This is a genomic window from Micromonospora matsumotoense, assembly GCF_900091525.1.
Taxonomy (GTDB): domain Bacteria; phylum Actinomycetota; class Actinomycetes; order Mycobacteriales; family Micromonosporaceae; genus Micromonospora; species Micromonospora matsumotoensis.
Genome location: NZ_FMCU01000001.1, coordinates 115343 through 173013 on the forward strand (window position 1 = coordinate 115343; position 57671 = coordinate 173013).

The following is a 57671-nucleotide window of genomic DNA, read 5'->3' on the forward strand; positions in this document are numbered from 1 at the left end:
CGCCGCCGTCGACGGGGAGCCGGTGGCGGCCGAACTGATCCCCCGCGCCGCCGCGCACCTGGTCACCAGCGTCGGCCGGATCCGCCCGGACGACGCGACGACGCCACTGGTGCTCGGCGGTGGGCTGCTCACCGGGGACACCCCGCTCGGCGCGGCGGTCCAGGTCGAGGTGGGCCGGCGCTGGCCGGACGCCCCGGTCCGCTCGGCCGGGGACGGCGCGGCGGCTGCGGCCTGGCTGGCCGCCCGCACCCTGCCCGACGTCACCGACCCGGCCGCCCGGCACGCGCTGCTGGTCCCGTCGGCCGACTGACCGCCCACCGACGCGTAGCGCGCTGCCCGCCGACGAGGCGCAATCACCAGGCCGGCGTCCCGGAGCACCCGTAGGTGTCCGGAGAGGCCGGGATGAACGCATGTCGGAACGCGCGGCGAGCGCCTGCACCGGCTGCTCGCCGCGCCCGCAAGCGACCGCAGCAAGCCGGCGGGACCGACCTTATGGTCGTTATCGGTCAGGCAGCCACCGTGGTGTGCGTCCCGGCATGCGCCCGCTGGCGAGCCGGGACGGCCGGCATGCCCCCGCTGTCTCAGGTCTGGGTGGGGAAGCCGAGGTTCACCCCGCCGTGGCGCGGGTCCAGCCAGCGGCTGGTGACCACCTTGCCCCGGGTGAAGAACCGCACCCCGTCCTCCCCGTGGGCGTGCAGGTCACCGAAGAGGGACGCCTTCCACCCGCCGAACGAGTAGTAGGCCATCGGCACCGGGATCGGCACGTTGATTCCGACCATGCCGACCTCCACCTCGTGCTGGAAACGCCGGGCCGCCCCACCGTCGTTGGTGAAGATCGCCGCGCCGTTGCCGTACGGGTTGGCGTTGACCAGGGCGACCGCCTCGTCGTACGAGTCGACCCGGACGACGCCGAGCACCGGGCCGAAAATCTCGTCGGTGTAGATCGACATGTCCGGGGTGACGTGGTCGAACAGGGTCGGGCCGAGCCAGAAGCCGCCCGGTTCGCCGTCCGGCACCACGTCCCGGCCGTCCACCACCGGCACCGCGCCCGCCGCCACCCCGGCCGCGACGTAGGACCGGACCCGTTCGGCGTGCGCGGCGGTGACCAGGGGACCCAGGTCGCCGCCGCGTCGGCCGTCGCCGGTGCGCAGCCCCGCCATCCGGTCGACGATCTTCGCCACCAGGGCGTCGGCGATCGGCGCCACCGCGACCAACGCCGAGATCGCCATGCACCGTTCCCCCGCCGAGCCGAACCCGGCGTTGACCGCCGCGTCGGCGGCCAGGTCCAGATCGGCGTCGGGCAGCACCACCAGGTGGTTCTTCGCCCCGCCGAGGGCCTGCACCCGCTTGCCGGCCAACGTGCCACGCCGGTGCACGTGCCGGGCGACCGGGGTGGAGCCGACGAACGACACCGCCCGCACCCCGGGGTGGTCCAGCAGCGCGTCCACCGCCTCGGCGTCGCCGTTGACCACGTTGAGCACCCCGTCGGGCAGGCCCGCCTCGGCGAACCACTCGGCCAGCAGCAGCGCCGCGCTCGGGTCCTTCTCGCTCGGCTTGAGCACCACCGCGTTGCCGCAGGCCACCGCCACCGGCACGAACCACAGCGGCACCATCACCGGGAAGTTGAACGGCGAGATCACCGCCACCACCCCGAGCGGCTGCCGCAGGCTGTACGAGTCGACCTCGGTGGAGACGTTCTCGCTGAAACTCCCGCGCAACGCCGAAGCGACGCCGCAGGCGTACTCGATCACCTCAAGGCCGCGCTGCACCTCGCCGGCGGCGTCGGCGAACACCTTGCCGTGCTCGGCGGTGATCACCTCGGCGAGCCGGTCACGCCGGGCGTGGACCAGCTCCCGGAAGGCGAACAGCACCGCCGTCCGTCGGGCCAGTGAGGCGTCCCGCCAGCTCCGGGCGGCCCGCTCGGCCGCCTCGACCGCGCCCGCGACGTCCGCCGCGTCGGCCAGCGCCACCCGGCCGGTACGCCGCCCGGTGGCCGGGTCGAAGACGTCCCCGTGCCGTCCGGACGTCCCGTCGATCCGCTTCCCGTCGACGAAGTGCCCGATCCGGGTCGCGTCGCCCGCCGCCACCGGCCCCGCCGCGGCCACCGCCGATGCCTCGGCCACCGCCGGCGCGGCGGCCTGCGGGCCGGGTGGTGGCGTCTGCCGGGCCGGACCGCCCGTCGCGCTCATCGCGCCGCCTCCGCCGCCACGGCGGAACGGATCGCCTCGACCAGGATGGCCAGCCCCTCGCGGGCCTCGTCCTCGGTGAGGGTCAGCGGCGGGCCCATCCGCAGCACGTTGCCGTGCAGGCCGCCCTTGCCGACCAGCAGGCCGCCGGCCCGGCACGCCTCGAGGACCCCGGCGGCCAACGCCGGATCGGGCTCCAGCCCACCGGGCCGGACGAACTCCACGGCGAGCATCAGTCCCTTCCCCCGCACCTCGGCGACGCCGTCGAGGTCGGCGACCGTGGCCCGCAGGCCGTCGAGGAGGATCGCGCCGACCCGGGCCGCGTTGGCCTGGAGGTCGTGGTCGCGCAGGTAGTCCAGGACCGCGTTGCCGGCGGCGGTGCAGAGCGGGTTGCCACCGAAGGTGGAGAAGCTGATCGCCGGCACCGACTCCATGATGTCCGCCCGGCCGACCACCCCGGCCAGGGCGAACCCGTTGCCGATGCCCTTGGCGAAGGTGAGCAGGTCCGGGGTGACCCCGTGCGCCTGGTAGCCCCAGAAGTGCTCGCCGGTACGCCCCCAGCCGGTCTGCACCTCGTCGGAGATGAGCAGGATGCCGTGCTCGTCGAGCACCTTGCGCCAGCCGGCGAACAACCCGTCGGGCGGGGCGACGAAACCACCGACGCCCTGGATCGGCTCGGCGATCAGGCAGGCCACGTCGCCGCTGGTCTGGGTGGCGAGCACCTCGCGCAGGTCCTCCACGGCGGCGTCCATCCGGTCGGCCTCGGGCAGCCGGGCGAGCAGCCCGCGCAGCCGCTCACCGGAGTGCAGCCAGGCCACCTGGAGCGGGTTGTGCGCGCTGGCCGTCCAGCTCCGGTGGCCGGTGATCCCCATCGTCGCGTACGACCGACCGTGGTAGCTGTTGCGGACGGCGAGGATCTGGTGCGACCGACGGTGGTTGGTGGCGACCAGCAGCGCCGCCTCGTTCGCCTCGGTGCCCGAGTTGGTGAAGAAGACCCGGGCGTCCGGGATGCCGGCGAGCGAGGTCACCTTCTCGGCCAGCTCCACCTGTTGCCGGATCAGATAGAGGGTGGAGGTGTGCACCAGGCCGGTCCGCAGTTGACGCTCCACCGCCTCGCGGATCTCCGGGATGTCGTAGCCGATCATGTTGGTCAGCACACCACCGAAGAAGTCCAGGTAGCTGCGCCCCTGGGCGTCGGTGACCCGGCGGCCGGACCCGGCGACCAGCTCGATCGGCTCGGCGTAGTAGAGCGGCATCCAGGACGGGAGCACGGCCCGGTGTCGGGCCAGCAGGTCGTCGGCGGTCATCGGCACACCCTTCAGCGGCGGCGGCTTGCGCGTCCCTCGCACGCTGCCACCCCGACCGGCCGACGACAACTGGCACTGTGTAGCCCCGCAGCCGTCCACACCTGACACCGCGTCACCCGGCCCGGCACCATGGGGGGCGCGTGGTCGGGTTCGCGGCCCGCGCCGTACGTCGGGATCGCGGCCGCGCCGGGATCGAGGTCGCGGGCCGACGGATCAGCCGGCGGCGGTGTCCCGGATCGCCTCGGCGAAGACCTCGGAGCGGTGCTCGAAGTTGCGGAACCGGCCATAGCTGGGCGCCGCCGGCGAAAGCAGCACCACCCCGTCGGCCGGGGTCACCGACCGGGCCAGCCGGACGGCGTCCACCAGGTCGTCCACCACCTCGGTACGCACCTTCGGCAACCCGGCCAGCGCCGCCACGATGCGGGAACCGCTGTCCGGAATCCCGATCACGGTCAGCTCCCGCTCGGCCAGGTGCGTGGCCAGCGGCGCGTAGTCCAGCCCCCGGTCGGTGCCACCGACGATCACCGTCAACGGCCGCCCGTCGTACGCGTCGATCGCGTGCATCGCCGCGTACGGGCTGGTGGCGAGGGTGTCGTCGACGAAGGTGAGGCCGGACGGGTCGGCGATCTCGGTGAGCCGGTGGGCCAGCCCGTGGAACCCGGCGACCGCCACCGCCAGGGTGTCCTTGTGGGCGACGACGTCGACCCCGAGCGCGTCGAGCACCGCGAGCGCCACGCAGAGGTTGCCCGCGTTGTGCCGGCCGACCAGCGGCAGCACCCCCCGGGCGAACAGCGGCCGGTCGCCGAGGTGGAACCAGTCCGTGCCGTCCGGGCCGGTGGCCACGTGCACGCTGTCCGGCAGGCCGGCGCGGATCACCGCCCGGTCGCCCAGCTCCAGCGCGAGGCGGGGGTCGTGGCCGTTGACCACCACCGTCCGGGGGCCGTACGCGATCAGGTTGAGCTTGTCCCGGTAGTACTCGGCCTCACCGCCGTGCGCGTCCAGGTGTTCCGGGAACAGGGCGGTGACCACCGCGACCCGGGGTGACTCGGTCAGGTCGCTGCACTGGTAGCTGGACAGCTCCAGCACGTACCGCTCGGCGTCGGGCAGGTCGAGGGTGGGCACGCCGATGTTGCCGCCCAGCACGTTGGGCCGGTCCACCGCCGCGAGCAGGTGGCTGATCAGGCTGGACGTGGTCGACTTGCCCTTGCTGCCGGTGACCCCGATCGTCCGGTCGGCGTGGTCGGCCATCCACAGCGCGGTGCCCTGGGTGACGGTGACCCCCCGCGCGCGCAGCTCGACCAGCCACGGGTGGGTGTTGGGCACCCCCGGGGAGCGCACCACGATCTCGGCGGCGGCCAGCCGGGCGTACCCCTGCTCGCCGGTGACCAGCGGCGCGGCCTCGGCGAGCGGGCCCTCCCAGGGCAGACTGAGGAAGTTGGCGCTGTCGTCGACGGCGACCAGGTCCGCCGGGCCGTGCGCGGCGATGGCGGTCACGGCGGCGCGGCCCTCCCGGCCGGCCCCCCAGACGGCGACGGTACGGCCGCGCAGATCGGACAGGCGCACGAACTCTCCCTGAGGTGTCGACGGCGGGGCGGCGGCCCGGTCCGGCGCAGCGGACCCGACCGGACGAACCAGGGCCTAGTATGGCGTGTGCCCAACGAGCAGCTCCGGCGGATGGACGCCTTCACCTTCCCGTCGTACGCGATCGACCTCGCCACCGGCGAGGCGTTGTTCGACTACGCCCTGACCGGCCCCGACGGTGAGCAGCGGTTCACCGAGGCGATCACGCTGCCGCTGCCGGCCGAGCCGCCGTCGGACGAGACGGTGGCCACCCTGGGCCGAGTCCTGGAGCTGCTGCACGTGGTCGCCGGGGTCAGCTACTACAAGGCCGCCGCGCCGCCGAGGCTGGTGCTGCCCGCGCCGCTGGGAGCCGCCGCCACCGCGCTGGTCACCGCCGTCTACACCAAGGGCCTCGCGGAGTACGCCTACCGCAACCAGCTCCCGCACGTGCTGGAGCTGCGCCCCGAGGTGCCGGCCGGCGAGGTACCGCCGCCCCGGGTGTACGACGACTCCGACCGTCGTCCGCTGTCGGCCGTCGGCGGGGGCAAGGACTCCATCGTCAGCCTGGAGGCGCTGCGCCGGGCCGGCTTCGACCCGGTGCCCTTCTCGGTCAACCCCAACCACGTGATCGTCTCGGTCAACGAGGCGTCCGGGTTGCCCGCGCTGGCTGCCCGGCGACGGCTCGACCCGGTGCTGTTCGACCTGAACGCGGCCGGCGCGCGCAACGGGCACATCCCGGTCACCGCGATCAACTCGCTGATCGCGGTCGCCACCGCCGTGCTGCACGGGCTCGGGCCGGTGGTGATGTCCAACGAGCGGTCCGCGTCCGACCCGAACCTGATCTGGAACGGTCACGAGATCAACCACCAGTGGTCCAAGGGGGTCGAGGCCGAGGGGCTGCTGCGGGCGGCGCTGGCCGAGCACGCCGGGCTCACCGAGCCGTACTTCTCGCTGCTGCGTTCGCTGTCGGAGCTGCACATCGCCCGGCTGTTCGCCACCATCGACCGCTACGACGCGGTGGTGACCAGCTGCAACGCCGCGTTCAAGCTGCGCGACGCCAGCGCCCGCTGGTGCCGCAACTGCCCGAAGTGCCGGTTCGTCTTCCTGGCCATGGCCCCGTTCATGCCCCGGGAGCGGGTGGTCGGCATCTTCGGCGGCGACCTGCTGGCCGACGAGGCGCAGATCCCCGGCTACCGGGAACTGCTCGGCGTGGACGGGCACAAGCCGTTCGAGTGCGTCGGCGAGGTCGAGGAGTCGGTGGTGGCGTTGAGCCTGCTCGCCGCGCAGGACCAGTGGCGCGACGCCCCGGTGGTCCGCACCCTGGTCGAGGCGGTCCCCCCGACCGCCTGGTCCACCGCCGCCACCTCCGACGTCTTCACCCCCACCGGCCCCCACCACATCCCCACCCCGTACACCAAAACCCTGGACTCCCTCACCTGACCCACCCTGCCCCACCCTGCCCCACTCCCGCCCCGCCCCGCGCTCGCCCGGCCCCGCCTCGTCCCGTCCCGTCCCGTCCCGTCTCGTCTCGTCCCGTCTCGTCTCGTCCCGTCTCGGTGATCAAGAGGTTTACGTCAAGATTTAGCGTTCTGCTGACGTAGACCTCTTGATCACCGGGGCGAGCGCCGGGCGGGGGCGGGGCGGCAGGCTCGGGGGCGGGGCGGGGCGGGGCGGGGTGGGGTGGGTTAGGGGGTGCGGATGGCGTCCAGGGCCAGCAGGGCTACGTGCAGGGAGAGGCAGGCTTCTACCGAGTCGAGGTCGACGCCGAGGATGCGGCCGATCCGGGCCAGTCGCTCGTAGAAGGCCGGTCGGGACAGGTGCGCGGCGGCCGCGCCGGCCGACTTGTTGCGGCCCTGCTCCAGGTAGGCCCGCAGGGTGCCGAGCAGTTGCTCCCGGGGGTGCTGGGCGTCGTGGGCCAGCAGCGCGCCGAGTTCCCGCTCGACGAAGGTCTGCAACCGGGGCTCGTCGCGCAGCAGGTGCAGCACACCGGCCAGCCCGACGTGCGGCAGCCGGAAGATCGGCAGGTCCCGGCGGTCCCGGCGGGCCGCCTCGGCGAGCTGTCGGGCCTCGACCAGCGACCGGCGTACCTCCCGCAGGCTCCCCACCCCGGAGCCGGCGGCGACGATCACCGTCAGCCGGTGGCCGCTCCCGCCGGGCGACGGCTGGTCGGGGTGGCGGCGGCGCAGCGCGGCGGCGAAGGCGGCGAGGGCGCGCTCCTCGGCGGCGGCGTCCGGCAGGGCGAGCAGGACGCCCACCGCCTGGTCGTCGACCGGGCTGGTCAGGCCGGACAGCTTCGTCTCCCGGAGGGCCTGGCCGACCGCCTCGGCGAGATCACGCAGCCGGGCCGGGCCGGCCTCCGGGTCCGGCGAGGTCGTCGGTGCCGGCCGGGCGGTCGGAGGCGGGGGCGGGCCGGGTCCGTCGACCGGCGGTCCGCCCTCGCCCGGCGAGGGGTGGCCCGCCGTGGTGTCGCGGCGGTGCCGGACCATGATGCCGACCAGGTGCCGGCGGTCCAGGGTCACCCCGAGCGCCCTGGCCCGCAGGGCGATCTCGTCCACCGGGCGGGAATGGTCGAGCAGGGCGGTGAGCAGCGTGCGGTGCAGTTGCCGCTCCAGCCCCTCGGCGTCCCGTCGGATCAGCCGACCCAGCGCCAGCGTCGAGGCCGCCCGCTCCACCAGGATGGTCAGTCGGGTGGGCGGGGCGCCGACGGGCCGACCGTCACCAAGGTCCGCGCCGGCCGGCCAGCGCAGCAGCAGCCGACCCCAGTCCTGTCCGCGCGCGCCGACGGTGGTCACCAACCAACCGCTGGCCACGTCGTACGCCGTCCGGCCGGTGGGACGGATCCGTCGGGAGTGCTGCTCCCAGCCGTCGAGCAGCAGGTCGGCGCTCTCCCCCGCCGGGTCGTAGGCGAGGACCTGCCGGGACAGGTTCTCCAGCACCACCGGGCAGCCGGCCAGCTCGGCGGCCTGCCGGACCACCTCGGCCGCCCCGGCGCCCTCGACGGACAGGTCGGTGAACCGCTGGTGGATCTCCTCGGTGGCCCGCAGCTCGTGTAGTTGGGCGTCGACGATCAGGGCGTGCACCGCCTCGGTGATCCGGACGAACGGGGTGGCCCGCCGCAGCTCGACCAGGGGCAGCCCGCGCCGCTCGGCGGCCACGACCATCACCCGGGGCACCTCGGCCGGATAGCGGCGGCCCAGCTCGACCACCAGACCGGAGACGCCCACCTCGGCGAGGTCGCCGATGAAGGCGCGGAGCCCGGCGTCGTCGGCCGGTAGCCCGATGCCGGTGGTGAGCACCAGTTCCCCGCCGCCGAGCAGGGTGGCGATGTCGGGCACCTCCGCGACGTGCACCCAGCGCACCGGCCGGTCCAGGCCGGCCTCCCCGGCCACCAGTCGTGGGGCACCGCGACGGACCGGGTCCAGCGCGAGCACCTCACGGACGGTAGGGAACACGGGCGACACGCTACCCTCCGTGATCCCTACCGCCGGCAGGCACCGTTGCCGCATTCGCCGGCCGACGCCGCGCCGCGGTGCCCGTCGTACCGACAGGCACCGTGACGGTCCAGATCGGTCGGCGGACGGCGCGGCACAGGTCGGTGGCGTTCGCTCCGGGGCGCAGCGCCGGCTGTCAGTCGACGCCGAACTCCATCGCGGCGCGGTCGAGCGCCTCGTCGTCGGCCGAGGCGACGCCCCGGGAGGCGATGGCCTCCGCGCCGCCCTGCGGCATCGCCCCGATCAGCCCGGTCGAGGCGGCCTGCGCCGCGCCGATCGCCCGCGGGGGGGTCGCCCCGCCGACCAGGCCCAGGGTGGCGTACTGCTCCAGCTTGGCCCGCGAGTCGGCGATGTCCAGGTTGCGCATGGTGAGCTGGCCGATCCGGTCGGACGGGCCGAAGGCCGAGTCCTCGGTACGCTCCATCGACAGCTTGTCCGGGTGGTAGCTGAACGCCGGCCCGGTGGTGTCCAGGATCGAGTAGTCCTCGCCCCGGCGCAGCCGCAGGGTCACCTCGCCGCTGACCGCGGTGCCGACCCAGCGCTGCAACGACTCGCGCAGCATCAACGCCTGCGGGTCCAGCCAGCGGCCCTCGTACATCAGCCGGCCGAGGCGGCGGCCCTCGGTGTGGTAGTTCGCCAGGGTGTCCTCGTTGTGGATGGCGTTGACCAGCCGCTCGTACGCGGCGTGCAGCAGCGCCATGCCGGGGGCCTCGTAGATGCCCCGGCTCTTGGCCTCGATGATCCGGTTCTCGATCTGGTCGGACATGCCCAGGCCGTGCCGGCCGCCGATGGCGTTGGCCTCCAGCACCAGGTCGACCGGGCTGCCGAACTCCTTGCCGTTGATCGTCACCGGGCGGCCCTGGTCGAAGCCGATCGTGACGTCCTCGGTGGGGATCTCCACGGACGGGTCCCAGAACCGGACCCCCATGATCGGGCTGACCGTCTCGATGCCGGTGTCGAGGTGTTCCAGGGTCTTCGCCTCGTGGGTGGCGCCCCAGATGTTGGCGTCGGTGGAGTACGCCTTCTCGGTGCTGTCCCGGTAGGGCAGGTCACGCTCCAGCAGCCACTCCGACATCTCCTTGCGCCCACCCAGCTCGGTGACGAAGTCGGTGTCGAGCCACGGCTTGTAGATCCGCAGCTGCGGGTTGGCCAGCAGGCCGTACCGGTAGAACCGCTCGATGTCGTTGCCCTTGAAGGTCGAGCCGTCGCCCCAGATCTGCACGTCGTCGGAGATCATCGCCCGGACCAGCAGGGTCCCGGTCACGGCCCGGCCCAGCGGCGTGGTGTTGAAGTACGCCCGGCCGCCGGAGCGGATGTGGAAGGCGCCGCAGGTCAACGCGGCGAGGCCCTCCTCGACCAGGGCGGCGCGGCAGTCGACCAGGCGGGCGACCTCGGCGCCGTAGCTGAGCGCACGTCCGGGCACCGAGTCGATGTCGGGCTCGTCGTACTGGCCGATGTCGGCGGTGTAGGCGCACGGGACGGCACCCTTGTCGCGCATCCACGCGACCGCGACCGAGGTGTCGAGGCCGCCGGAGAAGGCGATGCCGACACGTTCGCCGATGGGCAGGGAGGTGAGAACCTTGGACACAGGGAAGATTATGCACCTGCCCGCATTCTCATGCAAATAGGCGGGTGTCGCGGTGACTATCCGGCGTCACCCGGCGGGTCGTCGCGCCCCAGCTCCCAGAACGCCACCGCCGCCGCGGCGGCCACGTTCAACGAGTCCACCCCGCGTCGCATCGGGATGACCACCCGCACGTCGCTGGCCGTCTGGGCCGCCGCGGTGAGACCGGGACCCTCCGCCCCCAGCAGCAACGCCGCGCGCGCACGCTGCGCCGACGTCAACCGCTGCATCGGTACGGCGTCCGCCGCCGGCGTCATGGCGAGCACGGTGAACCCCGCCGCCCGCACCTGGTCCAACCCCACCGGCCAACACTCCAGCTTCGCGTACGGCACCGCGAACACCTCCCCCATGCTGACCCGCACGCTGCGCCGGTAGAGCGGATCGGCGCAGGACGGCGAGAGCAGCACCGCGTCGATGCCCAGCGCCGCGGCCCCCCGGAAAACGGCGCCGAGGTTGGTGTGGTTGTTGATGTCCTCCAGGATCACCACCCGGCGGGCGGCGGCCAGCACCTCGGCGGCGGTGGGCAGGGGCTTGCGGTGGAACGACGCGAGCACACCCCGGTGGACGTGGAAGCCGGTCGCCTGCGCCAACACGTCGGGGGTGGCCGCGTAGACCGGCGCGTCCCCGGTGTCCAGGTCGGCGAGCTGATCGACCCGCTTGGCGTCGACCAGGTACGACCGGGCCGGATAGCCGGCCCGCAACGCCCGGCGCAGCACCAGCTCCCCCTCGGCGATGAACAGCCCGTGCGGGGGCTCCCAACGGGTGCGCAGCGCGACGTCGGTCAGCGCGCGGTAGTCGGCGATCCGCGCGTCGTCGGGGTCGGTGATCTGGTGAACGGGCACCGCCCGATTCTGCCGGGTGCCCCGGCGCGCACCTGCGGGGCGGTACGGCGCACCCCGCCGGGGCAGAGCCGGGCGGTGTCGGCCCAGCCGGGAGGACGGACCCGGCCGGGTTTCCCGGGCCGGCCGGGTTTCCCCGGGCGTGGCGCGGGAAGGGGGCGGGAAACGGACGTGACCGGAGGGACTACCACGATGAGCGCAGCAGGCACCGCCGACGGCCGGTTGCCGAAGAACGCCACGGTCGCCGACCACATCGTGGCCCGCCTCGCCGAATGGGGCGTGCACCGCTACTTCGGCTACCCGGGCGACGGCATCAACGGCATGACCTCCGCCCTGCAACGGGCCGGCGACCGGGTGGAGTTCGTCCAGGTGCGCCACGAGGAGACCGCCGGTTTCGCCGCCTGCGCCCACGTCAAGTACGGCGGCGGCCCGCTCGGCTGCGCGTTGGCGACCAGTGGCCCCGGCGCGATCCACCTGCTCAACGGCCTCTACGACGCCAAGCTCGACCACCAGCCGGTGGTCGCCCTGGTCGGCAACACCGCGCTGACCGCCGAGGGTGGCGGCTACTACCAGGAGGTCGACCTGCTCGCCCTCTACAAGGACGTGGCCTCGGACTTCCTGGCCCAGCTCGACGACCCGTCCCAGGTGCGGCACCTGGTGGACCGGGCCTGCCGCACGGCGCTGTCCCGCCGGACGGTGACCGCGCTGGTGCTCCCCCTGGACGTGCAGGACGAGCCCGCGGTGCCGGACCCGCCGCACGCGCACGGCTACTACCACACCAGCTCGGTCCCGAGCAGCATGCCGACGGTGCCGCCGGAGGCGGAGCTGCGCCGCGCCGCCGAGGTGCTGCGCGGCGGCGAGAAGGTGGCGATGCTCGTCGGGCAGGGTGCGCTGGGCGCCGAGGAGGAGGTACGCCTGATCGCCGACCGGCTGGGCGCCGGGGTGGCCACCGCCCTGCTCGGCTTCACCGCCGTGGACCACCGCGAGCCGTGGGTGACCGGGGCGATCGGCCTGCTCGGCACCCGCCCCAGCTGGCAGCTGATGCAGGACTGCGACCGGCTGCTGATCGTCGGCAGCAACATGCCGTACTCGGACTTCTATCCGCCGCAGGGGCAGGCCCGTGCGGTGCAGATCGACCTGGACGGCACCCGGATGGGGCTGCGCTACCCGACGGAGGTCAACCTGACCGGCGACGCCGGCCCGACCCTGCGGGCGCTGTTGCGGGAGCTGGGCGAGGGCCCCGCCCCGACGGCCTGGCGGGCGACCGTCGCCGACGCCACCTCGGGCTGGCGACGCGCCCAAGCGGACCTGGCCGGGCAGCCCGCCGATCCGCTGAACCCCCAGCTGCTGTTCCACACCCTCAACGACGCGCTGCCCGACGATGCCATGATCGCGGTAGACTGCGGCACCGCCACCGCCTGGTACGCCCGCCACCTCCAGGTCCGCCCCGGCATGCTGGCCAGCCTCTCCGGCACCCTGCTGTCGATGGGCGGCGCCATGCCGTACGCCCTGGCGGCGAAGTTCGCCCACCCCGACCGGCCGGTGGTGGTGCTGATCGGTGACGGGGCGATGCAGATGAACGGGGTCAACGAGTTGATCACCGTGGCGAAGAACTGGCGGCACTGGGCCGACCCGCGTTTCGTGGTGCTGGTGCTCAACAACCGGGATCTGGCGTTCGTCAGTTGGGAACAGCGCTCCACCGAGGGCACCCCGCGCTACCCGGCCAGCCAGGACGTCCCGGACGTGGCGTACCACCGGTGGGCCGAGGTGCTGGGCCTCGACGGCGAGTTGGTCGACTCCCCCGACCAGGTCGCCGGCCTGTGGCGGCGGGCGCTGGCCGCCGACCGCCCCGTGGTGGTGAACGCCATGGTCGACCCCGCAGAGCTGATGCTGCCCCCGCACTTCACCCTCGACCAGGCCCGTAACACGGCGGCGGCCCTGCTCCGCGGCGACACCGACCGCGCCGCCATCATCCGCCGAGCCCTCCCCGCCACCCTCACCACCTACCGCCCCCGCCGCAAAAACCCCTAACCCCACCCACCCCACCCTGCCCCACCCCGCTCCCACCCCGCTCCGCCCCGCCCCACCCCACCCCGCTCCGCCCCGGTGATCAAGAGGTTTGCGTCATGGCAGGCACCCTTCGGTGACGTAAACCTCTTGATCACCGAGGGCAGGCGAGCGGCCCGAGCCTGGGGGTCCGGGGGCGGGGCGGGGGCGGCGAGGGCGGGAGGGGTGGAGGGGGTGGTTAAGGTGCCGGGGATGGGGCGTGGGGTGATCGTGGCGGTGGTCGGCGTGGACGGGGCGGGGAAGTCGACCCAGGCCAAAGGGCTGGCGGGGCGGCTGAGCCTGGCGGGAGCGCCGGCGACGTACCTGGAGAACGCCGGTGGGCGGCCGTTCTGGAACCGGCTGGCACGGGCGGTGGGCCGCCGCGACGGCGTGCATCTGTTCGGACGGCGTGGCTACCCGGTGCTGGAGGCGGCGGTGCGGTGGGTGGCGCTGGCCCGTGCCGTGGCGGTCACCCGGCTGACCGGAGGGGTCGGGGTGATGGACCGCTGGACCTGGTGCCAGTACGTGATCATGCGGGCCCGGGGTGACCGGGGCGTACGGCTGGTCCGCGCCGCGTACGCCCTCTTTCCCCGGCCGGACCTGATCTGCTTCCTGGCGATCAGCCCGGAGCTGGCCCAGCGGCGGGTGCTGGACCGGGGCATCGACACCGAGGAGTTGGCCCACCTGACCGCGCTGGACGCCGGCTACCGGGCGCTTCCCGAGTTCGGGGGCTTCACCATGATCGACGGCAGTGCCGACCCGACGACGGTGGCCGCCGACCTGGACCGGGCGGTCGCCACGGTGACCGGCACGCGGTAGCCGGTACCGCCCCTACCACCGTGACCGGCAGGCGATAGCGCTACCGCCCTGCCCCGCCAGCCGCCCTGCCCCGCCAGCCAGCCGGCCGGCCGGTTGGTTGGCGGGCTGGCTGGCGGGCTACCAGCTCAGCCTCGGCGGTTCTGCAACCAGCGCAGCAGGTCCGAGGGGAGGCCCTGGTCCGGTTCCGGCGCGCGGGGGGACGGCCGGGGCGTCGGGCGCTGCGGGGTGCCGGCGAGTTCCCGGCTGGGGGCGGTGAAGTCGCGGACCGGCTGGCCGTCGACGGCGGTACGGATGGTCCGGGCGACCGCGGTGATCACCTCACCCTGCACCGCCGCGCCGACCGCGTCGCTCGGGTCGTCGGGGTTGGCGGCGATGCCGGCGACCGCCACCTGCGGGGTGAAGCCGACGAAGGTCTCGGTGGCGTTCTGCTCCGAGCTGCCGGTCTTGCCGGCCACCGGGCGACCGACGATCCGGTCCACCCCACCTGCGGTGCTGCCGTTGCACTGCCCGTACGCCGACTGTTGGCCGACCGGGCAGCGGGCCGCGTCGGTGGCGGCCCGCGCCACGTCCTCGGACAGCACCCGCCGGCAGGACGGCGTGCCGACGGGCACCGTCGTGCCGTCGGGGGCGGTCACCGACACCACCGGCGTCGGCGCGCAGTACGTCCCCTCGGCGGCCACTGTCGCGTAGGCGTTGGCCAGGTCGAGCGGGGTGGTGGCGGACACCCCGAGGGTGAACGCGCCCCAGTTGTCGGCGCTGTGCGTGGCGAGGTCGGCGTCGGCCGTGGCCCGGAAGGTGATCCCGAGGCGCTGGGCCATCTCCACCACCTTGGCCGGGCCGACCTGCTCCTCCAGCCAGACGAAGTAGGTGTTCACCGAGCGGCCGAAGCCGTCCCACATCATCCGGTAGCCGTCCATCCGCGCCGGGTTGGCGTTGGCCGGGCACCATCTGCCGTCGCAGGCGGCCGCGCCCTCGGCGGGGAACCGGGTGGTCAGCCGGCTCGGCGAGTCGAAGCCGGTGGACAGGGTACGGCCGTTCTCCAGCGCGGCCAGCATGGTGAACAGCTTGAACGTCGAGCCGGCCTGGTAGCCGGCGATGCTGCCGCCGCCGGAGACCAGCGGGTTGACGGTCCGGCCGTCGCCCACGCCGTACTCCCGGTTGACGGCCAGGGCGAGCACCCGACCGGTGCCGGGCTCGACGGCGGCGATCGGCAGCGCCCGCTCGTCGTCGGCGGGGTAGACCTTGCGGGCCTCGGCGACGGCGGTGGCCTGCACGTCCGGGTCGAGCGAGGTGACCACGGTGTAGCCGCCCCGGCGCAGTGACTGCTCCCGCTCCTGGGCGGTCGCCCCGAAGGCAGGCTGCTCCAGCCACCAGCGGCGCAGGTAGTCGCAGAAGAAGCCGGCGTCGGCGGTGGCCGTGGCGGTGCAGCCGTTGGGCTGGGCGGTGGGGCGCAGGGTCAGCTTCTCGGCGCGGGCCCCGTCGGCCTGGGCCGCCGTGATCGCGCCGGTGGCGACCATCGAGTCGAGCACGTACCCGCGCCGTTCCAGGGCCGCACCCTGGTCACCGTCGATCGGGCTGTACGCGTCGGGCGACTGCACCAACCCGGCGAGCAGCGCCGACTCGGCCAGGGTCAGGTCGGCCGGCGCCTTGTCGAAGTAGCGCTGACTGGCGGCGGCGACCCCGTACGCCCCGGAGCCGAAGTAGGCGATGTTGAGGTAGCGGTTGAGGATCTCGTCCTTGCTGAGGGCTTTCTCCAGCTCGGTGGCGTACCGGATCTCCTGGAGCTTGCGCCCGACGGTCTGCTCGGTGGCCGCCTCCCGCTGCGCGGCGGTGGCCGTGGGGTCGGTCTTGAGCACGTTGCGCACGTACTGCATGGTGAGCGTGGAGCCGCCCTGGGCGGTGCCGCCGCCGGTGACGTTGGCGACCAGGGCGCGGGCCATGCCGCGCAGGTCGGCCCCGCCGTGGGAGTAGAAGCGCCGGTCCTCGGCGGCGACGATCGCCTGCCGCAGCGTCGGGGCGATCTCGGCCAGCGGCACGTCGGTGCGGTTGACGTCGTAGAACGTGGTGAGCAGCGTCTTGCCGTCGTTGGCGTAGAGGTAGGAGCGCTGCGGGGTGGCCGGGGTGCGCAGCGCCGCCGGCAGGTCGTCGAACGCCCCGAGGACCGCCTTGGTGACGACTCCGGCGAGCAGGTTGCCCGGTAGCGCGGCGACCGCGAGGACCAGACCGGCCAGCAGGCCGGCGAGCAGCACGGTGAGCAGCCGCGTCAGCGGCGTCCGGGGTGAGGACATGGGCGTAAGCATTGCCACCGCACGGACCAGCGGCCCACTCCGCCACCGGATTGTCAGGTAACTCACCGTAATCTGCCAGCGACTTCCCCACCCCACCCTCCTGCCGTCCCCGCAACCCCTCCCCATCCCGTCCGTCCTCCCCGTCCTGTCTGTCCCGGCGGCTCGGTGATCAAGAGCTTTGGGCGCTCTCCGGCCGAAATCCTGACGCAAACCTCTTGATCACCGACCCGAGCCGACCCGAGCCGACCCGAGCCGACCTGAGACGGGGTGGGGGGTGGGGGGTGGGGGTGGGGGTGGGGTTAGGCGGCGGGGAGGGGGCCTTGGGGGCCGGGGGTGGGGGTGGTGACGCTGGCGGTGGCGGCGTCGCGGGCGATCGCGGCCGGGACGAGGCGGCCGGAGCGGTAGCCGATGCCGATCCCGGCGATCAGCACGAAGATCGCGCCGAAGGCCGGCAGCGCGCCGACCAACGCGCCGCCGAGGCCGAGCAGCGGCGCGGCGATCATCAGCATCGCCCCGTCACCGATCGCGAACGCCCCGGAGCGGGCCACCGCCCAGCCGGTGAGCAGCCACCCCACGCTGTAGAAGGTGGCCCCGACCAGCACCAGCGTCCGGGCGGTGGTGCCGAAGACCGGGGTCTGCTCGGTCAGGCCGGCGAAGGGCAGCATCAGCACCGTGCCACCGATGCTCACCAGCAGGCCGGCCACCGCACCCCGCCGGCTGCGGGTGGCCGCGAGCAGGCCGGTGAGCGCGAGCAGGGCGAGCAGGCCCAGCCAGATCGCGGCCACCCAGCCGAGCAGGTAGAGGGGTCGGCCGTCGGCCGGGTACGGGTCGTTGCCGAGCCCGCCGTCGCTGGCCATCGCCACCGCCCCGTAGAGCACCGCGTAGGCGGGCAGCAGCCAGACCGAGGCGCGGGCGAACCGGCGCAGCGACCAGGCCCAACTGGCGTCGGTGGCCGGCGCGGCCGGGCCGGGGTCGCCGACGAAGGGCAGCACCCCGAAGCCGCCGCCGGTCCGCCGGGTGCCCAGCGGGCCGACCGGGTCGTGTGCGCCGGCAACCGGGGTACGCGAGAACAACCGCTGCGCGGGGTCCTTCATGCCTCACCTCGTCCGCTCGGACGGGCGGCGCGGAAGGCGACACCCGTCTGCTCCGACGGGCGGGCCGGCCGGACGCGCCACCCGTCTGCTCCGACGGGCGGCACGGAACGCGATCCGGCGCCCCGGTTCCTGACCACCACCCGTCCCTCAGGACCGATCGTGGCAGGCACCGGGGCGCCGGATGAGCGTTTCTCGCATTTGCCGCCCGGGGTGGGCGGCCTCGGGGTCAGGCCCGTTCGCGCTGGTCGACCGGGTCGCTGACCAGGCTGGCCGGGGATACCGGCTCGGGTGCCGGCAGCCCCTGCGGCACCTTGCCGCCGGTCGCCTGCGCCTCGGCGACGCGTACCTCGTCGTGGATCTGCTGGGCGGCGATGGCCGCCGCCTGCGCCGCCTCGGCGGCCTCCCGCTCGACCTCGCCGGCACTGTGCTTCGCCTCCGGGGCCGGCTCGTCGCCGACCATCCGGCTGAGCCCACCCAGCGCGCCACCCATGCCCTCCAGGGCCTTGGTCAGCTCGGTCGGGATGATCCAGACCTTGTTGGCCGTGCCGTTGGCGATCTGCGGCAGCGCCTGGAGGTACTGGTAGGCCAGCACCTTCTGGCTCGGGTTCGCGGTGTGGATCGCGTCGAAGACGGTCCGGATCGCCTTGGCCTGACCCTCGGCCTGGAGGATCCGGGCCTGCCGGTCACCGTCGGCGCGCAGCACCGCGGACTGCTTGTCGCCCTCGGCGGTGAGGATCTGCGACTGCTTGTGGCCCTCGGCGGTGAGGATCGCCGCCCGACGGTCCCGCTCGGCGCGCATCTGCTTCTCCATCGAGTCGCGGATGCTCGCCGGCGGCTCGATCGCCTTGATCTCCACCCGGGTCACCTTGATGCCCCACCGGCCGGTGGTCTCGTCGAGCACGCCGGAGAGGTGCCGGTTGATCTCCTCGCGGCTGGTCAGCGCCCGCTCCAGGTCCAGCGAACCGATCACGTTACGCAGCGTCGTGACGGTCAACTGCTCGATCGCCTGGATGAAGTTGGCGATCTCGTAGGTGGCCCGGACCGCGTCGACCACCTTGTAGTAGAGGACGGTGTCGATCGACACCACCAGGTTGTCCGAGGTGATCACCGGCTGCGGCGGGAAGCTGACCACCTGCTCGCGCATGTCGACCTTGGTGCGCACCGCGTCGACGAACGGGACCAGGAGGTTCAGGCCCGGGTTCAGGGTGCGCTTGTACTTGCCGAGCCGCTCCACCACGTCCTGACGCTGCTGGGGCACGATGCGTACCGCCTTCGCCAGCGTCACCACAATGATCAACGCCACGGCCACCAACAGGACCGCTATGAATTCCATACCGTCACCTTTTCGCTTCCGGCAGCTCGCCGGGGGAGGAAATATCGTCCTGCCACACCAGGGCGGTGGCGCCCCGGACCTTTATCACCTGCACCCGCGCACCGGGCTCGAAAGTCTGCGTCGCGTCGTACGGACGCGCCGTCCACAACTCGCCGTCGATCTTCACCATGCCCTGCTCGGCATCGACCTGCTCGATCACCAGCGCGGTGGCGCCTTCCAGCGCCTCCACCCCGAACGGCTGCTCGCCGCTGTCCACCGACGGCCGCGTGTGCCGGCGGATGGTCGGCCGGGCGAGCGCCACCGTCAGCGCCGACACCACGGCGAAAACCACCGCCTGCACCGCGACGGGCGCACCCAACGCGGCAGCCCCGGCGGCGGCGAACGCGCCGGCCGCGAACATGATCAGGAACAGCGTCGTCGTGAAGATCTCGGCGACGGCCAACAGCACACCCAGCACGATCCACACCACGGCGTCCACCCCCCGATCGTGACACGTCCACGCGAATCCACCCACTTCTGGTGATCAGTAAGCTCGATCCAGGCCCGTACCGACCGCCGCCAAGGAGCCGATCGTGACCCTGCTCGCCGAGACCGTCCGCCGGATCGACACCCTCGTGGCACAGGCCCAGGCCACCGGGCGTACGCCGTCGTTGGCGCTGGGCGTCGTGCGGGACGGGACCCTGGTCCACCTGGCTGCCGCCGGCGACCACCCGCGCCCGGACGCCGACCTCCAGTACCGGGTGGGCTCGATCACCAAGACGATGACCGCGACGCTGCTGCTGGGGGAACGCGACGCCGGCCGGCTCACCCTCGACGACCCGCTGGACCGGCACCTGCCGGGCACCGCCGTCGGCGGGCTCACCCTGCGCCAACTCCTCGGCCACGCCAGCGGCCTGCACCGCGAGCCCGACGGCCCGTGGTGGGAGCGGACCGAGGGCACCGACCTGGCCACCCTGGTCGCCGGCCTGAGCACGGACAAGGTCGGCTACCCCGCCTGGCGCGGCTACCACTACTCCAACCTGGCGTACGGGCTGCTCGGCGGGGTGCTGGAGCGGGTCACCGGGACGCCCTGGGCGCAACTGCTGACCACCCGCATCCTCGACCCGCTAGGACTGCGGCGCACCACCTACCACCCCACCGCGCCGTACGCGCCGGGCTACGTGGTGCACCCGTGGCACGACACGCTGCGGGAGGAGCCGCGCACCGACACCGGGGCGATGGCCCCCGCCGGGCAACTCTGGTCGACGGTGACCGACCTCGCCCGATGGGCGGCGTTCCTCGCCGACCCCGACCCCGAGGTGCTGGCCGCCGACACCCTGACCGAGATGTGCACCCCGGTGATGCTCAACGACCTGGACTCCTGGCGCGGCGGCCACGGCCTGGGGCTGGAGCTGTACCGCGAGGGCGACCGGGTGTACGTGGGTCACGGCGGCTCGATGCCCGGCTACGTCGCCGCGCTGACCGTGCACCGGCCCAGCCGGACCGCCGTGGTCGGCTACGCCAACTCGTACGGGTTCCGCACCGGTCACCTCGGCGGGCTGTCCCGGCAACTGCTCACCCTGGTCCTGGACGCCGAACCGACGCCGGTCGCGCCCTGGCGTCCGGCCGCCGCCCCGCCCCCGGCGGAACTGGCCGAGCTGACCGGCCGCTGGTGGTGGATGGGCATCGAGTACGAGGTCCGGGCCGACCCGGCCGGCGACCTGTGGGCCGGCCGACCCGGCGACCCGACGCTACGGTTCACCCGGACCGGCCCGGACCGCTGGCAGGGCCGCTCCGGCGAGCAGGACAGCGAGGTCCTCGCCGTGTTCCGCGACCCGGCCGGGCGGGCGGTGGGCCTGGACATCGGCACCTTCGTCTTCACCCGCACCCCCGACCAGGAGCCCTGACCCGGCCGACCGGGTCGGTCTCAGCCGGGTTCGGTGACGAAGTCGATCAGGCGTTCCATCGCGTTGATCAGCGGCGTCTCGACGTCGGCGAAACTGTCCACCCGGGACAGGATGCGCCGCCACATGTCGGCCGGCTCGGCCACCCCGAGGGCCGCGCAGACGCCCTCCTTCCACGGCTGGCCGGGCGGCACCACCGGCCAGGCCCGGATGCCCAGCGCGGCCGGCCTGACCGCCTGCCACACGTCGACGTACGGGTGCCCGGTGACCAGCACGTACGGGGAGTTCACCCGGGCCACGATCCGGCTCTCCTTGGAACCGGGCACCAGGTGGTCGACGAGCACCCCCAACCGGCGGCCGGGGCCGGGGGCGAAGTCGCGTACCTCGGCGTCGAGGGCGTCGATGCCGTCCAACGGCTCCACCACCACACCCTCGACCCGCAGGTCGTCGCCCCAGATCCGCTCCACCAGGGCGGCATCGTGCACGCCCTCGACCCAGATCCGGCTGGCCTTGGCCACCTGCGCCCGGACGTCGTCCACGGCGATCGATCCGGAGGCGGTGCGACGGCGGGCGGCGGGCACCACGGGGCGTACCGGCCGGCGCAGGGTCACCGGCGCCCCGTCGAGCAGGAACGCGGCGGGCAGCAGGGGGAAGACGCGTCGCCGGCCGTGCCGGTCCTCCAGCACCACCGCCCCGGACTCGAACCCGACCACCGCGCCGCAGAACCCGGAGTCGGCGTCCTCCACCACGAGATCCACCTCGGCGTCGACCTCGGGGGTGACCTTCCGTCGCCGCCAGTCGCCCGCCAGCACGTCCTCGCCGTATCGCCCCGCCATGTCGATCACGCTAACGCCACCCGCGCCCCGACACCTCCCGACGCGCCCATCCGCCCGGCCCGCCGCGCCGCCACCTGCGTCGGTGGGCGGGCCGAGGGGCCCACGATCCGGCAGTCGAGACAGGGACGGCGGGGAGCACGTACCCTTTCGGCATGTCCTCCCCCGCAACGGGCGCGGCCACCCTGGCCGCGCGCCGGTCGAGCCGTTTCGTGGCCTGGGTACGCGCCTGGCGAGCCGGCCTGGTGCCCTTCGACGAGGTCGCCGAGTCGGTCGCCGGCGACGAGGAGCACCTGGTCGCCGACGCGCCGGGCACCTGGCGGGACGTGCCGCTGCGCGACGCCCTGCCGGCGCTGGCCAAGCTCTCCCCCGACGAGATCCGGCTGGTGCTGCCGGCGCCGGGTGACCCGCGGGGGCTGCCCGGTCCGGGCGACTTCGCCGGGGCCGCACTGCTGGCCGGGGAGGCCGTGGTGGCCGGTGGGCTCGGGTTGATCCCCGAGGTGCGGACGCACACCTCCGGCTCGGGGATGACCTGGGAGACGGTGCTGTGGCGGGTCTACCCGCTGCCGGCGGACGCGCCGAAGGCGTCCCTGACCGCACCGGGAGCGGCCGAGGCGGAGGTCGAGCTGGCCACCGCGCTGGCCGAGTCCACCGCCGCGCTGACCCGCCTCGACGTGGCCCAGTGGCGGCCCGAGCTGGCCGGGGCGCTCGCCGCGCTGCGGCGCCCGGACGGCGCCACCGACCTGCCGCCCGGGTTCGACCCGCGCGCCCGGCGGCTCTTCGCCCGCGCCGCCGTGCTCGACCGGGTGCTCGCGCTGGCCGGGGAGAGCGCGCCCGGCGGGGCGGTCAACAACCATGAGGCCCAGCAGCGCGACGCCGCGTTGCGCCCGCTCACCACCGCCTGCCGGCAGGCGCTGGTCGCCGCCTGCAACGCCCCGCTGCGCCCCTGACCGCACCCTGACCGCACCCGCACCGCCCCGAACGCCGCCGCACCGTCCCGAACGCCGCCGCACCCGCCGCGCCGCCGCCCGCACCCGGACCGGAGCGCGCCCGACCGGCGCGGCACCGCCGTCGCCGGCGGGCCGTCCGGAGGCCGGCCGTGCGGCCCGCACCGGATCGTGCCGGGTCGTGCCGTCGCAGAACGGCACGGCTCAGATCTCGTCGATCAGGTCGAGCACCGAGTCGACGATGCGCGACGGCCGGTACGGGTAGCGCTCGGTCTCGGCCCGGGTGCTGATCCCGGTGAGCACCAGGATCGTCTCCAGCCCCGCCTCCAGGCCGCACAGGATGTCGGTGTCCATCCGGTCACCGATCATCGCGGTGCTCTCCGAGTGCGCGTTGATGGTGTTCAGCGCCGAGCGCATCATCATCGGGTTGGGCTTACCGACGAAGTACGGCTCCACCCCGGTCGCCTTGGAGATCATCGCGGCGACCGAACCGGCCGCGGGCAGCGCGCCCTCCACCGACGGGCCGGTGACGTCCGGGTTGGTGCAGATGAACCGGGCCCCATCGTTGATCAGCCGGACCGCCTTGGTGATCGCCTCGAAGCTGTAGGTGCGGGTCTCCCCCAGCACCACGTAGTCCGGGGCGAAATCGGTCAGCACGTAACCGACCGCGTGCAGCGCGGTGGTCAGCCCCGCCTCCCCGATCACGTACGCGGTGCCGCCCGGCCGCTGGTCGGCGAGGAACTGGGCGGTGGCCAGCGCCGCCGTCCAGATCGCGTGTTCCGGCACCTCGAAACCCATCCGGGTGAGCCGGGCCTGGAGGTCGCGCGGGGTGTAGATCGAGTTGTTGGTGAGCACCAGGAAGGGTTTGCCGGACGACCGGAGCCGGTTGATGAACTCCGGCGCGCCGGGGACCGGTTGACCCTCGTGCACGAGTACGCCGTCCATGTCGGTGAGCCAGCTCTGCACCGGTTTGCGGTCAAGCATCTGTCGTCCCAAGGGGGTGTCGGGGAGGAGGGGTCGTCATCAGGGGCGGCGGGCGGCCGGCACGCAGCACGGGGTGGGGCAGGTGTCCCACCTCGGCAGTTCGCCGAGGCGACGGCGCAGCCGCTGCCCGTCGGGCGTGGCGCGTTCGGCCACCAGCTCGCGCACCATGGTCACGAACCTCGGGTCGGTGCCGGGGGTGCCGGCCCGGACGAAGTCCAGGCCGAGCTGCTTGGCCGTCTCCAACGCCTCGGTGTCGAGGTCCCAGACCACCTCCAGGTGATCCGAGACGAACCCGATCGGGCTGACCACCACACCGGTCACCCCCTGCCCGGCGAGGGCGGTCAGGTGGTCGTTGACGTCCGGCTCCAACCACGGCACCTGGGGCGGGCCGGAGCGGCTCTGCCAGACCAGGTCGTAGGGCAGGTCGGGCGCGGCGGCGGCGTGCACCAGGCGGGCGGTCTCCGCCAACTGCGCGGTGTACCGGCCGCCGTGCGGACCGGCGGTGGCCGCCGCCGAGGTGGGGATGGAGTGCGCGGTGAAGACCAGCCGGGTGGTGTCCCGCCGGGCCGGGTCGAGCTGGGCCAGCGCCGAGCGCACCGCGTCGGCGTGCGGCTCGACGAAGCCGGGATGGTCCCAGAACTGCCGCAGCTTCTCGATCACCGGGGCGTCCGGGCCGACGGCGGCACGCGCGGCGGCGATGTCCTCCTGGTACTGCCGGCAGGACGAGTAGCCGCCGTACGCGCTGGTGACGAACGCCAGCGCCCGGGTGATCCCGTCGTCGCGCATCCGGGCCACGGTGTCGGCGAGCATCGGGTCCCAGTTCCGGTTGCCCCAGTAGACCGGCAGGTCGACGTCGTGCCCGGCGAAGTCCGCCCGGACCGCGGCGAGCAGCTCGCGGCACTGCTGGTTGATCGGGGAGACCCCGCCGAAGTACAGGTAGTGCTCGGCGACCTCGGCCAGCCGCGCGGGCGGCACCCCCCGCCCCCGGGTCACGTTCTCCAGGAAGGGCAGCACGTCCTCGGGCCGCTCCGGGCCACCGAAGGAGACCAGCACCAATGCGTCGTACGACATGGGGTCATTCTCCCCCGTGCGCGGCGACGGGCCGACGACGCCCCCTGGTCCGGGGTGTGCCGAAGGGGCCCCGGTCCGGGGCCCCTTCGTGCGGGTCAGGAGCCGAGGGCGTGGTAGCCACCGTCGACGTGGACGATCTCGCCGGTGGTGGCCGGGAACCAGTCCGACATCAGCGCCAGGCAGGCGCGGGCGGCCGGCTCCTGGTCGGTGAGGCTCCAGCCGAGCGGGGCACGCTCGGCCCAGGCCTGCTCGAACTGCTCGAAGCCGGGGATCGACTTCGCCGCCATGGTGCGCAGCGGCCCGGCGGCGACCAGGTTGCTGCGGATGCCCTGCTTGCCGAGGTGCAGCGCGAGGTAGCGGGAGGCGGACTCCAGCCCGGCCTTGGCCACGCCCATCCAGTCGTAGACCGGCCAGGCCTTGGTGGCGTCGAAGGTGAGCCCGACCACCGCGCCGCCCGGCGACATCAGCGGCAGCGCCGCCATGGCCAGCGACTTGTAGGAGTACGTGGAGACGTGCAGGGCGGTCGCCACGTCCTCCCAGGAGGCGTCGAGGAAGCCGCCGCCGAGGCAGCTCTGCGGGGCGAAGCCGATCGAGTGGACCACCCCGTCGAGGCCGTCGACGTGCTCGCGTACCCGGTCGGCCAGGCCGGCGAGATGCTCCGGGCTGGTCACGTCCAGCTCGATGATCGGTGCCGGCTGGGGCAGCCGGCGGGCAATCCGCTCGACCAGCGAGAGCCGGCCGTAGCCGGTGAGCACGACCTGGGCGCCGTTCTCCTGGGCGATCTTCGCCACCGAGAAGGCGATCGAGGCGTCGGTGATGACGCCGGTGACCAGCAGCCGCTTACCGGCGAGCAGTCCTGACATGTGTTGGCTTCCTCCGTACGTTCTCAGTGACCCATGCCGAGGCCGCCGTCGACCGGGATGACGGCGCCGGAAATGTAGCCGGCGGCGTCCGAGGCGAGCCAGGTGACCACCCCGGCGACCTCGTCCGGTGCGGCGAACCGGCCGGCCGGGATGACCTTGCGGTACTCGGTGCGGCGCTCCTCGGGCAGCTTGGCCGTCATCTCGGTGTCGATGAATCCCGGGGCGACCACGTTCGCGGTGATGTTGCGGCTGCCCAGCTCCCGGGTGATCGAGCGGGCCACCCCCACCAGGCCGGCCTTGCTGGCGGCGTAGTTGACCTGGCCGACACCGCCGTAGAGCCCGATCACGGAGGAGATGAAGATCATCCGGCCCCACTTGGCCCGGAGCATCTTGGACGAGGCCCGCTTGGCGCACCGGAAGGCGCCGGTCAGGTTGGTGTCGAGCACCCCGGTGAACTGCTCCTCGGACATCCGCATCAGTAGCGTGTCGTCGGTGATGCCGGCGTTGGCGACCAGCACCTCGACCGGCCCCAGCTCGGCCTCGATCGCGGCGAAGGCGGCGTCGACGGAGGCCGAGTCGGTGACGTCGCACCGGACCCCGAACAGACCCTCCGGCGCGTCACCGCTGCGGTGGGTGACCGCCACCCGGTCGCCCTGCTCGGCGAAGGCCCGCGCGATGGCCAGTCCGATTCCCCGGTTGCCGCCGGTCACCAGCACGGTGCGGGCCACGGGTCCCCCTTCGTTTCCACTGATCATTCCGGTCGGAGCCTAGGCGTTACCGGCAGGTAACCGCTAACGGCCCGCCACCGGTGTCCCGCCCGTGTGGGGGGGGCGACGCCGCAGCCGCGCGGGACGGCGTCCGTGGCGGGTGGCGGGCAGCTCGCCGGCGTCATCGGCACCGACGGGCCGGGCCGGAGCCCGCCGGGCACACCGGAGGGTCGGCGGGACCGTCCGGCCGAGTACGCGTTCCCGCAGTCACCGTTGTACGATCATCGTCGTCCGCGAGCCGAAGGCGACTCGCGTTTCCGGGCCCCGCCGACCGCAGGAGGTGATCGCTGTGCGAGATAGCGATCCTCCCAGTCGTGGCCGGGCCCTCCGTCAGCCCCGCTGAGCCACGACTCAGTCGGTTGAGCTGACCCAGCTCCCGCTCCCCGCACCGCCCCACCCGGCCACACGCCGGGGAGGTCGACGGGTGCCGTCCCCGTCTGGACGCCCCGCGGTGGAGCCGCCCGGTCACGACTTCGTGTGTGCGCCCCGATCAAACCCCTGCGGCCCGCCCGCCCCGCGGACCGTCCAGTCGCCACCGGAGCCGTTCATGAGCCGCTACGTCGCCCCGCTGAGCTTCACCCTCGCCGCCGTCTGGGTGGCCGTCGTGTTCGTGCTGGCCGGCGGCGGTCACTGACCACCACCGGCCCGCCCGGCCGGACGCACCACCCGGTGCGCCCGGCCCCTCACCAGCAGCCGGACCGCCTCACCGCATCTCCGACCCGCCTCACCACATCCGGTCCGCCTCACAGCATCCGGGACGTCCACAGCAGGCTCAGCCCGCCCGCACAGAGCGCCAGCAACAGCGCCACCCCCGCGTACCACTGGGTGATCTCGCGCGGCTCGGTGCGGAACCCGATCGACGAGCCCATGTCCTGATAGACCTGCTTCAACTCGGCCACCGAGGCCGCCTCGTAGAAGTAACCCTCGGTGGTCTCGGCGAGCTGGGCCAGCGCCAGCCGGTCCACCGGCACCCGCTGCAACTGCCCGCCGATGTCCACCTGCCCGGAGTCGGTGCCGAACGCGATGGTGGAGACCGGCACGTTCGCCGCCTGCGCCGCCGCCGCGGCCTCCTCCACCGACCGGCCCGAGGTGCGGAAGCCGTCGGAGAGCAGCACGATCCGGGCCGGTGGGATTCCGGCCGCGCCGTCGGCCGGCACCGACCGGATCGCCTCCAGACAGGTGAAGACCGCCTCCCCGGTGGCGGTCGCCTCGGCCAGCGTCAGCCCGTCGATCGCCGCGGTCACCGCCGCCCGGTCCTTGGTGGGGGCCACCAGCACGTTCGCCGCCTTGGCGAAGGAGACCAGCCCCAGGTTGTAGCTGGCCGGCAACTCGCCGACGAACTGCTTCGCCGCCTCCTGGGCGGCCTCCAACCGGTTCGGGGACACGTCGTCGGCCTGCATGGACAACGACACGTCGATGGCGAGCATCACCGTGGCCCGCTCCAACGGCTCCCGGGTGTCGATCGCCGGTCGGGCCATCCCGGTGGCGAGCGCCACCATCGCCAGCAGCAGCGCGGTCGCCGCCGCGTGCCGCCGCCAGCCCAACCCCTTCGGCGCGAGGGTACGCAGCAGGTCCACGTTGGTGAACCGCATCGCGTACGCCCGGCGGTGGCGCTGCCGCCAGACGTAGGCCGCGGCCAGGGCCACCACCGGCAGCAGCGCCAACAGCCACCACGGTTGCATGAAACGGATCATCGCGTCGTCCCCCGGGTGCGGGCGTGCCGCTGGGCGGCCACGAATCGCACCATGTCCAGCAGCCAGTCTCGGTCGGTACGCAACAGCAGGTGCCCGGCACCGGCGGCGCGCAACTCGGCGGCGATCGCACCGCGCTGGGCGGCGGCCGCCTCGGCGTAGCGCCGGCGCAGTCCCGGGTCGGCGGTCTGCACCTCGTGCAACTCCCCGGTCTCCGGGTCCACCACCGGCAGCACCCCCACGTCGGGCAGCTCCAGCTCGCGCGGGTCGACCACCTCGATGGCCAGCACGTCGTGCCGGACCCGCAGCTTACGCAGCGGCCGCCCCCACTGCGCGGGCGGTGCGAGGAAGTCCGAGATCACCACGGCCAGCCCACGGCGGCGCGGCGGCCGGTTGAGCAGGTCCACCAGCGCCCCCAGGTCGCCGCGCCCGGGTCGCAGCGGGGTCTGCGCCACCGCGCGCAACAACGCCTGCGCCTCCCGCCGGCCGGAGCGGGCCGGCACCCGGGTCAGCACCCCCGGCCCGGCGGGCGGCGCCGGGGCAGGGCGCCACCGGCGGGCGGGCGCGGGCGGGGGCTGCGCCCCGGTGCCGATCACCGCGCCGATCCGGTTGCCGCCGCGCACGGTCAGGTGGGTCAGCGCGGCGGTCGCGGCGACCACCACGTCCCGCTTGAGCCACCGGCCGGTGCCGAAGTCCAGGCTCGCCGACAGATCCACCGCCAGCCAGGTCTCCAGCTCCCGGTCCGCCACCGTACGCCGCACGTGCGGGGTGGTGGTGCGGGCGGTGACCGGCCAGTCCATCCGGCGTACGTCGTCGCCGGGGCGGTACTCGCGGGACTCCCCCGCCTCGCTGCCCGGCCCCGGCAGCAGACCCGCGTAGTCGCCCTGGAGCAGGCCGTCGAGCTTGCGGGTCACCAGCAGTTGCAGCCGGGACAGCACCGCCTCGTTGCGCTCCCCACCGGCGTCGGCGGGGCGTGCCGGAGTGGTCACGGCCGCTGACCGGGCCAGCCGCCGGCCGGCGGGCCGCTGACCGGCGGCGGCGCGGACGCCTGCTGACGGGGGGCCACCGCGGGCAGCGGGATGGTCGACATCACCCGGTGCACCACGTGGTCGGCGGGCACGTCGTCGGCGAGCGCGTCATAGCTGAGCACCAGCCGGTGCCGCAGGATGTCCGGTGCGATGTCCTGGACGTCCTGCGGCAACGCGTAGTCCCGGCCGCGCAGCAACGCCAGCGCCCGGGTGGCCCGGATCAGGCCGAGCGAGGCGCGCGGGCTGGCCCCGTACTGGATCAGCCGGGCCACGTCGGGCATGCCGTGCTCGGCGGGGCTGCGGGTGGCCAGCACCAGCCGGACGGCGTAGTCGACCAGCGCGTTGTGCACGAAGACCTGGTCGGCCTTGCGTTGCAGGGCGAGCAGGTCGTCGGCGGTGAAGACCTGCGCCGGCACGGGCGCGGCGACCCCCATCCGGTAGACAATCTCCCGCTCCTCCGCGTCGGTGGGGTACCCGACGACGATCTTCATCAGGAAGCGGTCCCGCTGCGCCTCCGGCAACGGGTAGACGCCCTCCTGCTCGATCGGGTTCTGGGTGGCCATCACCAGGAACGGGTCGGGCACCCGGTGGGTCTGGCCGCCGATGGAGACCTGCCGCTCGCTCATCACCTCCAGCAGCGCCGACTGCACCTTGGCCGGGGCCCGGTTGATCTCGTCGGCGAGCAGGAAGTTCACGAAGACCGGGCCCAGCTCGACGTCGAACTTCTCACTCGACTGCCGGTAGATCCGGGTGCCCATGATGTCGGCCGGGACCAGGTCCGGGGTGAACTGCACCCGGGCGAACTCCCCGCCCACCACCCGGGCCAGGGTCTCCACCGCGAGGGTCTTGGCCACCCCCGGTACGCCCTCCAGCAGGCAGTGCCCCCGGGCCAGGAGCGCCACGAACATCCGCTCCACCATCCGGTCCTGCCCGACGATCACCCGTTTGATCTCGAACAGCGCCCGCTCCAGCAGGGTGGCGTCCTGGGCGGGGGTGGTCACCGCCGCAGGTGTCTCGGGGGCCGTCCCATTCGGAGTCGGAGCGTCGGGCGTGGTCGGCTGGGCCACCGGTCCTCCACAGCATGATCGGTCGTCGTGGCGTGGTGCGGTAACAAGACTCGCATGCCCGGCTGAGAGCCGAGGTGGGGAGAACCCGATTTCCGCCGCGCCGTCCCGATCACCGAATCGCTGAACGAGGGTGGACACGAAGGGGTCTGCCGCGTGTACGATTCACCCCGTCGCCGGGCGGCTCCCCCCGTGGCCGCCCGGCGCGCTAACCTCCGGTCCCGGCGTGCCTACACTCCCCTGGTGACCGATCCCACCCCCGCCGACGAGACCCCCGTCTGTTCGTCCCGAGGGTGTCGCGCCCCCGCCAGTTGGGCGTTGCGTTGGAACAATCCCCGGCTGCACACCCCCGACCGGCGCAAGACCTGGCTCGCCTGCCCGGCCCACCGGAGCAGCCTCGGCGACTTTCTCGACGCCCGCGGGTTCCTCCGGGAGGTCGCCGCGCTCCCCGGATCGCATACCCTCGAAGCGTGAACGCTGCCGAGCCACCCCAGTCCCCGGTGAGCGCCCTGGAACCCTGGCCCGACACGGTCCGCTGGCAGCCGATCTCGACCGACCTGATCTGGGTCGAGTTGCTCCGCCTGGCGCTGGGCCTGGCGGTGCTGCTGGTCGGGCTGGCGGTGGGCTGGGCGTGGCACGGGCACTGGCTGTTCGGCGTGGGCTGCGCCGTGGTGCTGCTCGGCGGCGGCTGGCGGGCGTGGACGATCGTCCGGGCCGTCCACGCCTGGGGGTACGCCGAACGCGCCGACGACCTGCTGGTCCGGCACGGGCTGCTGGTGCGCCGGTTGTCCATCGTGCCGTACTCGCGGATGCAGTTCGTCGACGTCAGCGCCGGCCCGCTGGAACGCGCCTTCGACCTGGCCACCGTGCAGCTGCACACCGCCGCGGCGGCCACCGACGCCCGGGTGCCCGGCCTCCGGCCGGCCGAGGCGTCCCGGCTGCGCGACCGGCTCACCGCCCTCGGCGAGGACCGGGCGGAGGGGCTGTGACCGACGGCCACCCCGGCCCCGGCGCGGCCCACCCGACGCCCCCGGACGTCCCGGCGGCTCCGGATTCCCCGCCGGCGATGCAGATCCGGCCGACCTGGGGGACCCCTGCGGTGCCGGCGGCCCCGGCGGCCCCGACTGTCCCGGCGGCCCCGGCGGCTCCGGGTCATCCGCCGGTCCCGGCGGAGCCGACCGACCAGGGTGGGGCGGCGGGCGGTGCCGAGCCACGGCAGCGGCTGCACCCGTTGAGCCCGGTGTTGCACGGGGCGAAGTCCCTGTTCGTGGTGATCGCCGGCCTCTCCTGGTCGACGCTGTCCCGGGTCGGCTTCGGCTGGTTCGCCGTGCTGGTGGCGGTGCTCGCCCTGGGCGCGACCGTGCTGGCGGTGGTCAGCTGGTACAACACCGGCTACCACATCGTCGGGCGGGAACTGCGGGTGTACGAGGGCCTGCTGTGGCGACGGACCCGGGCGATCCCGCTGGAGCGGTTACAGTCCGTGGAGGTGGTCCGCCCGCTGCTGGCGCAGCTCACCGGCCTGGCCGAACTGCGCCTGGAGGTGGTCGGCGGCGGCAAGACCGAGGCGCCGCTGGCGTACCTCTCGGTCGCCGACGCGGCCCGGCTGCGGCAGCGACTGCTCGCCGTGGCCGCCGGCACGCCCGCCCGGGAGACCGCCGACGCGGTCCCGCCACCGGCCGGCGACCCGGCGGTGGACGCCGCCGCGCCGGTCGCGCGGGAGCCGGCGGGCCGGCCACTGCACGCGGTGAGCAACACCGACCTGCTGGTCAGCCAGCTGCTCACCCCGCAGGCGTTCCTGCTCCCGGTCGGGGTGGCCTTCGTGGTGTTCCAGTTCCTCTCCGAGGGCTCCTGGTCGTTCATCGCGGTGGCCAGCACCCTCACCGCGATGGCCGGTGTGCTGCTGCAACCGGTCCGCCGGGTCCTCGACGACTGGAACTTCCGGCTGGCCCGCGAGGCCGACCGGCTGCGCATCCACAACGGGCTGCTGGAGACCCGGATGCAGACCGTCCCGCTGGAACGGGTACAGACCGTCGTGGTGACCTGGCCGCTGCTATGGCGGATGAAGGGCTGGCTGCGGCTGCGGCTGGAGGTCGCCGGCTATTCCGGCGGCGAGACGGACGACCGCAACCGGCCCGACCGGCTGCTCCCCGTCGGCGACCGGGAGACCGGTGCACGGATCGTCGCCGAGGTGCTGCCCGGGGTACGCCTCGGCGCGCTGCCGCTGACCGCGCCACCGGCCCGGGTCCGTTGGCTGCGACCGCTCAGTGCCCGCCGGCTCGCCGCCGGGCTCGACGAACGGGTCTTCGCCGCCCGGTCCGGCCTGCTCACCCGGGAGCTGGCGCTGGTCCCGTACGCCCGGGTCCAGAGCGTGCGGGTGGTGCAGGGCCCGGCCCAGCGCCGGCTACGGCTGGCCACGGTGCACGTCGACACCGCCGGTGGGGCCGGTGCCACCGCGTACCACCGCGACCTGGCGGAGGCGTGGGCGCTCGCCGCAGAGCTGACCGCGCGGGTGCACGCCGCCCGCCGCACCCGCTGACCCGCACACCGGTCCGGCCCAGGCCGACGCCCGACGCGCCCGGTCAGCGCCCGACGGGCTCCGACGGGACGACCGCGGCCGGGGCGACCGGAGCTGCACCGCCCGCTTCGTCGCCGGCACCGGCACGCCGGGAGCGCCGGGCCCGCCAGGCCCGCTCGGCCAGCCCGACGACCAGGAACGTCATCCCCACGTATGCCCAGCCGACCAGCACGTCGATGACGTAGTGCTCACCGCTGTAGACCAGGGTGAAGGTCATCGCCAGCGGGTACGCCAGCAGCAGCGGCCACCACCGCCGGCGGGTCGACCGCAGGAAGAACAGCACCACGAACAGCGCCCAGGCGGTGTGCAGCGAGGGCATCGCGGCGACCGGGTTGGAGGCGATCTGCCCGGCGTTGAGCAGGTTGCCCGCGCCGTGCATGCCGAACTCCCTCCACCCCCGGGTGGAGATCCGGGCGACCTCGGTGAGCAGGCCGTTCTGTGCCGCCCACCACGGCGGCGCAGCCGGATAGACGAAGTAGGTGACCAGGCCGGCCGCGCAGAGGAAACCCCAGCGCCGCATGTACGCCCCCCAGCGCGCGCGGCTGCGCATCCAGAGCACGGCCGCCGCGGCCAGCGTCACCACGAAGTGGGAGAAGTAGACCCAGCTGACCAGCACGTCCCACCAGTGCACCTCGGGGCGGTAGAGGTGCTGCTGGAGCCAGACCGTCGGCACCTCGCCCCCGGTCGCCCAGCCGAACATCACCCGGTCGGCGACGATCAGCTCGTAGGCGTGCGGGGTACGACCGTTGTCGGCGAAGCCCCGGGAGAGGTTGTAGAAGGCGAGCAGCAGCACCACCGGAATCCAGTCCCGGGCGAAGCTCAGGTGGCTGCGCCAGGGCCGACCCCAGTTCCAGGCGACGGTGCCGGCCCAGATCCAGAGGAAGGCGTACGCCGGATCGGTCGGCAGGCCGATGGCCAGCCAGGTCACGACGAAGGCGACGCCCCAGACGGACATCGCGATCACGCGGCGTCGGCCACCGACGGACGGGTCGACGGGCTCGGACGGGACGGGGGGCGGGGGCTCAGTCAGAACGGCCATCGCGGTCAAGGTTAACGGTGGGCGACGCATCGACCACCGCCGACCACCTGTCGGGTGGCCGCCGGGAGCCTGACCACACCGCCAGGGGCGAACCACCCGATTCCGGCGCCGCGGCCGGTCGGTCTCCCGGCCGACGCCGGTGGCCCGCCCACTAGGCTGATCCCCATGCTGGAACAGCCGGACGCACCGTTCCCGCCGGGGCTGACCGCCCAGGTGGAGCTGACCGTCGCCGACGCCGACACCGCGCGGGCCGTCGGCTCCGGTGACGTGCCGGTGCTGGCCACCCCCCGGGTACTCGCCCTCGCCGAGGCCGCCACGGTGGCCGCGACGACGCCCCGGATGCCCGCCGGCCGGACCACGGTCGGGGTCCGGGTCGAGCTGGCCCACCTGGTCGCCACCCCGGTGGGGCGTACCGTGGTGGCGCACGCCCGGCTGGTCGAGGCCGACGGCCGGCGGCTGCTGTTCGAGGTGACGGTGACCGACGGCGACACGACGGTGGCGTCGGGCCGGGTGGAGCGGGCGCTGGTCGACCGGCAGCGCTTCGTCGAGCGGGCGGCGCGGGTGTCATGACGTACCGGTTCGTGGAGATCGCCGACCGGGTCCACGTGCTGCGGGAGCCGCTGCTCGACGTCAACGTCACGCTGGTGGTCGGCGAGGACGCGGCGCTGCTGGTGGACACCCTGTCCACCGCCGGGCAGGCCGCCGAACTGGCCACCGCGGCGCGGGCGGTCACCCCGCACCCGTGGACGCTGGTCAACACCCACCACCACTTCGACCACTGCTTCGGCAACGCGACGCTCGCCGCCGACCCACCCCGCCCGGTGTACGCGCACGAGGTGGCCGCCGCCGCGATGCGGGACCGCCCGGACCGGCTGCGCCGGGCGGCGTACGAGGAGATGCGGGCGGAGCATCCCGGGCTCGCCGCCGAGCTGGCCGGGACGACCCTGCTGGCCCCGACGCACACCGTGCACACCGAGACGGTGCTGGACGTCGGCGGCCGGCGGGTGGTGCTGCGGCATCCTGGACACGGGCACACCGACGCGGATCTGGTGGTGCACGTGCCGGATGCCGACGTGCTGGTCGCCGGGGATCTGGTGGAGCAGTCCGGGCCGCCGGCCTTCGAGGAGTCGTACCCGTTGCAGTGGCCGGACGCGGTGGCCGAGCTGCTGCGGATGACCACCCCCGCGACGGTGGTGGTGCCGGGCCACGGCGCGCCGGTGGACGTGGCGTTCGTCCGGGCCCAGCACGCCCGACTGGCGGAGCTGGCCTGGCTGATCCGGGCCGCCCACACCGGCGGCGCACCGCCGGAGCGGGTGGCCGCCGACTCCCCGTTCGGCGCCCGACCCGGCCTCGCCGCCGCCCGCCGGGGCTACCTCGAACTCGACGGCACCCCCTGACGCCCACCCGCTGACCGGTCGGGCGCTGCGGCGACCGCGCCCGGGGTGCGGTCAGTCGGCGAAGCGGCGGCGCACCTCGTCCCGGGTGGGCATGGCGACCGCCCCGCCGGGCGACTCGCAGACCAGGCCGGCGACGCGCAGCGCGAACGCCACCCGCCGGTGCCAGTCGGCCGGCCCGGTCGGTTCGCCGTCGACCAGCAGTTCGGCGACGAGCGCGGCCATCACCGAGTCGCCCGCGCCGGTGGCGTCCACCGCCCGCACCTTCGGCGCGGGCACCCGGACCGGGTCGGGGCCGGCGGCGACCAAGGCACCGTCCGCGCCGAGCGTCACCACCACCGTGCCCGCGCCCAGCTCCCGCAGGTACGCCGCGACCCCCTCGACCGGTTCGTCGGGCCAGAGCAGCGCGGCGTCGGCGCTGCTGAGCTTCACCAGGTGCGCCCCGGCGACGAACTCGACCACCACCTCCCGCAGGCCGGCCAGGGCCGCCGGGCCGGCCAGCAGCCGGGGCCGGACGTTGGGGTCGAAGACCCGCAGGCCGGGCGCGAGCGACCAGGCCCGGCGGGCGGCGGCGAGCGTCGGCGGGCTGAGCAGCACGATCGAGCCGCAGTAGAGCACGTCCGCGCCGTCGACCAGCGCCACGTCCAGGTCGTCGGCGGCGAGCAGCCCGTACGACGGGGGTTCGCCGTAGAAGCGGAAGTCCGGCTCGGCCCCGGTGTGCGTGGTGACCGCCAGCGTGGTGGGCGCCGGCACGGTGACCGCCCCGGCCAGTCCGACCCCGGCGTCCGCCAGGAAGTCGCGGATCCGGCCGGCGAGCACGTCGTCGCCGAGCGAGCCGACGAACTGGGCCGTGCCGCCGAGCCGGGCCACCCCGACGGCGACGTTGAGCGGGCCGCCGCCGATCGCCTGCCGGAACACCGGCCGCCCCTCGCACTCGGCGTCCAACAGGTCGATCAGCGCCTCACCGAGCACCACCGCGTATCCCACGTCGCCTCCCAGCGCGTCGTCGTCCGGCTACCAGGCTGGCACAACGGCCCATGCCGATCGGGGGCGGCCGGGCAACCAGATCCCACCCATCGAGCAACGACTATTGCGTGGTTCGTCCGGACGTGATGGTATTGCTGTGCCGGGCCGGCGCGGAGGGCTGCCGCACCCGCTCGGCGATCAGCTGGGGTCAGACGCGAGAGGCACCGGTCCGTGGGCACGGACCGCCGACGGCACGCGCCCGTCGGCCCCTGTCGGGCCGCCGGCCAGAGCCGCGACCGACGCATCCCTCACCTTGTGCGGGCGGGCGTTCGCGCCACCCCGCGGATCAGGAGAAGCTCGTGCTTCGTTCCCGTACGGCCGCGTTGTTCACCGCGGCCGCCACCCTCGCCTTCGGGGCCGTCGCCCTGACGGTGCAGCCCGAACCGGCCGCCGCGCACGGCACGCCGATCGTCCCGGGCAGCCGGACCTACCTGTGCTGGCAGGACGGCCTCAGCCCCACCGGCGAGATCAGGCCGAACAACCCGGCCTGCTCCGCCGCCGTCGCCCAGAGCGGCACCAACTCCCTCTACAACTGGTTCAGCGTGCTGCGCTCGGACGCCGGCGGACGCACCGTCGGCTTCATCCCCGACGGCAAGCTGTGCAGCGGCGGCAACACCGGTTTCGCCGGGTACGACCTGGCCCGCACCGACTGGCCGCTGACCCACCTGACGTCCGGCGCGCGGCTGGACTTCAAGTACAGCAACTGGGCCCACCACCCCGGCACGTTCTACTTCTATGTGACGAAGGACAGCTGGAGCCCGACCCGGCCGCTGGCCTGGGGTGACCTGGAGGAGCCGTTCCTCACGGTGACCAACCCGCCCCAGCGGGGCGCGTCGGGCACCAACGAGGGGCACTACTACTTCAGCGGGAACCTGCCGTCGGGCAAGTCCGGCCGGCACATCATCTACTCCCGCTGGGTCCGCTCGGACAGCCAGGAGAACTTCTTCGGCTGCTCCGACGTCACCTTCGACGGTGGCAACGGCCAGGTGACCGGGGTCGGCACCGGCGGCCCGACGCTGCCCCCCACCACCACCCCGGCGCCGCCGACCACCACCCCGCCGCCCACGAGCACCCCGCCGCCGACCACCACCCCGCCGCCCGTCACGACCACCCCGCCGCTGCCGGGTGGCGACTGCATGGCGGTCTACCGGGTGGTCAGCACCTGGAACGGCGGCTTCCAGGGTGAGGTCACCATCATGAACCACAGCTCCCGGACGTACGGCGGCTGGGTGGCGAGCTGGACGTTGCCCAGCGGCCAGCAGCTCAACCAGGTGTGGAACGGCACCCTGTCCGCCAACGGGTCGACGGTGAGCGTCACCAACGCCAACTACAACGGCAGCATCGCGCCGGAGGCGACGACCACCTTCGGCTTCACCGCCACCACCAGCGGCACCGGCGGTCTGCCGACCGTCTCGTGCAGCGGTCGGTGACGATCCGCTGAGCAGACCGGAGGTCCACGCCCGTCGGGCGTGGACCTCCGGCTCGTCCGGGGACCGGCGTCGGCGTCGCCGTGCCGGTCCGGCGGGCCACCCCGGTCAGCGGACCATGCTGCCGACCACCGGCTTGGTGAGCAGCGCCGACTGGTTGCGCTGGATGCCCGGGTCGAGGGTCTTGGCCACGAAGATGGCGTGCCAGATGCAGAAGATCAGCACCGTCCACACCTTGCGGGAGTTGTCCGCCTCCTCCCGCTTGTGCTCCTCCAGCAGCCGCATCGCGTACGACAGGTCGATCAGGTCGCCGGCGCCCGAGGTGGACAGCACGTGCCGGGCCCACTCGTACATCTCGCCGCGCAACCAGACCCGGGTCGGGGTCGGGAAGCCGAGCTTCTTGCGGTTGACGATGGCCGGCGGCACGACCCCCTGCAACGCCTGACGCATGGCGTACTTGGTGGCGTCGGAACGGGGCGGCAGCTTCAGGTCGACCGGGATGGTGGCCGCCACGTCGAAGACCGCCCGGTCCAGGAACGGCACCCGGACCTCCAGCGAGTGCGACATCGAGATCCGGTCCGCCTTGACCAGGATGTCGCCACGCAGCCAGGTGTAGAGGTCGACGTACTGCATCTTGGTGACGTCGTCCAGCTCGGTGCACTCGGCGTAGATCGGGGCGGTGACGTCGGTGTAGCGCACCGAGGGGTCGTAGCGACGCAGCAGGTGCTGCTTCTCCTCCTCGGTGAACATCCGGGCGTTGCCGTAGTAGCGCTGCTCGATCGGGGTGGTGCCGCGCTCCAGGAAGCTCTTGCCCTTGACCCCCTGCGGGATGGCCTTGGAGACCGCCCGCAGGCCCTTCTGCACCCCGCCCGGCAGGCCGTTGACGGTGCCGAGGGAGAGCGGCTCCCGGTAGATGGTGTAGCCGCCGAAGAACTCGTCGGCCCCTTCGCCGGAGAGCACCACCGTGACGTGCTCGGCGGCCTTCTTGGCGACGAAGTAGAGCGGCACCAGCGCCGGGTCGGCGACCGGGTCGTCCAGGTGCCAGACGATCGTCGGCAGCGCGTCGATCATGTCCTGCGGCCCGATCTTGGTCGGGATGGTGGTCACGTCGAGGTGCCGGGCCGAGTCCTGGGCCACGTCGATCTCGGAGTAGCCGGGCACGTCGTAGCCGACGGTGAAGGTGAGGATGTTGGGGTTGAACTCGCGCGCCAGGGCCACCACGGCGGTCGAGTCGATGCCGCTGGACAGGAACGAGCCGACCGGCACGTCCGAGCGCATGTGCATCCGGACGCTCTCCCGCAGCGTCTCCCGGATCTCGTGGTAGAGCCGCTGCTCGTCGGCGACCGGAGCGGGCCGGAACACCGGCCGGTACCAGCGCCGGACGTCCAGCCGGCCGCCCGGGGACCAGGTCAGGTACTCCCCGGAGCCGATCCGGCTGATCCCCTGGTGCAGGGTGCCGGGCTCGGGGACGTACTGGAGGGTCAGGTAGTGGCTGAGGTTGGCGGTGTCGATGCCGGCGTCACCCTGGTAGTAGGAGTGCGCGAACGGCAGCAGCGCCTTCTTCTCCGAGGCGAGGTAGAGACCGTCGGCGGTCTCCAGGTAGTGCAGCGGCTTGATGCCGAAGTAGTCCCGCGCGCCGAACGCCCGACGCTCCTGCCGGTCCCAGATGACGAAGGCGAACATGCCGCGCAGCCGGGTGAGCACCTGCTCGCCCCAGTAGTGGTAACCGGCGACGATCACCTCGCCGTCACCGGCGGTGGCGAACTGGGCCCCGAAGGTGCGGACCAGTTCCTCGCGCAGCTCGATGTAGTTGTAGATCTCGCCGTTGAAGGTGAGCAGATAGCGGCCGCCGGCGTACGGCAGCGGCTCGTGGCTGGACGCGACGTCGATGATGGCGAGTCGCTTGTGCGCGAACACCCCGTCCGCATAGTGGCCGGTGGCGTCGCCGACCACCTCGACCCCTGTCTCGTCCGGTCCGCGGTGGTGCAGGCATTCCAACGCCCCCGCGATGTTGTCGCGGTGGGCGGCGGCGTTGCCGTTCGCGCTGAAGAAGGCCAGGAGTCCGCACATGGTCGCCATCTTTCCACGCGGCACATTCCGGTCGCGCGGCACCGCTGACCCTGCCACCTCCGCACGCGGCACATTCCGGTCGCGCGGCACCGCCGGCCCGGTCCCGTCTCCGCGCGGCACCGCAGGCACCCCGCCCGGCCGGAGCCGGGGTACCGTCTGGACGAGCGACGAGGCGAAGGGAGCCGACATGGCCGAGGAGCGGACGGACGGCAAGCCGGCGGACGGCACCGAATCGCACGATCCGGACTTTCCGGAGGCGTTCCTGTCCTTCATGCGGCAGGGCTGGCGCGACACCAGCCTCCCGGTCGGTCCCCGGCCGGAGGTCCCGCACCACGCCAAGCGGCGGGCCGCACTCTCCGCGGCCTTCCCGGGCGAGACGTTGGTCATCCCCACCGGCACCGAGAAGGTACGCGCCAACGACACCGACCACCCGTTCCGGCCGGGCAGCGACTTCGCGTACCTGACCGGGGACCACGACCCGGACAGTGTCCTGGTACTGCGCCCCAACGGCTCCGGGCACGACGCGACGCTGTACATGCGTCCCCGTTCCTCGCGGGAGACCGACGAGTTCTTCCGCAGCCGGCACGGCGAGCTGTGGGTGGGCCGGCGGCACACCCTGGCCGAGAAGTCGACCGAGCTGGGCCTGCCCACGGAGGACCTGAGCACGCTGGACGGGGCACTGGCCCGGATGGCGCCGGGGCGGACCCGGGTGCTGCGCGGTTTCGACCACCGGGTGGACGCGGCGGTACGCCCGTGGGACGGCCCCCGGGAGGAGGGCCAGCCGGCCCGTGACCGGGAGCTGGCGATCACCATCGCCGAGCTGAAGCTGGTCAAGGACGAGTGGGAGGTCGCCCAGCTCCAGGACGCGGTCGACGCCACCGTACGCGGCTTCGAGGACGTGGCCCGGGTGCTGCCGGCCGACCGGGGGGTCTCCGAGCGGTTGCTGGAGGGGATCTTCGCGCTGCGGGCCCGGCACGACGGCAACGACGTCGGCTACAGCTCGATCGTCGGGGGCGGCGAGCACGCAACGATCCTGCATTGGGTGCACAACCACGGCGCGACCCGTCCGGGTGAGCTGCTGCTGATGGACATGGGCGTGGAGAACCGCAACCTGTACACCGCCGACGTGACCCGGGTGCTGCCGGTCGACGGCCGGTTCACCCCGTTGCAGCGCCAGGTCTACGACGCGGTCTACGCCGCCCAGCAGGCCGGCATCGATGCGATCCGGCCGGGCGTGGGGTTCCGCGAGGTGCACCTGACCTCGATGCGGGTGCTCGCCGAGGCGCTGAAGGATCTCGGCCTGCTGCCGGTGGGCGTCGACGAGGCGATGGACCCGGCCTCCACCGTCTACCGGCGGTGGACCCTGCACGGCACCAGCCACATGCTCGGCATCGACGTGCACGACTGCGCGAACGCCCGCAAGGAGAAGTACCGCGACGGCCAACTCGGTGAGGGCTACGTGCTCACCGTCGAGCCGGGGCTGTACTTCCAGCCCGAGGACGAACTGGTCCCCGAGGAGTTGCGCGGCATCGGCGTCCGGATCGAGGACGACATCCTGGTCACCGCGACCGGTGCGGTGAACCTCTCCGCCGGCCTGCCCCGCCGCTCCGACGAGGTGGAGACCTGGCTGGCCGCGCAGCGTGAGGCGGGTCCCCGCCTGCCCGGCTGACCCCCGCACCCGGTTCACGGCGGCCCCGCCGCCGGACGCGTCGCCCCTCGGCGGACGCGTCCGGCGGCGGGGCCGCCGTCGTTTCCGCGCGGATCACCCCCCTGACGGCCTCCTCGTCCCGGGGGTCACCGACCGCCGGAACGGGCAACCAAGGCGGGCTTTCTTCGGGTTTGCCCTCATAGCGAGGAACCTTCTCATACCGTGGGTTTCGGGAGCTACAACCGATTTGTAGCAGGGGACGCTCGCTCACGTGCGGCGACCCTGTCTGGTACGAGGAGAGGGCAGAGAGCTCCGATGTCCAACTACCTAACGAACAACGAAGCCTCCGCGCGGGCGACGGGGAGCAGGAGCCGTCGCAAGCTCTGGCTCGCCAGTGGCGTCGCCGGGTTGACAGGTGTGGTCAGTCTCGCCGCGGTCGGCGTCGCCGGCAGTGCCGGGGCGGTCGGGGTGAGCGGACTGAAGTGGAACACCACTCAGCAGGTCACCAAGGATGGCGACCAGGGTCGCGGCGACGAGGGCCCGGACCGTGGCGGCAAGGAAGACCGCGACGGCAAGGACCACGAACGTGGGAAGGAGGTGCCCTGCGACACCGACCGGCTCATCCAGGCCATCGTCCTCGCCAACAGCCGCGACGGCGGCGTGCTGGAGCTGGCCAAGGGTTGCACCTACAACCTGACCCGCAACCAGGACGGCAACGGCCTGCCGGTGATCACCCAGGACATCACCCTGCGGGGTGAGCACACCACGATCACCCGGGACGCCACCGCCGACTACTTCCGGATCCTCAACGTGGGTCCCGGCGGTCACCTGAGCCTCAAGGGCCTGACCATCAAGGGTGGGCAGACCATCGAGGCGCTGACGGCCGTCGCGCCGGCAGCGGTGTGGGGGGCCTACTCGGACTCCCAGGCGATCGCCGCCCAGGTGAAGGCCGGCACCCCGCTGGCCCAGGCGCTCACCGCCCGACAGGCGAACCCGAAGGCCGGCCTGAAGGCCGCCCCGAAGGCCGCGCGCAAGGCCGCGGTGCAGGCCGCACCGAAGGCGAAGGCCAAGCCGGGGAGCGTCACGACGTTGGTCGAGGAGCCGGGCGTCAACGACGGCGCCGGGATCCTGGTGCAGCCGGGTGGCACGGCCAACCTGTTCGACACCTCGGTCGTGCTCAACCAGTCCGGCGGCAACGGCGGCGGGCTGGCCAACTTCGGCACCACGTCGCTGCGGCACACCGAGGTCGCCCACAACACCGCCTTCTTCTTCGGCGGTGGCATCTTCAACGCCGGCCTGCTCCAGGTCGACGAGTCCACGATCACCGACAACACCGCCGTCATCGGTGGTGGCGGTATCTCCAACGGCGCCGCGGAGATCTTCACCGAGGACGTCGACGGGGGCACCGTCCTGATCGAGAAGTCCAAGATCACCGACAACGAGACGCTCGGCTTCGGCGGCGGCCTGCTCGACATCGGAGGCAACACCACCGTGCGCTTCACGGAGCTGCTGTCGAACACCGCCGTGCTCGCCGGTGGCGGTATCGCCGCGGCGGACGCCCAGGTCAACGTGCACCAGTCAACGGTGGCCAAGAACAGCACCGCCGGCGTGGGGGGCGGCGTGGCCGTCGCCTTCGACAGCGCGGTCACCATCGAGAAGAGCCACCTCAAGGAGAACACCGCCGGCTTCTTCGGCGGCGGGCTGTTCAACGCGGACAGCGTCACCACGGTGCGTGAGTCCGAGGTCGTCGCCAACCGGGCCCTCGGCCCGATCGGCGTCGGCGGCGGCATCTTCAACATCTTCGGCGAGGTCAACCTCAGCCGGACGAAGGTCGCCAACAACTTCGCCACCTTCGCCCCGGGCGGCGTGTTCACCTTCGAGGGTGTGGTGAACGTGGACGACAAGTCCGCGATCGTGGCGAACCGCCCGACGAACTGCCTGGCCATCCCGGGCGACACCATCCCGAACTGCTTCGGCTGAGCACCCTCGGGTGACGTGCTGCCGGTGACGGCGGCACACCGGGCAGGACGCGCACCGGCCCCCCTCCGCACCACGCGGAGGGGGGCCGGTCGTCGCCTGTCGGCGCTGGACGAAGCGCGCCCCGTCAGCGTTGGACGAAGACCGCCACGCTGCGCGCCGGCACGGTGAAGGTGCCCGCCGCCCGGTCGAACGAGGCGGTCCGCAGCACCGGGTCGGCCGAGCCGGCCAGCACCGGGTGCAGGGTGGTGTCCGTGCCCCGCAGCCTGGCCACCGTCTGCTTCGCCGCCGTCGGGGTGGCGTTGAAGACCACGGTCACCGCCTTCCACCGGCCACCCAGCCCCCGGGCGTCCAGGGTCATGGTGAGCACCCCCGGGGTCTCCTTCGCCCCGGACAGCGGAAACGCGACCCGCTGCTGCACCTGGTCGGCGGTGGGCAGCCCGAACACCGGCGAGGACTGCCGGATCCTCAGCAGCTCCGCGTACCTGGCGTCGGCCAGATCGATCGCGGCGCAGTCCGGGACCAGGGACGGCTCGGCCAGCAGCGGCTTCGCGTACGACCACTTGTCCTCGTTGTCCGCCGCCGGGGGGAGACCGACGCCGAAGCCGTTGCCCTGCGTGCAGTCCCAGCGGATCTGGTTGAACCAGTCACCGGAGTTGTAGGAGTTGCGGTCCAGCGACTTGGAGCGCAGCCGCTCGGAGCCGGCCGCCACGAACCCGGTCCCCTGCCCGAGTGCGGTGGTGGCCAGGGCCAGCACCTGCATCCGGGCCCGGTCCGCCGCCGAGGTGCCCGTCGGCAGCTTGTACGCCAGCGCGTCGTACAGGATCTCGTTGTCGTGCGCGTCGACGTAGGTGACCGCCTCGCCGGGGGCGGCGGTGTAGCCGGCCGGGGAGCCGTTGTAGTCCACCTGCGCCCCGGTGACCCGCCGACCGGCGGAGTCGGTGAACCGGTAGCCACGCAGGTTGCCGGTCAACCCCACCTTGATCAGGTCCTGCTGGTGTCGCAGCCGGGCCCGCTGCTCGGCGGCGGTGCCGTTCACCTCGTCACCGTTGGGATCGGTGTAGAGGCCGGAGGCGAAGCCCTGCACGCGCGGGTTGCCGTCGAAGGGGCCGCCGCCGCGTACCGCGTCGCGGAGCCGGTCGTTGAAGGTGCCGATCCCGGTGCCGGCCATGTTGGCCTGGGTGGCCTGGACGAACCGGGCGTCGTCGGCGACCTCGCCGAAGTTCCAGCCCTCGCCGTAGAGCAGGATCTTCCTGCCGTCGACGCCGTCGCGGGCCACGGTCAGCCGGTCCAGCGCGGCCCGGACGGCCAGGATGTTCGCCTTGGGGTGGTGGCCCATCAGGTCGAACCGGAAGCCGTCCACCTTGTACTGCTTCGCCCAGGTGACCAGCGAGTCGACCACCAGCTTGCCCATCATGGCGTGCTCGGGGGCGGTGTTGGCGCAGCAGGTCGAGTTGGCGACGGTGCCGTCGTCGAGCAGCCGATGGTAGTAGCCGGGCACCACCTGGTCCAGCACCGACTTCGCATCGGTGCCGGCGGCGGACGTGTGGTTGTAGACCACGTCCAGCACCACCCGCAGGCCGGCGCCGTTGATCCCGGCGACCATCCGCCGGAACTCGACGCTGCGCTGCGCCCCGTTCGGGTCGACGGCGTAGCCACCCTCCGGGACCGTGTAGTGCAGCGGGTCGTACCCCCAGTTGTAGCCGTCGGTGTCGGCGACCGCCGCGACGCACGCCTGCTGCCGGTCGGAGTCCGGCGGCAGCGTCGCCAGTTCGCAGGCGGGCTGGCGTTGGTCGGCCCGCCGCTCGGGGATGGTGGCGAAGTCGAACACCGGCAGCAGGTGCAGGTAGTTGACCCCGGCGTCGCCGAGGGCGGTCAGGTGCTTCATCCCGGCCGTGGTCGGGTCGGTGAAGGCCAGGTAGGTGCCGCGCTGGGCGGCCGGGACGGTGCGGTCGGCGATGGAGAAGTCGCGCACCGACAGCTCGGAGATCTGTGCCTTCGCCGCGGGTGGCGCGGCCGGCTTGCGCAGCCCGGACCAGCCGGCCGGGGCGAGCGCCGGGTCGGCCAGGTCGACGATCTGGCTGTGCGTGGAGTCCGCCGCGAGCGCCACCGAGTACGGGTCGGTGGCCGAGGCGGTGACGATCTTCTGGGCGGCCGGCTGCCAGGCTTCGACCCGGTAGCGGTAGTACCGGCCGGTCCAGTCGCGGCTGCCGCGCGCCGACCAGACGCCGGTGCGGTCGTCGCGGCGCATCGCCACCGTGCGGGGCTGCGCCGACGGCGCGTCGAACAGTTCGAGCGCGACCGTCCGGGCGGTGGGCGCCCAGACCGCGAGGGTGGGCACCTTACCGGCGAAGGTGACGCCGAGCGTCGCGTCGGTGGCGGCGCGGTAGACGTCGTCGAGCACCCCGGGGATCTGCACCCCGGTCGCGCCGAGCAGCGCGCCCCGGGCGTCGCGTGCGGTCACCACGAGCTGCCCGCGCAGCGCCGCCGGCACCCGGGCCAGGTCCGCCCGGTCGAGATGGAACGCCTGGTGGGCCCAGAGGTGCGGGAAGGCCGCGCGCTGGGTCTCGGTGAGCCCGTTGCGCTGTGCCCGCAACGGCAGTGAGGTGTACGTCCCGGACAGCTCGCCGTCGACCACGCTCAGCCCGCCCGCCGGGGCGGCCACCAGGGCGTACGCCTTGCCGTCGGTCGGGCCGGCAGCCCAGGTGACGGTGGACCGGTCGATCCACTGCGCCTGCTGTTTCGTGATGTCCACGTCCTTCGCGGGGCCTGCGGAAGAGGCGGGCAGCAGCCGGCCGGGCACCCCGCCCAGCAGCCAGACCTCGTGGCCGATGCCGGCGAGGTCGAGTCGCTGGTCGTCGGGCTGATCCTTGGTGTCACCGCGGTGGATGATGTAGTTGAGTCCGGTCGCGCCGGCGGCCAGTGGCACCCGGAACAGCGCGCCGAACGAGTCGACCTTCTCGGGCAGGAGCGGGGTGGACCAGTCGGTCGGGGTGGCCGCGCCGTCCCACACGTGCAGACCCCAGCCGGCGTAGTCGTTGTCGGCCTTGCGCCAGTGGATGATCGCGGTGCCCGGGTCGACCGCCGGGTCGGGTTCGCCGGTGGCGGCCTGCCGGGTGGGATAGAGCGCCGGGTCGCCCTGCTTGACCCAGACCTCACCGGTGGCGGTCACGTCGACGGTGCGGTCGTTGGCGACGTCCTTGTTGCCCGCCTTGTCGACCACGAGGAACCCGACGGACTTCGCGCCGGGCTTGAGCTTGACCCAGGCGAACCGGCCGTACGAGTCCTGCCCGGCGAACGGCTGCCCGGTGGGCCACTCGGTGACGTACGCCGGGTCGAGGTCACCCCAGGCGTAGAGGCCCCAGTCGGCGTAGTCCCCGGCGGGGCGCTGGTAGTGCACCACCACCCAGTCCCGGGACGCGCCCTGCGCCGGGGTGCCGACCACCCCGGTCGTCCGGGTGGCGGTCGTCCGCCCCTTCCCGTCGCGGACCACCGCCTTGTATTCGACCCGGGTGCCGCCGGCCAGCCCGGTCAGGTCGTGGTGGACGGTGTACGGCGCGGTGTGCGCGCTGCCCAGCAGGGTCCACTTCCCGCCCGCGACCCGGGCCGCGACGGTGACGGTGGCCAGCGGGTCACCGGTCACCTGCGCGGTGACGGCGGCCCGGGTGGCGACCGGGTCGGTGCCCGGCTCGGTGAGGGTGACGCCCGGCCGCGCGGTGGCCTGCGGCACGGCCCGGCCGGCCCGGAGCACCACGGCCGACCCGGCCGGCACGGTCAGGCTGACCTTGCCGTCGGCGTCGGTGGCCGGGGTGGCCGTGCTGCCGTAGATGCCGGTGAAGGTGGTGCCGGGCGACCAGGTGTCCACGGAGACAGTCTGCGGGGTGCCGGCGTTGTTCACCGCCACCAGGTACTCGGTGCGGTCGGCCGGGGAGATCCGGGAGAAGGCGAAGACGCCCGGCCCGTCGGCGGCGTACCGGGTGACCTGCACGCCGTCGCGCAGCCCGGGGTGCGCGGCCCGCAGCCGGCCCAACTCGGCGATGGTCCGGTACAGCGGGTGGGTGGTGTCGAACTGGTCGCTGGCGTGGGTACGGGTGGTGCCGATCAGGTCGTCGTCGAGGTAGTCCGCCGTCCGGGTGGCGAACATGTCCTGCCGGGCGTCCTTGTCCCCACCCGGCCCGGTGAAGCCCTGCTCGTCACCGGAGTAGACGACCGGCTGGCCCCGGGTGAGGAACATCAGCTGGTGGGCGAGCCGGTCCCGGCTGAGCTGGCGGGCGTCGTCGCCACCGGCGGCGGCGATGAACGAGCCGATCCGGCCCATGTCGTGGTTGCCGAGGAAGGTGGTCAGCCGGGTGGCGTCGGTGTCCCGCGCGGCGTACAGCGGGTCCTTGGCGTAGACGTCGGCGAGCGCCTTCGCCGGGCCGTCGGCGCTGACGTAGCCGCGCGCCGCCTCCTGGAAGGAGAAGTCCAGGGTGGCCGGCAGGCCACCGCGCCGCACGTAGGTGGAGGTGACCTCCTGGTCGGCGCTGTAGACCTCACCGAACAGGAAGAAGTCCTTCTTGCCGGCGGAGTCGGCGGCGCGCTTGATGCCCTGGCTGAACTGCGGCCAGAAGTCGAGGTTGACGTGCTTGACGGTGTCCAGCCGGAAACCGTCGACGTCGGTGCTGGCGATCCAGTCGCCGTACGCCTTGGTCAGGCCCCTGACCACCTCGGGACGCTCGGTCCACAGGTCGTCGAGGCCGAAGAAGTCGCCGTACTCGCTGTTCTCCCCGGTGAACGTGGAGTCGCCCCGGTTGTGGTACATCGTCGGGTCGTTCAGCCACGCCGGCACCTTGACGCCCGCGTCGGCGGGGCTGGCGAAGGTCGGCGTGTACGGGCCGGCGTCGGTGTTCACCTTCGGGAAGGCCCGGGTGCCGTCGGCGTAGTTGCGGTCCTCGAACTCCCGCCCCTGCGCGTCGGTGTACGGCGACGTCTTCTTGTCGATGTACGCGTACTTGCCCTCGGCGTAGGAGATGACGTCGGCGGTGTGGTTGACGATGACGTCGAGGTAGACCTTGATGCCCCGCCGGTGGGCCAGCGTGACCAGTCTCTTCATCTCCTCGTTGGTGCCGAAGTGCGGGTCGACCTGGGTGAAGTCGGTGATCCAGTAGCCGTGGTAGCCGGCGGAGACGTCCGCGCCGCTGCCCTGGACGGGACGGTTCTTGAAGATCGGCGCCAGCCAGATGGCGGTGGTGCCGAGACCCTGGATGTAGTCGAGCTTGTCGATGACGCCCCTGAGGTCGCCGCCGTGGTAGAAGCCCTTGTCCGTCGGGTCGAGGCCGGTGCGGAGCCGGTCGCCGGTCAGGCCGCCGGTGTCGTTGCGGCGGTCGCCGTTGGCGAACCGGTCCGGCAGGACGAAGTAGAACTGTTCGGCGCGGCCCTTACCGGTGCCGGCGGCGAGCAGGGCGTCGGTGGTGGGTTCGGCGCCCCACTGGGCGGCTCCGGCCGCCGCGAGGGCGTCGATGGTGGACGGGCGGTCGGTGGTGTCGGCACCGAGCTGGCGGACGGCGACCGGAACGCCGACGAGAGCGAGGGTGAGGGTGGAGACCAGGGCGAGCAGCGCCTTGCGCGGCAGCGGCGGGGGTTTCATCGACGGCCTTCCTATGGTCGCTGATTCGCCCGCACGCTAGCCCTTGCCGAAACGTTCTGCAATACCTTGCAAACCAAGTCGCAACAAAGCAGCAACCTTGCAAGACCCGACCAACCGGCGGCGTGGCACGGCGGATCAGAGGCCGGAGCAGGCCACCCCGTCGACCGTGCAGCGCGACGGCCGGATGCTGCCACCGGTGTTCTCGAAGTGGAACCGCAGCGGCACCGTGGCCCCCGGCGCGACGTTCACCCCGCTGGTGTACGTGAACACCCCGCCGGACATCCGGGAGCTGCCCTGCGGCGCACCCTCCACCCACGAGGTGACCAGCCTGCTGCCGGCGGGCGGGACCAGCCGGACCGTCCAGGGCCGGGCCACCCGGTCCCGGTTGCGCAGCAGCACCTCACCGATGAACGCCTGGTTGTTCCAGCTGTCCAGCACGCTGAACCGGCCGGTCATCGGCGACGACGACGGCGCGGGCGGTGCCGGTGCCGCAGGTGGCGTGGTCGTCGGGGCCGGGGCCGCGCCCCCGTCGGGGGATGGCGGGTCGACCGGCGGGGGCACCGCGCCACCACCGCCCGACGGGTCGCCCCCGACGACATCGACGGGCAGCTCGACCGGGAGTGGATCGGTGCGGCGGGGCGTCAGGCCGGGTACGGCCGGCTCGGGCAGGTTCGCCGCCACCGGCGCCCGATCGGTCTCCCCCGACCCGGGCAGCGAGTAGGTCGGTGCGGGATCGGCCGGCCGGGCCTCGAAGGCCGGCCCACGGCTACGGTACGACGCCAGCGCGACGATCAGGAGCACGACCATCACCAGCACCCCGGTGGCGACGACGACCCATGGCGATGACGCCAGCGCACCCGCTCCGTGTGCCCGCGGTTGCGCGCGACGCATGCCGGACATGACCCTCCCTGGTCGGCCCCGTCCGAGAAGAGTAACGATCCCGGCGTTTGCCGGAAAGTGGCTGAGGCACCGGATTTTGTCCTAACCGGACAGTTCGCCGCCGGTCAGCCCCGCACCCGCAACGCGTCCACCTGGAAGTAGACGCCGTTACGCTTGACCGCCCAGATGGTGTACGTCCCGACCGGAAGATCCCTGACGCTGAACACCGTCTGCTGGGGCTGGTAACGGTTCGCCCGCGCGCTCACCCGCTGTTGCTTCACCGGCCGGCCACCGGCATCGACGATCCACACGTCGGCGTCTCCGTACTCGGGGTCCCGCGAGGTGATGTAGTCCAGCCCGGTGCCGGTGAACGTGAAGCTGAACGAGTCCCCGTCGTGAATCGTGTAGTGCACGTCGTCGCGGTGGTCGCCGTACGGCCGGTCCCGGGAGACCGCCCACCGCCCCCGGTAGGAGATGCCCGGGGCGTCGTCGTTGAGCAGCGTGGTCGGCTTCGGCGAGGGCGACGCCGTCGACGGCGTCACCGACACCGACGGCGTCACCGACCGGGACGCGGTAGGCGTCCGACCGGCCGGCGGTGGTGCGGCGCCCGGCCCACCGCCGGACTCCCGCCGGGTCTTGGTGGGTGACGGCGACGGCAGCACCGACTCGGTCGCCACCGGCACCCCCGGCACCATCACGGCCTCGCTGCGCGACCCGGCCCCGTGCTCGGCGTAACGGTCGTGGCCGAGCACCGCCACCAACGCCTTGACCAGCAGAAAGAGCAGCACGATCACCGCGATCGAGGCGAGCGTCCAGGGTAGTGCGGCGATCGCGTGGGGCAACCGGGACATCCACCGCGTCCAGCGCGTCCCCGGCATGATCCTCCTCGGTCGACCCCGTACGCAGAGATTAGCGACCGTCCAGTAGCGATGATCACCGGGGGCGGAGAGGCAGGTCGGCGGTCAGCCGGTGCGGATCACGGTGCAGATCATCGGGCCGTCCTCGGTGCCGCGCAGCAGGTAGCGGTAGCGTTCCCCGGGCACCGCCCGGCCCTGGCTGTCCAGGAACTCCCACCGCACGGCGACCATGGTCAGCAGCGCGGAGACCGGCTCGACCTCCTCGATCAGCGCGTGCGCCGCGACCAGCTGCCGCTGCTGGTAGTCGGGCGCGGCACCGACGAAGGAGAGCGCGACGGCGGCCATCGTGCTGAACGAGAAGCTGTACGTGTCGGCGACCACCAGCCCCGGCAGGGCGTAGCAGCCGGCGATGGCGGGCACGTCGCCGGTGGTGAGCGCCACCCCGTAACGGTCGAAGAAGTCGCTCAGCGTGTCCGGGTCGGTGGAAGCTCTCACGGCGTCACCAGTTGCCATCGACGACCGTCGGCAAACCTCACCGGGGCGGAATGTGCACCTCGATCTCCGCGCCGAGCCGTGCGTCACCGGCCAGGTCGAGGTCGTCGCCGCTCCAGAACCGGCCCGGGTCGTACCAGTTGGGCCGGCGGTCCTGCGGCAGCAACCCCATCGCCTCGTAGGTCACCGCCACCACCTCCGCGCAGTACGCGGTCTCCAGCGCGCGGTCCCCGGCCGGCCGGTCGGCCTGCTCGTCGTCCCGGTCCCGCCGGCCCGGCAGCGGCATGCGCAGCTGCGGGACCCGACCCCGGGCCCACCGCCAGGCCATCTGGGCCGTGGACGGGAACGGGGTGCCGTCGAGCCGGGCCACGGTCTGCAGCACCGCCTGCTCCATCGCCAGGTCGGCCGACGGTTCGAGCTGGCGCAGCCAGGCACGCTGGCCGTACCGGTTGGCCCAGACGCAGACCGCGTCGCGCAGGTCGTGCAGTTGCACACCACGCTGGTGGCTGCCGGTCCACATGTCCCGCAACGACCGCCCCAACTCGGCGTGCCACATCAGCGGCGGCATGTCGTCCAGCACCACCGCCATGCCGACGTGGTTGACGGGACTGTTGGTGGTGAACTGGATGGCCCGGTCCGGCACGCTGCGGCCCCGGAACACCCACACGTCACCGGTACGGCTCAGGTCGACGGCCTCGTCCAGGCTGATGCTCATGAGCGTCTACCCTAGGCCGATGCGGCAACGGATGCAGTGGTGGAAGGTCCTCGGGTTGGCCGGTCTCGCGGGTGTCGCCGCGACCGGGGTGGTCGTCGCCCGCGCCGAACGGCGGCGGCGCGCGTACACCCCGGAGGAGATCCGGGACCGGCTGCGCGAGCGGCACGCCCAGGCCGCGAAGCCCGGCGACGACCCGGCCTGACCGTCCCCCGCGACCGACCCGCACCGTCACGCCGGCCGGTCGCGGATCGACGCCGCGCCGTCGTCCACGGTGCCCCCGGCGGGGCGGTCGGGGGCACCGTGGGCGGTTAGGCTCCCCGACATGGATGGTGCGATCGCTCAGCAACCCTTCGTGTTGTCGCCGCCCGAGGCTCCGGTGGAGCGGCACGGCCGGGTCGACCTGCACCTGCCGGCCGGCGCCGGTCCGCATCCGGTGGTGGTGCTGGTGCACGGCGCCCCGCTTCCGCCGGGTGTCGAGGATCCCCGGGACTGGCTTCTCTACCGGGGCTACGGGGCGCTCCTCGCCGAGCAGGGCCTGGTCGGCGCCGTGCTCAGCTACCAGGTGACCGATCTGGCCGGGCTGCCCGCCACCGTCGACGACATCGCCGGCATGGTCGAGGCCGTCCGGGCCGATCCCCGGGTGGACGCGCAGCGGGTGGTGCTCTGGTTCTTCTCCGGCGGCGGCCTGCTGTCGGCGGACTGGCTGCGCGCGGCACCATCCTGGTTGCGCGGGGTCGCGCTGACCTACCCGCTGCTCGTTCCGCTGCCCGGCTGGGAGGTGGACCCACGGTTCCTGCCGATCGACGCCCTCGACGCCGGTGCGACGACGCCGGTGGTGCTGACCCGGGCCGGGCAGGACAGACTGCCCCAGGTGCTGACCGGCATCGCGGCGTTCCTCGACGCCGCGGCCCGGGTGGGTCGACCGGTGCGGCTGTTGGAGGTACCGGACGGGCAGCACGGCTTCGACATGCTGGACCACACCGCGCAGTCCCGCGAGGCCGTCCGGGCGGCCCGGGACGCGGTGGTCGACCTGATCCGCGCCGGCTGACCCCGGTCCGCCGCCGACCGCACCGGGTCCGCCGATCGACCTGATGTCCGGTTCATTCCGGAATTTTCGCACCGGACGAGCCGGTTCGTGCGCGGCGTCCCGTGGTCGGGGCCACCCCCACGACGGAATCGCTGCGGGGGTCGGGGCGTTGTATCTGGCATACCACCGCCACTCTCCCGCCCCCGGGAGACGGCCCCGGAACCCCGACCGTGGAATGCGGTCGCCACCGGGTGGGTTACACCCCCTCGGACGCCCGAGCAGGTCCCCCCGATCGCCGGGCGATCCCGTTGACTTCCCCCTTTACCCGGCGACGCCACCCTCCGGGCGTCCGTCGTACCCCCGACGCAGAGGAGCACGCCATCATGCGTACCGACATCCTGCGTAAGACCGCTCTGACCGCCGCCGGCCTCGCCTTCACCACCGGCGCCATCGCCGGCCCGCTGACCGCCGCCCACGCCGCCGAGGCCCACACCCGCACGCCCACCGCGTCGGTGCAGGCCGACCGCAAGCCGGCCGGCGGGCGCGAACTGAAGGTCGACTACGCCGCGCAGCCCAACTTCTACTACTGCGGCCCCGCCGCCACCCGCAACGCCCTGTCCGTGCAGGGCAAGAACATCGACGTAGACGCGATGGCCAAGGTGATGGGCACCACCGAGGACGGCACCAACAGCATCAACGACATCACCCCCGTGCTGAACAAGCAGACCGGCCGCAAGGCCTACGAGAGCACCGAGATCCGCAGCGCCAAGGCCGACGACAAGCAGACCGACGAGTTGCGTGCCGACATCGTCCGCACCGTGGACGACGGCCGGGCCGTGGTCGCCAACATCGCCGGCACCGCCACCGACACCGACGGCAACACCCACGCCTTCGAGGGCGGCCACTACATCAGCGTCATCGGCTACCGCGATGGTGGGAAGACCGTGACGATCGCCGACTCGGCCAACCCGGACACCGCGTCCTACCGGATCAGCGTGGACAACCTCGCCGACTGGATCGCCACCCGCGGCTACTCGTCCTGACCCCGAACACCGATCGGGCCGACCCCACCGGGGTCGGCCCGATCGTCGTCGGTACGGCCGGTTCCCGCGTCGGCTCGCCCGGCGACCGGCCGCGCGGTTCAGCGGTCGGTGCCGGCCCCGACCGACTCGGCCTCGTCGGTGGCGGTGGTCGACTCCAGCCGGCGGGCGCGGCGGCGCAGCCACCAGGTGCTGCCCAGCCCGGCGAGCACGGCCAGGACCAGGCCGGCCCAGGAGATGTCCTTGAGCCAGTGCTCGGCCGCCCGGCCCAGGCTGTAGAGCAGGTAGGTCGTGCCGAAGGCCCAGACCAGACCACCGGCCGCATTGGCCACCAGGAACCGGCGGTACGGCACGTGCAGCGCGCCGGCCAGCGGCCCGGCCAGGATGCGCAGCAGGGCGACGAACCGGCCGAAGAAGACCGCCCACACCCCGTGTCGGGCGAAGCTCTGCTCGGCGCGGGCTATCTGTGCGGGGCCCAGGTGTTTCGGGAAGCGCCGGCCCAGCCGGGCCAGCAGGGGACGTCCACCGCGCCGCCCCACCGCGTAGCCGACGGAGTCGCCGACGATCGCGCCGAACGCCGCCGCGGTGGCGACCCAGTGCGGCTCGACCACTCCGGTGGCGGCCAGCAACGCGGAGCTGACCAGCACGATCTCACCGGGCAGCGGGACGCCCATGCTCTCGACGCCGATCACTCCGCCGACGATCAGATAGACCACGACCGGCGGAAGCGCGGAGAGCCAGTGCTGCACGTCGATCACTACGCACCCCTTCCGACCCGACCTCGAACCATACCCGCGCCCCCGGCCGAGGGTGGGGCCCTCGCGACTCCGGTGGCCTACCGGTCGCCGTAGTGGCAGCGGCCGGCGAGGATCGCGCGGCGGTGCGGTTCACCGGGGCTGGAGCAGGCCACGGGCGGCCATGAAGGCGCGCAACGTCTCGGCATCCTCGGCGGACATCAACCGGCGCGGGATCACCGTGGCCGGCATCCGGCCGACGTACACGATCCAGAACTCGGGGGTGTCGCGCACCTGGGAGACCCCGTCCCAGGCGATGCCACCGGACTCCGAGCCGCTGCGCATCATGATGTTGTCGTCGGTGATGTCGTAGCCGCCCTCGACCGCATAGCTGCCGGAGCGGCGTCGGGCCCGCCACCGCACCCACGGGGCGTAGAGCATCGACAACAGGCCACCCACGAGGAGCACCAGCCACAGCGAGGAGATCCGGTCGCCCCAGGAGAACCCCCAGGAGACGGCGGTGCCGAGCGCCCCGACCGCCGCCAGCACCGCGCCGATGAGACCGAACCGGCGCAGCCGGACGCTGCTGAGCACCGCGGCGACCCGGGCCGGGTAGGCGGGATCGGCGGGTACGTCGAAACGGATGTGCACGGCCGAAACGATAGTGCGACGCGGTGCCAGACGGTCAGTCGAGGCAGAACTCGTTGCCCTCGACGTCCTGCATCACCAGGCACGACTCGTTGAAGCCGTCGGCGGTCAGCAGTCGTACCCGGGTCGCGCCGAGGTCGAGCAGTCGCGCGCACTCCGCCTCCAGGGCGGCCAGCCGCTGCTCACCGACCAGCCCGGTGCCGACCCGCACGTCGAGGTGCAGCCGGTTCTTGGCGACCTTGCCTTCGGGCACCCGCTGGAAGAACAGCCGCGGACCCACCCCCGTGGGGTCGACGCAGGCGAACGCGGAACCCTGCTGCTCGGGCGGCAGGGCACGATCGAACTCACCCCAGTCGGCGAACCCCGGCGGCGGCGGTGGCACGACGTAACCCAGCACCTCGCACCAGAAGCGGGCGACCCGCTCGGGCTGCGCGCAGTCGAAGGTCACCTGGAACTGCCGGACTGATGCCATCGGCCCACCATAGACGGCAGGTCCGACATGGTGGCCGACCGAGGACGATCAGCCGGCGGGTCCCCCGTCGGCCGGTGCGCAGTCGGTCAGGGGGGCGAGGAACTCCAGCCGGTTGCCGTGCGGGTCGGCGGTGTGGAAGCGGCGCAGCCCGGGCAGTTCGTCGTCACCCCAGGTGACCGGGTGGCCGGCGCGGGCCAACCGGTCGGCGAGCGCGTCGAGGTCGGGGCGCAGCAGCGCCGGGTGCGCCTTGCGGGCGGGCCGGAAGTCGACCTCGACGCCCAGGTGCAGTTCGGCGTCGTACCCGGTGAACCAGCAACCGCCGCGGGCGGCGAGGGCCGGCGGCTTGGGTTTCTCGGTCAGACCGAGAATGCCCACGTAGAAGGCCCGGGATGACTCCTCGGAGCCGGGCGGGCAGGCGAGCAGCACGTGATGGATCATCGAAACACCTCCTCGTCCCGAACCCTGGCACGAGGTTGCGCCAATAGCAAGACGGACGTACGGTTTTGTTGAAGCCGACGAATCGGCAGTAAGTGTTACCTAACCTGGGCGGCCTTCCGTCCGGTGCGACAGACTGCTCAGGACTACTCACGGTCGCTGGTGTGAAGGAGTACGACGTGGCGAGCCTCGACACCTTCGGTGCGAAGACCCAGCTACGCGTCGGAGACGCGAGCTACGACATTTTCCGGATCGATCAGGTGCCGGGGCACGACAGACTGCCCTACAGCTTGAAGATCCTGCTGGAGAACCTGCTGCGGACCGAGGACGGCGCGAACATCACCGCCGACCACATCTCCCAGCTCGGCGCGTGGGACCCCACCGCCGACCCCAGCGTGGAGATCCAGTTCACCCCGGCGCGGGTGCTGATGCAGGACTTCACCGGTGTGCCCTGCGTGGTCGACCTGGCCACCATGCGTGAGGCGGTCCGCGAGCTGGGCGGGGACGCCACCAAGGTCAACCCGCTGGCCCCGGCCGAGCTGGTCATCGACCACTCCGTCATCGCCGACCTGTTCGGCCGCGAGGACGCCTTCGCCCGCAACGTCGAGCTGGAGTACGAGCGCAACCGGGAGCGTTACCAGTTCCTGCGCTGGGGCCAGAGCGCGTTCAACGAGTTCAAGGTCGTCCCGCCGGGCACCGGCATCGTGCACCAGGTCAACATCGAGTACCTGGCTCGGACGATCATGGAGCGCAACGGCCATGCCTACCCGGACACCGTGGTCGGCACCGACTCGCACACCACCATGGTCAACGGCCTGGGCGTGCTGGGCTGGGGCGTCGGCGGCATCGAGGCCGAGGCCGCGATGCTCGGCCAGCCGGTCAGCATGCTGATCCCCCGGGTCGTCGGCTTCAAGCTGCACGGCGAGATGCCCGCCGGCACCACCGCCACCGACCTGGTGCTCACCATCACCGAGATGCTGCGCAAGCACGGCGTGGTCGGCAAGTTCGTCGAGTTCTACGGCCCCGGCGTCAGCGCCGTGCCGCTGGCCAACCGGGCCACCATCGGCAACATGTCCCCCGAGTACGGCTCCACCGTCGCGATCTTCCCGATCGACGCCGAGACCGTCCGCTACCTGGAGCTGACCGGCCGCGACGCGGCTCAGGTCGCGCTCGTCGAGGCGTACGCCAAGGAGCAGGGACTCTGGCACGACCCGGACCACGAGCCGGCGTACTCCGAGCGCCTGGAGCTGGACCTGGGCACCATCGAGCCGTCCCTGGCCGGGCCGAAGCGCCCGCAGGACCGGGTGCCGCTCGGGGTCGCCAAGACGCTGTTCCGCTCGGCGCTGACCGACTACGTCGCCGACGACTCCGCCGGTGAGCGCGACCTCAAGCCCGGCGTGGCCCGCGAGCAGCTGCCCCGGGGCGCGAACGGCCCGGCCGACGAGGCCAGCGCCGAGTCGTTCCCGGCCAGCGACCCGCCCGCCAACGACTTCAGCGACCCGGCCGACGAGCCGCGCGACCTGGAGACCGCCGCCGTGGGTGCCGGTGGCCGCGCCAGCAACCCGGTCCGGGTCACCGGCAGCGGCGGGGTGGAGTACGAGCTGGACCACGGCGCGGTGGTGATCGCCGCCATCACCTCCTGCACCAACACCTCCAACCCGCAGGTGATGATCGGTGCCGCGCTGCTGGCCCGCAACGCCGTCGACAAGGGCCTGAGCCGCAAGCCGTGGGTCAAGACCACGCTGGCGCCCGGCTCCAAGGTCGTCATGGACTACTACGAGCGCGCCGGCCTCACGCCCTACCTGGACAAGCTCGGCTTCAACCTGGTCGGCTACGGCTGCACCACCTGCATCGGCAACTCCGGCCCGCTGC

49 protein-coding genes (2 of these 49 running past the window's edge) are annotated in these 57671 nt (G+C 73.2%); 19 read left to right on the forward strand and 30 right to left on the reverse strand.

Translation table 11 applies throughout. The features are described 5' to 3' along the window. Window positions 1-310 carry the 3' portion of an N-acetylglucosamine kinase gene (locus tag GA0070216_RS00465; RefSeq protein WP_091238742.1) on the forward strand. 680 nt of this gene lie to the left of the window's left edge, so only the last 310 of its 990 coding nucleotides appear in the window; its start codon lies beyond the left edge, outside the window; it ends in the stop codon at window positions 308-310. Between the two features lie 271 nt (window positions 311-581). Here the strand turns inward: GA0070216_RS00465 and GA0070216_RS00470 are convergent, their stop codons facing one another. The 3 genes from GA0070216_RS00470 to murD all read right to left on the reverse strand — a co-directional run bounded on the left by GA0070216_RS00470 (window position 582) and on the right by murD (window position 5056). Further along, entirely contained in the window at window positions 582-2189 is a 1608-nt protein-coding gene (locus GA0070216_RS00470; RefSeq protein WP_245722231.1) for a CoA-acylating methylmalonate-semialdehyde dehydrogenase, read from the reverse strand. Continuing rightward, entirely contained in the window at window positions 2186-3493 is a 1308-nt protein-coding gene (locus GA0070216_RS00475) for an aspartate aminotransferase family protein (RefSeq protein WP_091237258.1), read from the reverse strand. The genes GA0070216_RS00470 and GA0070216_RS00475 overlap by 4 nt, the downstream gene beginning before the upstream one ends. A gap of 213 nt (window positions 3494-3706) precedes the next feature. Further along, on the reverse strand, window positions 3707-5056 hold the full coding sequence (murD, locus tag GA0070216_RS00480) for a UDP-N-acetylmuramoyl-L-alanine--D-glutamate ligase (protein ID WP_091237259.1): 1350 nt from the start codon (window positions 5054-5056) through the stop codon (window positions 3707-3709). A gap of 87 nt (window positions 5057-5143) precedes the next feature. Between murD and GA0070216_RS00485 the strand changes: the two genes are divergently transcribed. Further along, on the forward strand, window positions 5144-6493 hold the full coding sequence (locus tag GA0070216_RS00485; protein ID WP_091237260.1) for a MurL-like N-terminal domain-containing: 1350 nt from the start codon (window positions 5144-5146) through the stop codon (window positions 6491-6493). 245 nt (window positions 6494-6738) lie between these two features. Here GA0070216_RS00485 and GA0070216_RS00490 read toward each other — a convergent pair whose 3' ends face one another. From GA0070216_RS00490 to GA0070216_RS00500, 3 genes are all read right to left on the reverse strand, one after another. Next, window positions 6739-8505, reverse strand: a complete 1767-nt coding sequence (locus tag GA0070216_RS00490) for a PucR family transcriptional regulator (protein ID WP_483819053.1) — start codon at window positions 8503-8505, stop codon at window positions 6739-6741. Between the two features lie 175 nt (window positions 8506-8680). Continuing rightward, on the reverse strand, window positions 8681-10132 hold the full coding sequence (gene argG, locus GA0070216_RS00495; protein WP_091237262.1) for an argininosuccinate synthase: 1452 nt from the start codon (window positions 10130-10132) through the stop codon (window positions 8681-8683). Window positions 10133-10188: 56 nt separating this feature from the next. Beyond that, the gene (locus tag GA0070216_RS00500; protein WP_425413125.1) at window positions 10189-11097 is read right to left on the reverse strand and encodes a TrmH family RNA methyltransferase; all 909 of its coding nucleotides are present in this window, start codon (window positions 11095-11097) and stop codon (window positions 10189-10191) included. 102 nt (window positions 11098-11199) lie between these two features. On the opposite strand from GA0070216_RS00500, the gene GA0070216_RS00505 reads away from it, so the two are divergent. After that, the gene (locus GA0070216_RS00505; protein ID WP_091237264.1) at window positions 11200-13038 is read left to right on the forward strand and encodes a thiamine pyrophosphate-requiring protein; all 1839 of its coding nucleotides are present in this window, start codon (window positions 11200-11202) and stop codon (window positions 13036-13038) included. Window positions 13039-13266: 228 nt separating this feature from the next. Beyond that, entirely contained in the window at window positions 13267-13872 is a 606-nt protein-coding gene (locus tag GA0070216_RS00510) for a dTMP kinase (protein ID WP_091237265.1), read from the forward strand. A 125-nt stretch (window positions 13873-13997) separates the two neighbouring features. Here the strand turns inward: GA0070216_RS00510 and GA0070216_RS00515 are convergent, their stop codons facing one another. The 4 genes from GA0070216_RS00515 to GA0070216_RS00530 all read right to left on the reverse strand — a co-directional run bounded on the left by GA0070216_RS00515 (window position 13998) and on the right by GA0070216_RS00530 (window position 19065). Continuing rightward, window positions 13998-16160: a transglycosylase domain-containing protein gene (locus tag GA0070216_RS00515; RefSeq protein ID WP_091237266.1), complete on the reverse strand. Its 2163-nt coding sequence runs from the start codon at window positions 16158-16160 to the stop codon at window positions 13998-14000. Between the two features lie 299 nt (window positions 16161-16459). Continuing rightward, on the reverse strand, window positions 16460-17254 hold the full coding sequence (locus GA0070216_RS00520; protein ID WP_091237267.1) for a hypothetical protein: 795 nt from the start codon (window positions 17252-17254) through the stop codon (window positions 16460-16462). A 226-nt stretch (window positions 17255-17480) separates the two neighbouring features. Beyond that, window positions 17481-18587 (reverse strand): SPFH domain-containing protein, encoded by a 1107-nt coding sequence (locus tag GA0070216_RS00525; protein ID WP_091237268.1) that lies wholly within the window; start codon window positions 18585-18587, stop codon window positions 17481-17483. Between the two features lie 4 nt (window positions 18588-18591). Further along, the gene (locus tag GA0070216_RS00530) at window positions 18592-19065 is read right to left on the reverse strand and encodes an NfeD family protein (protein WP_091237269.1); all 474 of its coding nucleotides are present in this window, start codon (window positions 19063-19065) and stop codon (window positions 18592-18594) included. A gap of 94 nt (window positions 19066-19159) precedes the next feature. On the opposite strand from GA0070216_RS00530, the gene GA0070216_RS00535 reads away from it, so the two are divergent. Beyond that, window positions 19160-20473: a serine hydrolase domain-containing protein gene (locus tag GA0070216_RS00535; RefSeq protein WP_091237270.1), complete on the forward strand. Its 1314-nt coding sequence runs from the start codon at window positions 19160-19162 to the stop codon at window positions 20471-20473. Between the two features lie 20 nt (window positions 20474-20493). On the opposite strand, the gene GA0070216_RS00540 is transcribed toward GA0070216_RS00535, so the two are convergent. After that, window positions 20494-21306: a DUF3097 domain-containing protein gene (locus tag GA0070216_RS00540; RefSeq protein ID WP_091238749.1), complete on the reverse strand. Its 813-nt coding sequence runs from the start codon at window positions 21304-21306 to the stop codon at window positions 20494-20496. Between the two features lie 152 nt (window positions 21307-21458). On the opposite strand from GA0070216_RS00540, the gene GA0070216_RS00545 reads away from it, so the two are divergent. Then, window positions 21459-22253: a hypothetical protein gene (locus GA0070216_RS00545; RefSeq protein WP_091237271.1), complete on the forward strand. Its 795-nt coding sequence runs from the start codon at window positions 21459-21461 to the stop codon at window positions 22251-22253. Window positions 22254-22454: 201 nt separating this feature from the next. Here the strand turns inward: GA0070216_RS00545 and GA0070216_RS00550 are convergent, their stop codons facing one another. The 4 genes from GA0070216_RS00550 to fabG all read right to left on the reverse strand — a co-directional run bounded on the left by GA0070216_RS00550 (window position 22455) and on the right by fabG (window position 25896). After that, entirely contained in the window at window positions 22455-23234 is a 780-nt protein-coding gene (locus GA0070216_RS00550) for an HAD-IIA family hydrolase (RefSeq protein ID WP_091237272.1), read from the reverse strand. Window positions 23235-23273: 39 nt separating this feature from the next. Next, complete coding sequence (locus GA0070216_RS00555) at window positions 23274-24305, reverse strand: ferrochelatase (RefSeq protein WP_091237273.1); 1032 nt, start codon at window positions 24303-24305, stop codon at window positions 23274-23276. A 95-nt stretch (window positions 24306-24400) separates the two neighbouring features. Further along, the gene (gene fabI, locus GA0070216_RS00560; protein WP_091237274.1) at window positions 24401-25168 is read right to left on the reverse strand and encodes an enoyl-ACP reductase FabI; all 768 of its coding nucleotides are present in this window, start codon (window positions 25166-25168) and stop codon (window positions 24401-24403) included. 23 nt (window positions 25169-25191) lie between these two features. After that, window positions 25192-25896 carry a beta-ketoacyl-ACP reductase gene (fabG, locus tag GA0070216_RS00565; RefSeq protein ID WP_091237275.1) on the reverse strand — a complete coding sequence of 235 codons (705 nt, stop codon included), beginning with the start codon at window positions 25894-25896 and terminating at the stop codon, window positions 25192-25194. A 490-nt stretch (window positions 25897-26386) separates the two neighbouring features. On the opposite strand from fabG, the gene GA0070216_RS00570 reads away from it, so the two are divergent. After that, window positions 26387-26569 (forward strand): hypothetical protein, encoded by a 183-nt coding sequence (locus GA0070216_RS00570; protein WP_091237276.1) that lies wholly within the window; start codon window positions 26387-26389, stop codon window positions 26567-26569. A gap of 109 nt (window positions 26570-26678) precedes the next feature. Here GA0070216_RS00570 and GA0070216_RS00575 read toward each other — a convergent pair whose 3' ends face one another. From GA0070216_RS00575 to GA0070216_RS00585, 3 genes are read right to left on the reverse strand one after another with little or no spacing between them, the layout of a single operon-like run. Next, window positions 26679-27629 (reverse strand): VWA domain-containing protein, encoded by a 951-nt coding sequence (locus GA0070216_RS00575; RefSeq protein WP_091237277.1) that lies wholly within the window; start codon window positions 27627-27629, stop codon window positions 26679-26681. Further along, window positions 27626-28633, reverse strand: coding sequence for a DUF58 domain-containing protein (locus GA0070216_RS00580; RefSeq protein WP_091237278.1), 1008 nt, complete (start codon window positions 28631-28633; stop codon window positions 27626-27628). The genes GA0070216_RS00575 and GA0070216_RS00580 overlap by 4 nt, the downstream gene beginning before the upstream one ends. Continuing rightward, window positions 28612-29721, reverse strand: coding sequence for an AAA family ATPase (locus tag GA0070216_RS00585; protein ID WP_091237279.1), 1110 nt, complete (start codon window positions 29719-29721; stop codon window positions 28612-28614). Before GA0070216_RS00585 ends, GA0070216_RS00580 begins: the two co-directional genes overlap by 22 nt. Window positions 29722-29961: 240 nt before the next feature. Between GA0070216_RS00585 and GA0070216_RS00590 the strand changes: the two genes are divergently transcribed. From GA0070216_RS00590 to GA0070216_RS00600, 3 genes are all read left to right on the forward strand, one after another. After that, window positions 29962-30192 (forward strand): hypothetical protein, encoded by a 231-nt coding sequence (locus tag GA0070216_RS00590; protein ID WP_091237280.1) that lies wholly within the window; start codon window positions 29962-29964, stop codon window positions 30190-30192. Then, window positions 30189-30707 carry a PH domain-containing protein gene (locus tag GA0070216_RS00595; RefSeq protein ID WP_245722232.1) on the forward strand — a complete coding sequence of 173 codons (519 nt, stop codon included), beginning with the start codon at window positions 30189-30191 and terminating at the stop codon, window positions 30705-30707. The genes GA0070216_RS00590 and GA0070216_RS00595 overlap by 4 nt, the downstream gene beginning before the upstream one ends. 77 nt (window positions 30708-30784) lie before the next feature. Then, complete coding sequence (locus GA0070216_RS00600) at window positions 30785-32254, forward strand: PH domain-containing protein (protein WP_091238757.1); 1470 nt, start codon at window positions 30785-30787, stop codon at window positions 32252-32254. A 43-nt stretch (window positions 32255-32297) separates the two neighbouring features. Here GA0070216_RS00600 and GA0070216_RS00605 read toward each other — a convergent pair whose 3' ends face one another. Continuing rightward, on the reverse strand, window positions 32298-33332 hold the full coding sequence (locus tag GA0070216_RS00605) for a phosphatase PAP2 family protein (RefSeq protein WP_091237281.1): 1035 nt from the start codon (window positions 33330-33332) through the stop codon (window positions 32298-32300). Between the two features lie 165 nt (window positions 33333-33497). On the opposite strand from GA0070216_RS00605, the gene GA0070216_RS00610 reads away from it, so the two are divergent. Continuing rightward, window positions 33498-33902 (forward strand): thioesterase family protein, encoded by a 405-nt coding sequence (locus tag GA0070216_RS00610; protein ID WP_091237282.1) that lies wholly within the window; start codon window positions 33498-33500, stop codon window positions 33900-33902. After that, window positions 33899-34729: an MBL fold metallo-hydrolase gene (locus tag GA0070216_RS00615; protein ID WP_091237283.1), complete on the forward strand. Its 831-nt coding sequence runs from the start codon at window positions 33899-33901 to the stop codon at window positions 34727-34729. Before GA0070216_RS00610 ends, GA0070216_RS00615 begins: the two co-directional genes overlap by 4 nt. A 51-nt stretch (window positions 34730-34780) precedes the next feature. On the opposite strand, the gene GA0070216_RS00620 is transcribed toward GA0070216_RS00615, so the two are convergent. Next, window positions 34781-35713: a carbohydrate kinase family protein gene (locus tag GA0070216_RS00620; RefSeq protein WP_091237284.1), complete on the reverse strand. Its 933-nt coding sequence runs from the start codon at window positions 35711-35713 to the stop codon at window positions 34781-34783. 338 nt (window positions 35714-36051) lie between these two features. Here GA0070216_RS00620 and GA0070216_RS00625 point away from each other — a divergent pair, with 338 nt between their 5' ends. Continuing rightward, entirely contained in the window at window positions 36052-37182 is a 1131-nt protein-coding gene (locus tag GA0070216_RS00625; protein ID WP_245722234.1) for a lytic polysaccharide monooxygenase, read from the forward strand. Window positions 37183-37287: 105 nt separating this feature from the next. Here the strand turns inward: GA0070216_RS00625 and asnB are convergent, their stop codons facing one another. Next, on the reverse strand, window positions 37288-39249 hold the full coding sequence (gene asnB / locus GA0070216_RS00630) for an asparagine synthase (glutamine-hydrolyzing) (protein WP_091238760.1): 1962 nt from the start codon (window positions 39247-39249) through the stop codon (window positions 37288-37290). 187 nt (window positions 39250-39436) lie between these two features. Here asnB and GA0070216_RS00635 point away from each other — a divergent pair, with 187 nt between their 5' ends. After that, window positions 39437-40918, forward strand: a complete 1482-nt coding sequence (locus GA0070216_RS00635; RefSeq protein ID WP_091237286.1) for an aminopeptidase P family protein — start codon at window positions 39437-39439, stop codon at window positions 40916-40918. Between the two features lie 294 nt (window positions 40919-41212). After that, a complete protein-coding gene (locus tag GA0070216_RS00640; RefSeq protein ID WP_091237287.1) occupies window positions 41213-42877 on the forward strand; it encodes a hypothetical protein in 1665 nt (554 codons plus the stop codon). Between the two features lie 124 nt (window positions 42878-43001). Here the strand turns inward: GA0070216_RS00640 and pulA are convergent, their stop codons facing one another. The 5 genes from pulA to GA0070216_RS00665 form a co-directional block, all read right to left on the reverse strand. Beyond that, window positions 43002-48500: a pullulanase-type alpha-1,6-glucosidase gene (gene pulA, locus GA0070216_RS00645; RefSeq protein WP_091237288.1), complete on the reverse strand. Its 5499-nt coding sequence runs from the start codon at window positions 48498-48500 to the stop codon at window positions 43002-43004. A 135-nt stretch (window positions 48501-48635) separates the two neighbouring features. Continuing rightward, entirely contained in the window at window positions 48636-49400 is a 765-nt protein-coding gene (locus GA0070216_RS00650) for a cellulose binding domain-containing protein (RefSeq protein ID WP_091237289.1), read from the reverse strand. 104 nt (window positions 49401-49504) lie between these two features. Next, on the reverse strand, window positions 49505-50257 hold the full coding sequence (locus GA0070216_RS00655; protein ID WP_141722991.1) for a hypothetical protein: 753 nt from the start codon (window positions 50255-50257) through the stop codon (window positions 49505-49507). An 84-nt stretch (window positions 50258-50341) separates the two neighbouring features. Next, complete coding sequence (locus GA0070216_RS00660; protein ID WP_091237291.1) at window positions 50342-50731, reverse strand: hypothetical protein; 390 nt, start codon at window positions 50729-50731, stop codon at window positions 50342-50344. Between the two features lie 37 nt (window positions 50732-50768). After that, a complete protein-coding gene (locus GA0070216_RS00665) occupies window positions 50769-51443 on the reverse strand; it encodes a hypothetical protein (RefSeq protein ID WP_091237292.1) in 675 nt (224 codons plus the stop codon). Between GA0070216_RS00665 and GA0070216_RS00670 the strand changes: the two genes are divergently transcribed. From GA0070216_RS00670 to GA0070216_RS00680, 3 genes are all read left to right on the forward strand, one after another. Continuing rightward, window positions 51442-51645 carry a hypothetical protein gene (locus GA0070216_RS00670; RefSeq protein WP_176738771.1) on the forward strand — a complete coding sequence of 68 codons (204 nt, stop codon included), beginning with the start codon at window positions 51442-51444 and terminating at the stop codon, window positions 51643-51645. The genes GA0070216_RS00665 and GA0070216_RS00670 overlap by 2 nt on opposite strands. Window positions 51646-51765: 120 nt before the next feature. Then, complete coding sequence (locus GA0070216_RS00675) at window positions 51766-52491, forward strand: alpha/beta hydrolase (protein ID WP_091237294.1); 726 nt, start codon at window positions 51766-51768, stop codon at window positions 52489-52491. A 362-nt stretch (window positions 52492-52853) separates the two neighbouring features. After that, window positions 52854-53513: a C39 family peptidase gene (locus tag GA0070216_RS00680; RefSeq protein ID WP_091237295.1), complete on the forward strand. Its 660-nt coding sequence runs from the start codon at window positions 52854-52856 to the stop codon at window positions 53511-53513. Window positions 53514-53611: 98 nt separating this feature from the next. On the opposite strand, the gene GA0070216_RS00685 is transcribed toward GA0070216_RS00680, so the two are convergent. From GA0070216_RS00685 to GA0070216_RS00700, 4 genes are all read right to left on the reverse strand, one after another. Next, window positions 53612-54268: a DedA family protein gene (locus GA0070216_RS00685; RefSeq protein ID WP_091237296.1), complete on the reverse strand. Its 657-nt coding sequence runs from the start codon at window positions 54266-54268 to the stop codon at window positions 53612-53614. A 129-nt stretch (window positions 54269-54397) separates the two neighbouring features. Then, the gene (locus tag GA0070216_RS00690; RefSeq protein ID WP_091237297.1) at window positions 54398-54895 is read right to left on the reverse strand and encodes a YcxB family protein; all 498 of its coding nucleotides are present in this window, start codon (window positions 54893-54895) and stop codon (window positions 54398-54400) included. A gap of 34 nt (window positions 54896-54929) precedes the next feature. Next, entirely contained in the window at window positions 54930-55364 is a 435-nt protein-coding gene (locus GA0070216_RS00695; protein ID WP_091237298.1) for a VOC family protein, read from the reverse strand. 48 nt (window positions 55365-55412) lie between these two features. Further along, the gene (locus GA0070216_RS00700) at window positions 55413-55802 is read right to left on the reverse strand and encodes a VOC family protein (RefSeq protein ID WP_091237299.1); all 390 of its coding nucleotides are present in this window, start codon (window positions 55800-55802) and stop codon (window positions 55413-55415) included. 161 nt (window positions 55803-55963) lie between these two features. Between GA0070216_RS00700 and GA0070216_RS00705 the strand changes: the two genes are divergently transcribed. After that, window positions 55964-57671: the 5' portion of an aconitate hydratase gene (locus tag GA0070216_RS00705; protein ID WP_091237300.1), read on the forward strand. Its footprint extends 1175 nt past the window's final position; 1708 of the gene's 2883 nt are visible here — the first part of the coding sequence; its start codon is at window positions 55964-55966; its stop codon lies off the right edge, out of view.

Bases quoted from the DNA above. Each gene is read 5' to 3' on its own strand.
- GA0070216_RS00555 (WP_091237273.1), bottom strand. From the start codon at position 24,305: ATGTCGTACGACGCATTGGTGCTGGTCTCCTTCGGTGGCCCGGAGCGG.
- GA0070216_RS00525 (WP_091237268.1), bottom strand. From the start codon at position 18,587: ATGGAATTCATAGCGGTCCTGTTGGTGGCCGTGGCGTTGATCATTGTG.
- GA0070216_RS00700 (WP_091237299.1), bottom strand. From the start codon at position 55,802: ATGATCCATCACGTGCTGCTCGCCTGCCCGCCCGGCTCCGAGGAGTCA.
- GA0070216_RS00670 (WP_176738771.1), top strand. From the start codon at position 51,442: ATGAGCGTCTACCCTAGGCCGATGCGGCAACGGATGCAGTGGTGGAAG.
- asnB (WP_091238760.1), bottom strand. From the start codon at position 39,249: ATGTGCGGACTCCTGGCCTTCTTCAGCGCGAACGGCAACGCCGCCGCC.
- GA0070216_RS00650 (WP_091237289.1), bottom strand. From the start codon at position 49,400: ATGTCCGGCATGCGTCGCGCGCAACCGCGGGCACACGGAGCGGGTGCG.
- GA0070216_RS00545 (WP_091237271.1), top strand. From the start codon at position 21,459: ATGTCCTCCCCCGCAACGGGCGCGGCCACCCTGGCCGCGCGCCGGTCG.
- GA0070216_RS00640 (WP_091237287.1), top strand. From the start codon at position 41,213: ATGTCCAACTACCTAACGAACAACGAAGCCTCCGCGCGGGCGACGGGG.
- GA0070216_RS00510 (WP_091237265.1), top strand. From the start codon at position 13,267: ATGGGGCGTGGGGTGATCGTGGCGGTGGTCGGCGTGGACGGGGCGGGG.
- GA0070216_RS00695 (WP_091237298.1), bottom strand. From the start codon at position 55,364: ATGGCATCAGTCCGGCAGTTCCAGGTGACCTTCGACTGCGCGCAGCCC.
- GA0070216_RS00475 (WP_091237258.1), bottom strand. From the start codon at position 3,493: ATGACCGCCGACGACCTGCTGGCCCGACACCGGGCCGTGCTCCCGTCC.
- GA0070216_RS00470 (WP_245722231.1), bottom strand. From the start codon at position 2,189: ATGAGCGCGACGGGCGGTCCGGCCCGGCAGACGCCACCACCCGGCCCG.
- GA0070216_RS00605 (WP_091237281.1), bottom strand. From the start codon at position 33,332: ATGGCCGTTCTGACTGAGCCCCCGCCCCCCGTCCCGTCCGAGCCCGTC.
- fabI (WP_091237274.1), bottom strand. From the start codon at position 25,168: ATGTCAGGACTGCTCGCCGGTAAGCGGCTGCTGGTCACCGGCGTCATC.
- GA0070216_RS00610 (WP_091237282.1), top strand. From the start codon at position 33,498: ATGCTGGAACAGCCGGACGCACCGTTCCCGCCGGGGCTGACCGCCCAG.
- GA0070216_RS00665 (WP_091237292.1), bottom strand. From the start codon at position 51,443: ATGAGCATCAGCCTGGACGAGGCCGTCGACCTGAGCCGTACCGGTGAC.
- GA0070216_RS00550 (WP_091237272.1), bottom strand. From the start codon at position 23,234: ATGCTTGACCGCAAACCGGTGCAGAGCTGGCTCACCGACATGGACGGC.
- GA0070216_RS00515 (WP_091237266.1), bottom strand. From the start codon at position 16,160: ATGTCCTCACCCCGGACGCCGCTGACGCGGCTGCTCACCGTGCTGCTC.
- GA0070216_RS00680 (WP_091237295.1), top strand. From the start codon at position 52,854: ATGCGTACCGACATCCTGCGTAAGACCGCTCTGACCGCCGCCGGCCTC.
- GA0070216_RS00575 (WP_091237277.1), bottom strand. From the start codon at position 27,629: ATGATCCGTTTCATGCAACCGTGGTGGCTGTTGGCGCTGCTGCCGGTG.
- pulA (WP_091237288.1), bottom strand. From the start codon at position 48,500: ATGAAACCCCCGCCGCTGCCGCGCAAGGCGCTGCTCGCCCTGGTCTCC.
- GA0070216_RS00520 (WP_091237267.1), bottom strand. From the start codon at position 17,254: ATGAAGGACCCCGCGCAGCGGTTGTTCTCGCGTACCCCGGTTGCCGGC.
- GA0070216_RS00675 (WP_091237294.1), top strand. From the start codon at position 51,766: ATGGATGGTGCGATCGCTCAGCAACCCTTCGTGTTGTCGCCGCCCGAG.
- GA0070216_RS00655 (WP_141722991.1), bottom strand. From the start codon at position 50,257: ATGCCGGGGACGCGCTGGACGCGGTGGATGTCCCGGTTGCCCCACGCG.
- GA0070216_RS00505 (WP_091237264.1), top strand. From the start codon at position 11,200: ATGAGCGCAGCAGGCACCGCCGACGGCCGGTTGCCGAAGAACGCCACG.
- GA0070216_RS00600 (WP_091238757.1), top strand. From the start codon at position 30,785: ATGCAGATCCGGCCGACCTGGGGGACCCCTGCGGTGCCGGCGGCCCCG.
- GA0070216_RS00635 (WP_091237286.1), top strand. From the start codon at position 39,437: ATGGCCGAGGAGCGGACGGACGGCAAGCCGGCGGACGGCACCGAATCG.
- GA0070216_RS00540 (WP_091238749.1), bottom strand. From the start codon at position 21,306: ATGGCGGGGCGATACGGCGAGGACGTGCTGGCGGGCGACTGGCGGCGA.
- GA0070216_RS00615 (WP_091237283.1), top strand. From the start codon at position 33,899: ATGACGTACCGGTTCGTGGAGATCGCCGACCGGGTCCACGTGCTGCGG.